The organism is Mycoplasma sp. 5370 (assembly GCF_054343435.1).
The window spans coordinates 1-57,671 of record NZ_JBTGVF010000004.1 but is presented as its reverse complement, the minus strand read 5'-3'; the positions used below and the strand labels follow the sequence as shown (position 1 = coordinate 57,671).

Genomic DNA, 57,671 nt, shown 5'->3' with positions numbered 1-57,671 from the left:
TTGTTTTTTATGTTTGTTAAAACAGCAAGAAATTCTAAAATTCTTTCTTTAACATCTTTTAAACCAAAGTGTTTTTTTGCTAATTCCTTGGATGCTTGTTCTATGTCTAAATGATCAATTTTTACTTTTCTTCAAGGTAAATTATAAATTAAATCTAAATAATTTTTAGTTACATTGGCTTCAGGAGAGCTAGACAACATTCCTTTTAATTTTCTTGTTTCATTTTTAATTATTTCTCTTACTTCTAAAGGAAATTTATTTTCATCATCTTTTTTAAACAATTCTTTTTCATTTTTTTCTTCTTGAGAATCTTCATCACCTAATGTTTGACGAATTGCTCTCATTTTTTCTCTTAAAATAAATTCTTTTTGTTGTTTATCAAGAGTTTTTTTCATTTTATTTTCTATTTCATTAACAATCGCTCTTTCTTGAATCAAACTATTAATAAAATCTGCCATTGCTGCTAATCTTTGTAAATTATCTGTTGCAAAAATTAAACGTTTTTTATATTCTTTTGGTAAATCTACTTCTTCAGCAATTGCTAAAAGTGGAAAAATGATTTCATTTTCATCCATTAAATTTTTTAATGAAAAAAGTGGTTCAAAAAATTCTTTAATTGGTTTTAAAAAGGAATGATTTGAAAATTCTTCTTCCATTTTTCTAATACCAGCTTTTACAGCGCCAAGACTAGAAGAATTAAATTTTATAAATTCTGCATCAACATCTTGACCGATGATTCTACTAAAACTTTTATCTACTGGAGAAAAAGAATTAATTTTAACCTTTTGAGCTGTTGGCAACATATTTAATTCAACAAAAGTTTTCATCTCTCTTTTTATATCAATTATTCTTCAAACTATACCAACTTTTTCTTCATCAGGAATTACTTCCATATTCATTGTAGAGTCGATTCATAAATCAAAATGAGAAATAACTACAGGAAAACCTTCACTTAAATCGTTATTTTCCCCGTATTTTTCCCTTTCTTTTCATAAAAATTTAAATTCTTGTTCATCTAGTCTAATTACTTTTTTAGTAAAAAGAAAGACTTCATCGAAATTTAATAATAACATTTTGTTTTTTGTTTTATTTTGCATATCTCCCCTTTGCTTAATTTAATTATTTAATTATACAATAAATAAAATTATATAATAAAAATTAGCACTCTCCAATAAAAAGTGCTAATTTTTTTAAAATCTATTTTAATCTTTTCATTTTAATGAATTAAGTGCTGCTTTTAGTGCTGCAACTTTTTTATCATCAGAAAGTCCATAATATCCTTCTGCAAGTCCTTCTTCAAATCCACCATATGAAGCATTACCACCAATTAGAACATATCCTTCTGCTCAAGTTTCATTTTCGTGAGTTACTTGACCATCTGTGCCTTTTGTATATTTGATTCCTTTTGTATTAACATCAAAGTTACCAAATAATTTTTTTGTTGTTTCTAATACTGTTTTTCTATCTGTATTAGATTTTTTAGCTGATGCTATGTCGTTGAAATCATCAAAGTTATCTCCAACTCTCATAACAACTTTAAAGGAAACAGCAGTTGCTCCTGATTGTTCAGCACTTAAGTCAAATTTTTTATCAGAACTTACTAAATTCATTCTTGCTTCTTTAGCAGATTTTACCCTTTTTCCATTAGCATCTTTTTGAATGTGATCTCATGGTTTGTCTTTGGTTAAATCAACTCCTTGCATTCATCAAATTCATTTTGGCATGTATTTTGCTTCTAATCCTTCAGCTACTAAATTTGCTTTTGTAGGTTCTAGTTGATTTTCTTGTTCTCTATTTGAGTTGAACATAACAACTCCACCTTTTGATCATACGTGTTTAATAAATTCAATAGCTCCTGCTATTTTTTTAGCTTTTTTATCTTGAACAAATTGATTTCATGAATCTGCATTAAATGTTTGTTTATGTAACACTAAGTAATTTTGGTAAGCATAGTTATTTAAAACTGTTTCATCTAAATCCATAAATACAACTGGAATAGATTTTCCTTCTGTTGTATTTGTAACAGTTACATGTTCTCCATTTGTTTTTACTTTATCAAGTTCAAAAACACTTGTTTGTCCTTCTACTAAAGTATCAAATTGTTTCATTGCTGATTGGTATAAAGTGTATGCCATAGCATCTTTTTCTGCTGAAACTGAATTTCAAACATTAGCTAATCATCTTTGATTATCTAAAATGTTTTTATCTTCTGAATTTTGGTTAGTTGAAGTTTGATTTGTTGTTTTTTCACCACAAGAAACAACAGTTGCAAAAGCGATTGCTGGTGTTAACACTAGACTTGATTTAATTAAAATATTCTTTAATTTCATTTTTCTCCTTAAAAATATTAATTTTTGATTACATATAAAATTATAGAAAAATATGAATAATTTTTATAAAATAAAATCAAAAAGTTGCATTTTTTATGAATTTTTATGGAAAAATTCATTTTATGCCCTTTTAGTTAATTAAATTTTGAGTCCGTTTCAATAAAAAAACATCATATTTTGTTTTTTAAATATGATGTTTTTGTTTTCTGTGATTTTTATAATAAGTTTCTAAAAATACAATAATTCCAAAGGTTAATATTGAAGAAAGAAGGTAATTAGCTAAATTAAATGGAATAAAAGTAATTAAAGAAACTGTAAAATATTTAGTTAAATATTCTTTATAACTCATTTTTATACCATATAAATAAAAATATGGTCAATTAAAAACAAAAATATTTAGTGTGGTAATTACAATAGTTGTAACTATAATAGATAAAACTAAAGATAAAATAATAAACCAGTTTTTATTTTTAATTATTTTTTCAAAAAGTTTTTTAAACAAGAAAAAACTAAATATAAAGATCAAGTTTGCTACTAATAAAATAAAATGTCCCAAATAACCCGTTGCATCTATATTTAATTGAATTACTGGTCCTAAAAGAAATCTTATTAATAAAGCAATTAAAGTATATCTATAACGCAAAAAGAACGCGATTGGAAATATAAAGATAATTGATAGGTCAATTTTTAAACCAAAATCCCCAAGTGGTCACGCTATATATTTACTTAGAAAAAGAGCTATTAAAGATAAACAAAGAAAAATAGCTGTAAATACAATTGAAAACACAACTCTTTCTTTGGAGTAAGAAAAGTTTTTATGCATTTAATAAATAACTTAATCCAATAAGTGCTGAATTGTCCTTTAATTTATCAAATTTAAACTTAACTTGTTTAAATTGTTGTTTATCACAAAGTGTTTTTGCCATTTTAATAGCTTCTTTTACAAAGAAACTGTTTTTGTGAGTTACTGAACCTCCAAAAACAATTAAATTCGGAGCTAAAATCCCTATAAATGTAGCAATAGTTTTAGCTAAAGTTATAACAGATTCATTATAAACTCTTTCAAAAGTTTCATCTTTGTTGTAATTTTCTAAAACTTCTTTTGCATCTACTTTTTTATCTTTTAATTGACTAGCTCTTAGTGCAAAACCTGTTCCAGAAACAAATAGTTCTGCAGCATATTTAGATAAATGAAATGTGCTAAAAAGTGGTTCTCCAAGAGGAATTCTAGCAATTTCTTGTCCTAAATGATTTACTCCAGTGTAAATTTGGTTGTTAATAACTAATCCTGCACCAAATCCTGTAGAAATGGTAAAAAATTGAGTTATATCTTCTTTATTTTGATTATAAAAATGATGGTTAGCTAAAGCCATAGCATTAGCGTCATTTTCAAAAACAATTTTTTCTAATTTAGTGTTATTTAAAAGATATTCTTTAACATTTAAATTTTTTCAACCTTTTAAATTAGGGGTGTTAAAGATGATACCATCTTTGTAGTTAGCAGGCCCTGGAATGCAAACTGCTAATTTATTAATTTCATATCTATTGATGAGTTTAACTATTTTATCAAGTGTTTCTTGTCAGTTAGTTGTGTTGGTTTGAAATTTAATTTTTTTTGTAATTTTGTGTTCTTTTATTAAAGCAAAACGAACATTAGTTCCGCCAATATCAACTGTTGCAAATTTATTCATTATTTTGTACCGAAAATCCTATCTCCTGCATCTCCAAGACCGGGTAATATATATTTTTTATCATTTAATTTTTCGTCTTTTGCTGCTAAAAAGATTTTAACATCTGGATGTTTAGAAGAAACATGATTAATTCCTTCTTGCACACCAACAAGACAAACTAAATTTATATTTTTAAATCCATCAGCTTTTAATCTACTAATAGAATCTACTGCTGATGTTCCAGTGGCAAGCATTGGATCTACCACTAAAATTAAAGAATCTTTAGAAACATTAGGTATTTTATAAAAGTATTCATGAACTTCAAAAGTTTTTTCATCTCTATAAACTCCAATATGTCCAACTCTTGATGTTGGAACAAGTGATAAAATTCCTTCTACCATCCCAAGACCAGCTCTTAAAATTGGTACTATGACAATTTCTTGTTCCATTTTTTGTCCAATAGTTTCCACTCCCACTGCTGTTTTAACTTTACAATCGACAGTTTTATAATCTCTTAAAATTTCATACACCATTAATGTTGAAATTTCTTTTAGTAATTCCCTAAATAAATGGTGTGTTGTGTTTTCGTCTCTCATTATTGTTAATTTTGTAGTAATTAGGGGGTGATTTAAAACTTTTACCATTTATATTTCTCCTTTATTTTTCTGTATATTTGGTTTTTTAATAGTTATTATTTTTATCTAAAGCTATTCCTTGCATAATTTGAACACCTGATGATGTTCCAAATCTTGTAGCACCAAGATCATACATTTTTTTCAAGTCTTCTAGACTTTTTACTCCACCGGCTGCTTTGATTTCAATTTTGTCTCCTACAACTTCTTTCATAATTTTAATATCTTCTTCTGAAGCACCTCTATATGAAAAACCTGTTGAAGTTTTAACAAATTCTGCTCCGGAAGCTAAAACTATTTCTGTTGCTTTTTTGATTTCGTCCTTAGTTAATAAAGCTGTTTCTACAATAACTTTTAAAATTTTAGAACCGATTTCTTTTTTAACTGCTTTAATATCGTTTAAAACAAATTCATATTGTTCGTCTTTTAATTTCCCGATATTAATAACCATATCAATTTCATCAGCTCCGTGGTTAACAGCGAGTTTTGCTTCTTGTGCTTTTGCTTGTGTAATCATTGCACCTAAAGGGAAACCAACCACTGCTGTGATTCCTACTTCAGAATTTTCTAATTTTTCTTTTACATATTTTACTCATGATGAGTTTACACAAACTGTTTTAAAACCGTATTCTTTTGCTTCAGCAACAAGTTTATTAATTTCTTTTGTTGTTCCTTCTGGTTTTAAATAAGTGTGATCAATTAATTTTGCTCAATTCATTTTTACTCCATTTTTTCTAAAATTATTTTATTTTCTACTGTTTGAGAATTTATTTTATATGAATCTTTTAATTCTTGAACTAATTCTTCATTTATTGGATTTGAAGAATATAGTGTGAATAAAAGATCGTTTTTATTAACTTTGTCATTTGTTTTTTTGTTAATTTGTATTCCTGCTTCAAAATCGATTGAATCTTCTTTTGTTTCCCTTCCTGCACCAAGTTTTGAAGCAACGATACCAAAATCTAATGCGGAAGTGATTTCCATATATCCATCTTTTTGGGCAAATACTTCTAATTTGTATTTTGGATTTCAAAAATCAGCAGCTTTCAATTTATCAACATCTCCGCCTTGGAATTTTACAAATTCATAAAATTTATCAAGTGCTTTACCGTTGTGAACTACTTCTTCAATCATTTTTAAAGCTTCTTGTTCATCGTTTGTAACTTTTGCTTGTTTTAGAATTGTAGAACAAGCAGAATAACATAGCTCAACAAAATCTTTTGGTCCATTACCTTTTAAAGTTTCAATAGCTTCTAAAACTTCATTTTTATTTCCAATAGCTTTTCCCATTGGTCTAGACATATTGGTTATTTCTACTCTAACATCTCTATTAAGTTGTTTTCCTATAGTAATCATTTGTTCGGATAATTTTTTTGCTTCTTCTAAATTACTCATAAAAGCACCATTTCCACATTTTACATCTAAAAGAATTGCATCTGAACCAGTTGCTAGTTTTTTAGACATAATTGAAGATGCAATAAGTGGAATTGATGATACATTTCCCGTAACATCTCTTAAAGCATAAAGTTTTTTATCAGCAGGAACTAAGTCATTGCTCTGTCCTATAACTGCAATTTTGATTTTATTTACTTGATTGATAAATTGTTCTTCAGTTAACTCAACTCCAAAACCTGGAATTGATTCTAACTTATCAATAGTTCCACCTGTATGTCCAAGTCCACGACCTGACATTTTAGCAACCGGAACACCTAAAGCTGCTATAATTGGACCTACTACTAAAGTTGTTTTATCACCAACACCACCAGTTGAATGCTTATCAACTTTTATTCCGTGAATTGAAGATAAATCAATTATTTTTCCTGATTTCATCATTTCTAAAGTAAATTTACCAATTTCTTTAGGTGTCATTCCTTTAAATAAAATTGTTGTTAGAAAGGAAGACATTTGATAATCTTTAATTTCTCCACTTACATAATTATGAATAATAAATTCAATTTCTTTATCTGTAAGTTCAAAACCTTCTCTTTTTTTTATTATTAAATCAACTATTCTCATTTTTTTCTCACTTTTCTTTTTTTAAAATAGACCAACCTAAAAGTTAGTCTATTTTTGTTTTATGCAAGTTCTAAAGCAATTTCCATCATTTGTAAAAATTTAGTTTCACGTTCTTCTGATGAAGTTTCTTCTTTTGTAATTAAATTATCTGAAATGGTTAATAAACAAGCAGCTTCTTTATTTAATTTTTTAGCATTTGCAAATAAAGCAAATGATTCCATTTCAACAGCAACTGCTTTTGTTAATTCAATTGTCTTATTTAATGGTCTAGAAGAGTAGAAAACATCAGATGAGTGAACTCTTCCTACATGTAAATTAATTCCTAATTTTAAAGCATTTTCTAATAATTGTGCATTTAATTTTTTAGATGGTTCTAATAAATGTGTATTTTCTCCAAGCACAAGTTGTGAAAATGCGTGTGAATCTGAATAAGCACTATCAGCTAATAAAACATCGTATAATTTTAAATCTGCTGTATAAGCTCCTGCAGAACCTATTCTTACAATTCTATCTACATCATAAAATTTAAATAATTCATATGAGTAAATTCCAATTGATGGGACTCCCATTCCTGATGCAGCGATTGTAATTGGTTTTCCTTTGTATAATCCAGTGTACATAAACATATTTCTAACTGTATTTACAAGTTCAACATTTGTTAAAAATTTTTCAGCAATAAATTTTGCTCTTAATGGATCTCCAGGCATTAAAACTGTTTTAGCAATTTTCCCTGGTTTTGCATTGATATGTGGGGTCATTTTTTCTCCTTAATTTAACTAATTTATTATTACTATTATACAATAAAGTTATCTAAAAGTTTTTAAATTTATCTAAAAAGAAATATAAAATAAATAAAAAACTTCTTGGGAAAAAGAAGTTTAATTTATATTATTTTTTTAGAATTTTTGTCATTTCTTTCACATATAAAAATCCAGAAAATAAAGAGAAAATAAGTGCTATAAAAAGCGGGATATTTACAACTCAGTAGATTCAAACTCAGTTTGTATTATTAATAAAAAATGGTGTTATTCAGAAAAGGAAAGGAATAGCAAAGCTTTGAATAAAGGTTTTTCATTTTCCTCAAATAGAAGCACTAATATTTAAATTATTTTTTGCTGCTAAATTTCTACATCCATCCACAACAATATCTCTAACAATGAAAACAATTACTACTCAAATTTCTGTAAAATTAAATAGTCCTAAAAATATTAATGCAGTTGTTGTGATAACTTTATCTGCAATTGGATCAAATAGTTTTCCAAAATTGCTAACTACATTTCATTTTCTTGCTAAATATCCGTCTAAAAAGTCTGTAAACATTGCAAGCAAGAAGATGATAACAGAAACTGCTAAAAGATGAAAATTAATAAAACTATCTTTAAAGGCATATTTATAATGTGCATTATTGTAATAAATGACTAAAAGAATAACAAAAGGAATTCATAAAATCATTCTAAAAATAGTTAAATAATTGGGAATATTTTTCTTTTTAGACATTTGATAAAACCTCTTGCTTAAATTGTTCTTTTTTAGATAAATATTCTTCTGAATTTTTTTCTAAAAAGATTTTTTCCATATCTTTAAAATATTTTATTTCTTCTTGATTTTTTTTAGATCATAAATTTGATTTATTTTCAATTAAATTTAAAATATTTTGATGAATTGTAGTACCTCTTTCCAATTTATTATGAATAAAAATTTTTTTATATTTTTTTTCATGAGTGATTTCTTTTAATTGTTTTTCTGCAAAACTACGAATGTCCTTCATTTTTTTATCACCAACAGAAACTACAAATTTTTTTAAAAAGTCATCGTTAATTTCCATTATTGCATTCACTTTATATACAGATGCTTCAATTACTTCTTGCTCTATTTTATTTAATTCTGCTTTTTCTTTTTTGATTTTTTTTCTTTTGATTCTTTCTGAAATTATTTGAAATAAAAGAACTCCGATAATTAAAGCTAGTAAAACCCCAGCAATAACTCATATTGTTACTTGATCCATATTATTTTCTCCTTATATAAATTATATTAAATTAAGACTAAATTAATAAGAATATTAAAATAGTTATACCAAAAAAGATAAAAGTTGAAGTTGCATCTGTTAAAGTTGCTAAAATAGGTGCAGACATAACAGCTGGATCTTTACCCATTCTTGCTGCTAATAAAGGTATTACAGAACCTAAAATTTTTGAAAAGATAATTACCAAAAACATTGATACAGAAGCTGCTGCTGAAATTATTAAAATATAGGCATATTTAGGTAATTTAGTAACAATTCCTTCACTGGATGTAATAAATTCTGTATTAAAAATATCTTTTGTTATCATAAAATAAATTACTAATCTTGAAAAATTGACTAGCATTAATATTAATCCAATAATTGCTCCAACATTAACTTCTTTGAAAAATACCTTTTTTAAATATCCTCTTTTTTCTATTTCCCCTAAAGAAAGGGCTCTTGTTATGGTAGTTGCTGATTGCGAACCAGCATTTCCAGCTGAACCCGAAATTACAGGAATTATCGAAACAATTGTTGAAATAAATATCCCTAGTCCTAAAGCTTTTAAACTTGAACTATTTTCAAGTGAATCGGTAAAAAGTTGAATAACAACTTGTGATAAAGTAGAACCTAACATCAAAATTATTAATCAAAATATTCTTGATTTTACAATGGTTAATACTTTAGTTTTTAAGTATTCTTCTTCAACTACCTTCGAACTAATTCCTGCCATTTTATAAATATCTTCTGTAGCTTCTTCTTGAAAAATATCAATAATATCATCTGAAGTCACCATTCCAACAAGCTTATTAGATGAATTCATTACCGGAATTACTGACATATCGTGTTCAGCAAAGATATTAGCAACTTCTTCTTTTGAGTCTGTTGTATAAACATTAGGAACTGCAAACATAATATCTTTAAGTTGGTAAGATACTTTTGAAAAAACGATATCTTCTAAAGTTAAAGCACCAACTAATTTTTTATTTTTATTAACAATGTAGTAATAATGAGTTAACTCTACTTCATCTTTTTTATTTCTAATATATTCTAAAGCTTGTCCTGCGGTTCAATTTTCTTTTAAAGTTATAATGTCTACAGACATCACCGAACCAATTTGATCTTCATTATATCTTAAGATTCTGTTTAATGCTTTTCTTGTTTCCGGATCGATGTTTTTTAATATTTTTTGTGCTAAATTTTGTGGAATTTCTTCAATTAAATCTGCAATTTCATCTGTATAAAGTTCATCAACAATTTGATTAAGCATATCTTGAGAAAAATTATGAATCAAATTTTCTTGTATTTCAATTGGCAAATAAGAAAAAACATCTCCTGCTACTTCTGTATTTAACATTCTAAAGAAAATTATTCTATGAATATCATTTAATTTTTCTACCTCATCGGCGATTGTTACAATAGGAGTATTTTTCGAATATTCCCTAATCCAAGAAATATCTTTTTTTTCAATAGCATTTTCAATAGGTGTCATATTCTGCCCTCCTTTGTTTCTTAATTTTTAAGTTTTGTTTCTAAAATTTTTCTAAAATCATCTATTAAAACGTATTCAAATTTACCATTTTTTGCAATGGTAATTCCTCCTGTTTCTTCTGAAACAACAATAGTTGTTGAATCTGATTGTTCACTAATTCCCATTGCCGCTCTATGTCTAGAACCAAATTTATTATTAATTGATTTAGATGTTATTTTGTAATAGGTGGAAGCATAAATCATTTTATTTCCACGAATTATCACTGCTCCATCATGAAGTGGAGAGTTTTTATTAAATATAGAAAGTAAAAGTGAAGAAGAAATATTGGAATCAATTTTTATTCCATCTGTTCTTAAATTTTCAATATTATCGTGATTTTCTATAGTTATTATTGCTCCTGTTTTAGTTCTTGAAAGTTCATCAACTGCGTTTTTTAATTCTATTATTACTCTATTTTTATTAGAATCAGCTAATTCTCTGAATTTTGATTTTTTACTTTTTATATCTTTAATTAAAATTAATATTTCTTTTATTCCTATTGATAGAAATATTATAAAGACAAGTATAAAAGTAAGTATAACTAATGCTAACATTATTATTCTTTTTAAAAAAACGTATCTTAATAAATTTGATACGTTTTAATTTTTATTATTAAACTGCCAAGAAGAAAATTAATAATGATACTAATAAAAGTAATAGTAATATTCAGAAAATAAATCATAGAACATAGTTTGTTCTAGTTCAGATACTTTCTTTAGTTTGTTGTACGTTTTGAGTACCTGTATTAATATCTAAACTAGAAATTTCAACAACTTCAACATCAATTGCTTCTTTTGTAGATTTTTTAACTAAAACATATTCTTCATCTACATTTATTTTTTCATTAGTGTGGTAAACTAAAACCTTACCTGAAACAACTAAAGATTCAGAATTTTCATTTATTATTAGTTGTGGATTTTCTTTATTAGATACAACAGATGAAGTTTTTGGAGAAGAAATAATTGTTTGTTCTTCTTTTTCAATAGTTGAATATTTATTTAATTCAGCATTTCATTTAGCGATTTCTTGTTCTATATTATAACATTCTTGACATCCTTCTTTTGATTCCAAGTTTGTTACATGGTGAATATCTGATTTTTTGAATAAGATTTCGCATCCTGAACATTTTTCTTCTAATTCTACTTGATTTGCTTTTGCACAAGCTTCACAATCTGAAGAAATTTCTACTTTATTTTTTTCTTCTAAAGTTACAAAATCTTTTGATTTTTCTTCATTTTCAGCTAAAACTTGAGTTGAAGGTGATACGTTTGATTTAACAAATGAATCACAAATATTACATCCATTTATTAAATTTTGATTTTCAATTTCAAGTAATCTTAAACATTCATCACAATCTATATGTGACAATTCAACTTCTTTGTTTGTAGATGAAATAATTTCTTTATTATCATTTGCACTATAGTCACATTCTGAACAAGTTTGTTCATTTTCTTGTAGTTGACAACCTTTGCATTCTTCTTTTTCAATTTCTACATTATTTTCACATACTTCACATGAATTAGAGTTTGGTAAATCAGATGATATTTCTACAGCAGAAACAACTTTAGATGTATTTTCCTCTAAATCACATTCTTTACATTCATAACAGTCAGAACCAACTTCTGCTTCTAATTTGCATTCTAAACATTCTTCTTCAACAACAATATTTTCTTTTGTTTCTAAAATTGGAGTTTTTTCTTCTTCCAATTCGCAATTACATTTATTGTCATCTTCTTCTTCAAATTCAGAGCATTCTTTACATTCTGAACAATCTAAAGTTTCATCTTTTAATTCAACCACTTTGTTTGAATCTTCGATAGAAGAGGCAATTGCACACATTTCGCAATTACAATTTCCTTCTGCAACATTTGAAGAAGAATGAGAAACAACTTTCACTTCTTCTTTTTTAACTTCTTCAACTTTATTTCAAGTCTCTACACTTGCATCTAGTTTTTTGCACTCTTCACAATCATCAGAAACGTTTCATTCAACTTCTACTTCTTTTTTCTTAGGTTCAAAATGAACAATTTCAACTTCAACTTCTGAATCTTCTTCTTCACCAATTCTTGTTTTTATTGAACTAACAAAAATTCCGTTTTCTCTTAGTCACATTGTTGCATTTAATTTTAATGATTTGAAATAATTAATAGTTTCTTCTAAACTGTTAAAAACTAAATGATCTGGTTGTTTAGCTGCTTTAAATTGAAATTCAACTGTTTTTGTATTATGGTTTTCTACTTTAGAACAATAAAATTTTCTAATCATATTTCCTCTTTTTTAAAATTTTGTTTTCTATATTACTTTTAAAATTTTTATTTTGAATAAAAACTTTTAAATTTATTTTTATTTTTTAATATATAAAAATTTTACATTATTTTTTGAAAAAAGAAAGAAAATAAACACATTTTATAAAGAAAAAAACACAAAAAATGGTCTTTCTTAGTAATTGAGAACAAATTTACTGTTCTCTTTTATTTTTTCTTTTGGTTTTTTAACTCTTATTCTATATTTTCCAGAATAAGGAATTTTCAGTGAAATTTTCTCAACATTAGCTTTTTTGCTTGTTGAACTACCTATTTCTATTCAACCACCATCGTAAAAATCTAAAAATAAATCTAAGTCATTTTTAGAATAAAAAGTTTTTTTGTACTCTTTTCTTAAATATTCACTAGTTATATCACCAAATACAGGATTAGGTTGTCAGCTTGCTGCCACTTGACTCATTTTAAGTTCTAAATATTTTTGATATTTTTCTTTATCTCGCACTCCTTCTTGATCATATCAAAAAATAGTTAAATTTAAGTCTTGTTCCTTTAAAAAAGAGAATTCCTGTAAATATGCTATTTCATTTTCTTTTGATGTGTTCTCAATTTTAATAAGTTTAGACCTTTGATAGTTTTTAATGGACTTTTCAAAATCAAAAACTCCACTACCTATTTTAAGTCAAAAATTATTAAAATATTTTTCATTAAAATTTAAATTATTTTTAGCAGAAGAAAGCAAAGAATTAATTGCTAAAAGAGTTTTTTCTTTTAAATTTTTTCTTGTATCTTCAATAATCATTCTTGAAAATGTAGCTATTATTATTGCTGTTGCTAAATAAGCATCTTCCATACTACCTTCTTCAGTATTTGAAATTCAAGCAGTTGTTGCTACAATGCTTGCAGAAATTTTGCCATTTTTTGTTTTTTTATTTTCATACTGATTTTCTTTTTTTAAAGAATTAAAATCAACAATATTTCCTTTTAAACGAGTTCCTATATTTCCTACCAAAATAGAATTAAAACTATCTAAAAAAATATTATTTTCTTTATAAATTGCAGGAAAAAAATTACCTATATAATTAATATCTGAAAATTTTTCAAGAAATTTTAAAGCTTCTTCATTTTTTTCATCATTTTTATCAACCTGATCATAAAAATGAAAAATTCCTTTATTTTTTTCTGTATTAATCTTATTAAGAATGGTTTTATAATCATCTTCATTATTAAAATAATAAATATTGACTTTTGTTTTAGGGCTAATTTCACTTATAACTTGAATTAAAAATTTGTTTTTTTGACTAAATTTTTCTTTTTCTTGATTCTTTATTAAAAATGCTATATTTTGTGAATCTAAGTCAAAATCTTTTTTAAAAGTTTCAATATAATTAATGTTACTGAATAACTTTTCTTTGTTTAATATAGAAATTTTATCTTTATTTTCATATTTTTGCACACCTGCTGAAAAACTGAAAAAAGGTAATAAAAAACAAATAAGTAAAAACATAATAATTCTAACAATTCTTTTTTTCATTCTATTTAATATTTCTTTTTTTGTGAAAAAATTTTAAAAAAATAAAAAAATAGGAAATTTTCTTTATTTTTCCTATTAATTTAAATTATTTTTTTATAATCAGTGATTCTTCAGTCATATATTTGGATTTTTGTATACCCATATAATCTAAAACTGTTGGTGCGATATTTGCTAATTTTCCATCTTTTAATTTTAAAGTTTTATCTGTTGTAATTAACATTACAGGTTGAGAAGTATGTTTTGTTGCTGGTTTACCATTTTCATCTTCTGTAATTTCGGCATTTCCATGATCTGCTGTTATAAATTGAATTGCATTGTTTTCCTCAACTCATTTTTTAATTCTTCCAAGTTGCTCATCTAAAATTTCGACTGCTTTTATTGCTGATTTTAAATTCCCTGTATGTCCAACCATATCTGGGTTAGCAAAATTCATAATCACAAGGTCAAATTCTTTTGCTCTTTCTAATAATTTATCAGTAATTTCTTTTGCAGACATTTGTGGAGCATCAGCATAAGATTCAACTTTTAAAGAAGGAACCATTATTCTTTCACTGTTTTTGTATTCTACATCATTACCACCATCCATAAAGAATGTTACATGAGCATATTTTTGAGTTTCTGCAAGTCTTAATTGTTTTAAACCTGCTTGTTCTATAACTTTTCCAATTGGTTCTTTTACTTCAGTTTCTTCAAATGCAATATTTGTTTCAATTCCTTCGTATTTCATCATTGAAACAAAATTATGTACATGAACTTGTTTTTCTGGCATAAAATCATAAAGATTAGTTCTTAAAATCAAATGACTTAATTGTCTTGCTCTATCTGGTCTAAAGTTAAAGAATATTACAGAGTTTTTATTTCTTAAAAAGTCATTTTTTTCAACTTCATAATTTACTGCTGGAACTAAAAATTCATCATAAATTCCTTTTTCATATTGTTGTTTTACATAATCAGTTACATCAGTAAATTTTTCATTAGAAAACCCTAAAATTGCATCATAAGCTTTCTCAACTCTTTCAAAAACTTTATCTCTATCCATTGCATAAAATCTTCCGGAAATAGAAGCTATTTTATAATCTGGATATTTAGAAAGTATTGCATTTAATTTTTCAAGTGATGTTAATATGGATTGTGGAGCAACGTCTCTTCCATCTCCAAATAAGTGAATAGAAACTTTTTTAACTCCATTTTCGTGAGCTGCTTCCACTAATTCAAATAAATGATTTTCTAATGAATGCACTCCCCCTGGAGATAAAAGACCCATAATTTGTAAGGCTGTATTTGTTTTTTTTGAATTTTCAAAAGCACTTAAAAATTTTGGATTTTTCTTAAATTCTCCATCTTCCAAAGCTTTATTTATAAGGGATAATCCTGTATAAACAACAAAACCAGCCCCTATATTTAAATGTCCTACTTCACTGTTACCCATTTGACCTTTTGGCAATCCTACAAAATCTTCAGATGCTTGAATTATAGAATGAGGATAATTTTTAAAATATTCATCAAATGTAGGTGTTTTTGCTAATGCAAACGCATTTCCTTGTTTTTCTTTTCTTAAACCTAAACCATCAATAACTGTTAAAATAACTGGTTTTTTCATTTTTTCTCCTTATTTTTTAATTAAATTTTACCATTTTTATATTTTTTTAAATTCTTTTAAGTTTTATTTTATTTTACCACTTTTTGCAAGAGTAATTTGAGTTTAAAATTTAATACATTTTTTCGTTTCACTCATTATTAAACTTTTTAACCAAATATATTCATTTGTCTAAATTATTTTTTTTTATTTTAAAATATTTAATAATTAATTTTTTACTTATATTAACGTATAAATATAAAGAAGCTAAATCAAACATTAAATAATTTAGTCTAGTTCATTCAAAATCAATAAAATAAATATTGTTTTTTTTGTTTATTATAATATTTTTCTTCCTTAAATCTCCGTGAGAAAGTGTCATTTTTTCATTTTTGTATCCATTTAATAATTTAGTAATTTTCTTATCATTATGATTTCAAGTTTCCCAATTAAAAACTTCTATATCTTTTACTTTTAAAGACGAAAAATAATACAAATGTTCTAGAATTTTTCTTTGTTTTTTCTTTGTTAAAAAAATTTTTTCTAAATTTTCTCCTGAAATTCAAAATTTTATATAGTTACCTTCTTTGTAATAAACAAAATTATTTTTTTGTGTTTGTAAAAAGAAATTTTCTTCATTTTTTGAATTAACAATATTGTTTTTTTTAACTCTTATTTGTACTTTTTTATTTTCAAAATATCCAATATAAGTTTTATTATGATTTCCTTCATAAAAAAAAGAAATTTTTTTTAATTTTTTATTAATTTCTAATGGAAACTCTTTTAATTTCATATAAAAATTATATAATTAAAAAATGAAAATAAAGATAAATAATGGGTATACAAATATTTCATATAAAGAAAATGACACTTTTCTTCAAGAAAAAAAATATAACGAATTTAATCACAAAATAAATTATGAAAACTTAAGTGTTTTTGATTTTGTTCCTAAACTTTTAGAAAATTCAGATTCTTTATTAAAATATGAGTGAATTGATGGAAAAAATATAGAAATTACAAATGAAAATTTAATAAACATTGCTAATTTAATGAAAAAAATACATACTTCCAAAGTAGAAATGCCTAATTCAAATCATGCAGCAAGAATTAAAAAATATAGAGAAATATTGAAAAATAAAAACATTAATATTCCAATAATTAATGAATATTATAAAAAAATCAATTTAATTTTGAGAAATATGAAAAAAGATACACCTCTTCATAATGATTTGTGAGCAAATAATATTATTATTGATCCAAATAATAAAATTTGAATCATAGATTGAGAATATGCTTCAAAAGGTGATAAACATTTTGATTTAGCTTATTTCATTGAATCATCAAGATTAAGTGATGAACAGGAAACTATTTTTTTAAACACTTATGATTCTTATGACTACGAATTTGTTTTACAACACAGAATTTTGGTTCTTTATTTAATCATTTTATGAGTAAATGCTCAAGAAACAAAACCTTTTGATGACAAAGAATTTATAGACAAAATTAAAGTTGTATCAAAAACTTTAGAAGAAAGACAAAGAGAATGAAAAAGAACAGAATAACAACTTGTTATTTTTATTTTTCTTTTAAAATTTTATCTCACTTTCTTGGAAAACCAATTGGAGTAGAGTGTAATTTGTGAAAATTAATAGTAAAATTTTGTTTATCTTCAAAAATTTTTAATTCATTTACATTAATTTCTTCATTGAATTTTTGAGTTAAATTCACAGAACTTTGAACTTCTTCTTGTGCTTTAGGACCTTTTAAAAAACTAAAAAATGCACCTTTTTTACCTAAATGATGAGTTATTTCAAATAATCTTTTAAAGTCCATAACTGCTCTTGCACAAACAAAATCAAAAACTTCTTTTTCTTTAGATTCTTCTGCTCTTAATGGAAAAATTTCCATATTTAAATCTAATTCTTCTTTTACTATATTTAAAAAATTTACTCTCTTTTTTAAAGGTTCATAAATAGTTAATTTAATATTAGGTTTAGTTATTAAAAAGGGAACTGAAGGAAATCCTGCACCTGCACCAACATCCAGAAAATGATTTTTTTCTGTAGTTATTTTATTAGCAAAACTTTCTTCCATGAAAAGGAGCGATTCATAAATCCCTTCTTTTCAAAGAACGTCTCCGCTAAATCCTGTTAAATTCATAACCTTATTTTTTTCTTCTATTAAATTTACATATTTTTCTAGTGTTTTAAAATTGTCTTCATTATTTACAAAAATACGGGTTTTTTCTTTATAGAAGTTCATTTTTGAAACCTTTATAAATATCTGAAACAGATGATTTATTAATTGTTGCTATAATAACTTCTGATATAAAATCACAAAGTGAAACTATTTCTATTTTTGAAAATTTACTTAATTCTGGTTTTTCAATAGAATCAGTTATTATAACTTTATCTACAAACGGACTTTCTTCAAACATTTCAAATCCACGGGAAAAAATTCCATGAGTAGCTACTATTGTAACACTTTTTGCTCCGTGTTCTTTTACTGTTTGAGCTGCTTTTAAAATGGTTCCACCTGTATCAATAATATCATCAACTATAATTGCATGCTCTTCATCGACAGTTCCAATTATACCAAGAACTTCTGTTTGATTTGTTCCTACTCTTCTTTTATCGATAATAGCGATTTTAACTGAATTTGATAGCAATTCAGATAAAATTCTTGCTCTAACAGCTCCACCATGATCTGGTGAAACAACTGTAAAAGAGTGTTTTTTCTGTTTAATTCTTTTTGCAAGAACATATTGCCCTCTTAAATCATCTAAAGGTATATTGAAAAAACCTTGAATTGATGGATTATGTAAGTCGACAGTGATTATTTTTGTAGCACCAGCAGTTTCTAATAAATTTGCAACTAATTTTGCAGCAATTGGTTGTCTTCCTTTTGCTTTTCTATCTTGTCTTGCATAACCATAATATGATAAAATTACAGTTATTTCTTTTGCACTTGCTCTTTTTAATGAATCAATAAAAATTAAAAGTTCCATAATATTGTCATTTACTGGTGTATGGGTACTTGCAACTATGAAAACATTTGAATTTCTTACAGTTTCAGCTGAATTAAGCATAACTTCTCCATCAGCAAAAACCTCTTTTTTAATTGGTGTTAATGGTAAATTTACCTTTTGTGAAATTTTTTTAGCTAGATTTAAGGAATTTTCCATTCCAAATAGAACATTTCGTTCGTTTATTAGCATTTTTTCTCCTTTGTTGTAAAATTGAATTATTATTTAAATTATAAACTTAAAAGAAAGAAAAAAAAGAATTAAGGAATAAAAATGGCTAATTTTAGATTTAGTGAATTAAAAACCAAGCATAAAGACGTTTTTTTAAATACAAATTTTGAAAATAATCCAATAAGTTTTTCAAAAATTGAAATTTCTGAAGAAAATTTTCCTAAAATTGTAAACTTCTTGAAAGAACTAACTAAAAAAGAAGCAGATGATGAGTTTTTAAAAGGTAAAATTTTATTTTTAATAGATGAAGATGGTGAATTTGATGAAATAGCAGCTTGATTTAATATAAGAAAAAGTAACGATTCAAATAATGAAATTATTAATAATTTTGGTAACATTGGTTATTGAGTTAATCCAAAATTAAGACAAAGAGGAATTGGAACCTTATGTTTAGAAAAAGCACTTGAATTGATAAAAAATGAATATAATCTAGATACTTGTTTTATAACAGCAGATAAAACTAACTTATTTTCACAAAAAATAATTGAAAAATTTAATCCTTTTTTTAAAAAAGAAATTAAAAGAGAAAAAGAATCTGCTTTCTTTTATAAATTAAGTACCAATATTATGGAAAATAATCTAATTGACTTACATGCTCATCCATTTAAAGAATATTATCAAAATCCTTCACAAGAAATTCAAGAAAATTTTAAAAATGGCATTTATAAAATGTTTTTCGTTTCAACTAATTGAAACGAAAATACAGAAATTATGCAGGAATTTGGAAAACATAAAAATGTTTTTCCAGTCCTTGGAATACATCCTAATACTGTTTCTATTAATGATGACTATAAAAATTTAGATAAATTAATAACAAAAGAAATTGTAGCAATAGGTGAAGTTGGTTTGGATTTTTATTATGAAGATAATCCACCTAAAGATATTCAAATTAATTCTTTAATTAAACAAATTGATATTGCAGAAAAACATAATTTACCTGTAATTTTACATATTAGGGATGCTTTTGAAGATATATATGAAATTATTAAAAAATATAAAAATGTTCCCTTCGTTTTTCACACTTATTCAGGTAACAGATTATGAACTGAAAAATTTCTTGAATTTAAAAATGTTTACTTTTCTTTTTCAGGTGTTATAACTTTTAAAAAAAATGTTGAGTCAAGAAAAGTGATAGAAATGATTCCTTTAGAAAGAATTTTTACAGAAACAGATGCTCCTTATTTAACTCCAGAACCTTTTCGTTCTGAAACTAATCATTCTCACTATGTAAAATATACACTCGAAACAATAAGTTTAATAAAAGGAATTTCAAAAGAAAAAATGAAACAAATTATTTTAAATAATGTTAAAAGAGTCTTTGGGGTATAAAATAATGAATAAAGAAATTAGAGCTAAAAAACAATTGGGACAAAATTTTTTAATTGACAAAAATATTATCAATAAAATTATAGAAATAGCAAATGTAGAAAATAAAGAAATCATAGAAATAGGACCAGGACAAGGTGCTTTAACTGAAATCCTTGTTTCAAAAGCAAAACATTTAACTGCTTTTGAAATTGATAATGATATGATAGAAATTTTAAAAAACAAGATAACAAGCAAAAATTTTAATTTAATTCATAATGATTTTTTAAAAGAAGAAATTTCTTTTGATTCAAAAAAAGAAGTTGTTGCAAATTTACCTTACTATATTACAAGTAAAATTTTGTTTAAAATATTTGAAAATATAAATAGTTTTTCAAAATTAACAATAATGGTTCAAGATGAAGTTGCACAAAGAATTGTTTCAAAAAATAATAAAAGTGAATATGGAAAATTGTCAGTTAGTTGTCAATTTCTAGCAGATGTTACAAAAGAATTTATTGTTCCTCCTACTTGTTTTTTTCCAAAACCAAAAGTAAATTCTGCTATTATAACATTAAAAATTAAAGAAAATTTAGATCAAAATTATGTTAATGAATTTTTAGAATTTGTAAAACTTTGTTTTTCTATGAAAAGAAAAACTCTTTACAATAATTTAAAAAATAAATTTCCAAGTCAAGACATTTTAAATGTTTTTAAAGAAAATAATATTCTTGAAAACACAAGACCACAAGAATTAAATTGACAAACTTTTGAAAAGATTTTCAAAAGTTTTTACAGAAAGGGATAAATGCTATATTTAGATTTAGGAAATTCGCTTTTAAAAATTGGATTTTTAAACACAAACAAAGAATTAGAAATAGAAAAGATTCCAGTTGATAAAATGGATGAAAATACTTTAAATTCAAAACTAAAAGAAATCAAAAATAAAGGTTTTTCCTTTATAAATGCTTATTTTTCTTCAGTAAAGCCTGAAAAAAATATAATAATAGAAAATGTTTTAAAAGAAAATAATATTAAAATTCACCAAATAAAAAACCACGTATTTAAGTTAACAGATTTAATTATTAGTAATCAAATTAATCTTTCTGAGATTGGAACAGATATTTTACTAAATGCTTTTTATACAGCAAAACAATTTAAATCAGCAATAATTGTGTCTCTTGGAACAGCAACTGTTATTTCAAAAATATATAAAAAAGAAATTAAAGGAGTTGTGATTTTGCCAGGAATAGAAAAAGGACTAAATTCTCTTTTTAATTCAACTTCACAAATAAATAAAATCAACTTAAATGATAAAATTGATAAATCAATTGGAACAAACACAGTTGATGCTTTATCAATAGGTATAATAAACGGAAATTATTTTGCAATAAAAGGATTAATTGAGCAAATGAATAAAGAAAATCTTCCAGTATTTTTTACGGGTGGAAATATAAAATATCTAAAAAATAAAATCAAAGAAAAACAAAATATAATTGAAGAAATGGTTATTAAATCACTAAAACTACTTGCAGAAAGTTGTATAATTGAATAATGTTTAAATATTTGAATAAAGAAAAAATGCTTACTTTTTTTATTGCGATTATTGAAATGCTAATATCTACAAAAATAACTTTTTCTTTATACATTCCTGGATTAATTAATCAATACATCCAAGAAAATAATAGTAAAGAATTTTATTTTTGAATTACAATAGAAGGGTGTTTGTTGTTTTTTGCAACAATTCTAGCATTTGTACGATTATTTTTAAAAAATAAAATTTTTAATAAAATTCAGTTTCATCTTAGAGAAGATATTTTAAGATCAACTGTTAATGAAAATCCAATGAATTTTGAAATAAAAACAAAAGGTAAATTTATTTCACAAATTCAGGATCAAATTCCAATAATTATTGAAAGGTTGTATTCTGCTTTTTTTAACTTATTTTTCAATATCGGAAGTATTATTTGTGCCATTATTTTAGCAGTAATTTCAAGTTGAAAACTAAGTATATTTATCCTTCTTTTTTCTTTTATTACAACAGTTATTCCTTTAATTATTTCTTCATTTAATTCAAAAAAATGAAAATTATTAATGAAAACTTTTGAAGAAGGAAATGTAAAACTATCTGCTTTTTTATCCACTTATAAAATGTTTTATTTTCTAGATGTTAGACACATTTTTCAAGAACAATTAAATAATTTAAACACAAAATTTAGAATGAAATTATTGAAAATATTTTCTATATTATTTTTGGTTGATGTTGTAACTTGATATGTAATAACAATAACTGATATTGCTCTATTAATAGTAACAGCTTATTTTATTCTTTTTGAAAATGAAATGGTTGCAAACATTATAATAATTCCTGCACTTAGCTTTAAAATTAGTTTATCCTTCAGAATCTCTTCATGATTCTTTGTGCATTATAAAAGTTTAAAAGAAAAATTAGAAGAATTCAAAAGTACACCAAAAAATGAAAAATTATTTTTCAAAGGAGATAATCCTAAATTTGAAGAATTAATAATAGAAAATTTAAGCTATTCTTATAATGAAAAAAATGTAATTTTTAAAGATTTTAACTTAAAAATAGAAAAAGGAAAAAAGTATTTAATCAAAGGACCATCTGGTTCAGGGAAGTCTACTTTTTTAAATATAATTACTAAACAAATTAACGAATATAAAGGAAAAATCCTTTTAAATGGTTATGATTTAAAAGAAATTTCTCAACCTGAAGTTAATAACTTCTTTACTTATTTAGACTCAAAAGAATTTGTTTTCTTTGATACTGTTTATAATAATTTAACTCTTTGAGAACAAGGTATGAATAACGAAGCAAAAGAGGCATTGGAAAAAGTTAACTTAACAGAAATTTCTTTAGATTATGACATCAATTTAAACAATAGTTTATCAACAGGACAAAAGCAAAGAATTAATTTTGCAAGAACTTTTTTAAGAAACAAAAATCTTTTAATTTTAGATGAAGCACTTGCTAATATAGATAAAGAAAATATTGAATTAATTGAAAATTTCTTATTTCAAAATAAAGAATTAACAATTTTAAATATCAGTCACCATGCTGAAAATTATGAAATGTATGATTATATTATAGATATGGAGAAAATTAAAGATGAAATGATCGCTAAGAGCATCTAAAAAATATACAATTTTGTATATTATTGCTGAAATTATTAATGTTATTTCAACACTTCTTTTTGGAATTTTAATGTCTTATGCTTCTTCTTTAATTTATGATGCAATTGTTCCTACAAATGATAAATATGCTTTTTTTAAAAGTTTTTTAATTGTCATTATATTTATTTTAGCAACTGATTTTTTTACTAAATTTTCCATTTGATGAAGAGTGCGACTTGAAGTTTATTTTAGAATGAAATTAATTAATAAATTAATAGAAAACGTGTTTAATAAATTTATAAATTCAACTGCTAAAAACAACTATGAATTTGATAGTGCTAAAATTTTTAGTATTATTTTCAATGATAGCAATCTTGTTTTTGATCAAGTTATTTTAACAATGGTTAGAACAATCGGTTCCACAATTGGACTAATAGCTAGTTTAATTTCAGCAGGATTGATTAGTTTTTATTTAATTCCCATTATTTTAATTATTGTGTTTTTTTCAGTTCTGCTTTCTTTATTTTTCAATAAAAAACAAACAAAAAAACAAAAAGATTATTCCAATGCAAGAACTGAATTTTTACAAGTTATTGATAATTATTTAAATGGATTTAAAATTCTATTTTATAACAACAAAACTCATTTAATTTATCAAAACTCAAGAGAAAAAAATTGACAACTTTATAAAGCATCTTTAAAAGTTAACAACGCTCAAGCTTTAAATGAAATGATTCCTGAAAGAATTTTAAGAATACTACAATTTGTTTCAATAATCACTATGGCTATTTTATTATTTTTAAAAGTTCCACATATTACTATTTTTACTCTTACTTTTATTAATTTTCTATTTCCTAAACTAATTACCACTGTTCCTTCATATATTTCAGGAATCAAAAAAATAAAAACATCTAAAAAAATAATAGAAAAAATTGAATTTAATATTGAAAAAGATTTAGGAAATACTTTAGAAAAAGAAATAGAGAAAATTGAACTAAAAAATATTAATTTTAGTTACAAAAATGGAAAAAATTTAATTTTCAATAACTTTAATTTTAGTTTTGAACAAGGAAAAAAATACTTCATCAAAGGCGCTTCAGGAACAGGAAAATCTACATTATTAAAACTAATTCTTGGTATTGAGCAAGATTATGAAGGGCAAATCTTAGTTAACAAAGCAGATTTAAAAACTATTTCAGATAGTTCCTATAAAAATAAAATAACTTATTTAAATAGTGAAAATATCATTTTTGATGAAGAGATTTACAAAAATGTTTCTTTATGAGAACAAAACAATGATGAAAAAGTAATAGAAGCACTTAAAAAAGCTAATTTATGAAATGAAGTTCAGCAAAAAATTGAACACAAAGAGTCTGCCATTGCTTTATCTGAAGGACAAAAACAAAGATTATCACTTGCTAGAGTATTTTATTTAAATAGAAAATTCCTAGTTTTTGATGAAGTTTTTTCAAATTTAGATAAAAAAAATATTGAAATAATTTTAGATAGATTAATTGAAGATAAAGAAATAACCCTTATTTTAGTTAATCACAATTTAGATCTTAAGCATTATGATAAATTTGAAAAAATAATAGATTTAAACAATTTATAAGGTTACAATGAAAAGAATAGAAAAAATAATTTCGGATAATTGCAATCTCTCTAGAACAGAAATTAAAAAGTTAATTTTAAAAGGTCAAATTCTTGTAAATAATTCTAAAATTAAAGTAGGTCAATTATTTCAAGAAAGCGATTTACAAATCACAATTAATGGGAATTATCTTTATTTAAGAGAAAAATTTATTTATATTTTATTAAATAAACCTGCCGGATATGTTTGTGCAAATAAAGATAATTTACATAAAACAGTTTTCAATTTACTTCCTGAATCTATTACTAATATAAAAAATCTACATACAATCGGAAGATTAGATTTAGATACAGAAGGACTACTGATAATTACAAATGACGGCGAAAGCACTCATAATCTTTTAGCACCTAAAAAACACATAATTAAAAAATATTATGTAGAGTTAGATAAAGAAATCAATTTTGATTTTTTAAAAGAAAAATTTGCACAAGGTTTTTACATTTCCCAAACCGAAAAAGTTAAACCTTCCTTTTTAGAATTAATAGAAAAAAATAAATGTTTTTTAAGCATTAGTGAGGGGAAATTTCATCAAGTAAAAAGAATGTTTCTTTCTTTTGATTATAAAGTTGCATATTTAAAAAGAGTTAAATTTAACAATTTAAATCTTCCTGATGATTTGGAGTTAGGTCAATATAAAATTATTAAAAAAGAAGATTTATTTTAATTATGATATATATATATATATATATACTCTTTGTTATTCTAAAACAATAACAAATTTTAAATATTATTATTTCTTTTATAAAAAATTCTATATTTTAAAAAATATTAAAAAAAGATATTTTAATCAAAATTTACGCATAATTTCTTTTGAAATCCCTATTTGTAAGACAATTTATAAGTATTTTTATATAATTAAAATATAAGGATTAATTATGCAAAAAAAGAAATTTAAAAAATATATAATTCCTACTTTTTTAGGTATCTCTCCTATTTTAGCAGTTGCTTGTAATGAAAAAGTAGAAGTAGAAAAATTTGATAATAATGATAAAGAAATAGAAATTAAAAAAATAGATAATAAAACTACAGAAAATTCAGCTAATATTAAAGTTTTTTTAGAAAAACCCGTTTTTCAAAATGGTAATTTTTCTTTAACTTATGATAATCAAAATGTTAATGGAAACTTATCAAGCGATAAAAAATCTATAACATTTTTCATAAATAATTTATCATCAAATAAAATATATACTTTTGACATTAAATATAATGGAAAATCACTAAAAACTAAACAACAAGAAAGTCAATTCTTGTTTAAAACTAAAAAACAAGAAAAGCAAGAAAATCCTAACCCCGGTATAACTAAACCACCTACAAAACCTAATCCGGATAAAAATCCAAAACTTCCAGAAAATCCAACTTCCCCTACAAAACCAAAAGATAAAGATAATGAACCTGTTCAAGAGAAAAAAGATAATTTTACAATATCAAGTATTTCTTGAAAAGATGTCAATACAAATAATGTTACTTTAACTTTAAACTTTTCTAACTACTCACTTTCTGATTCAAACAAAAATAATCTTTTAGTTACTATTTCAGATGGACAAAATCATACTCAAAATCTTTTAATAACTGAATCACCTACAATTTTTACAACTTTTAATTCTCTTCTAGCAAATACAACTTATACTTTAACTTCTGTGTTGTTAAATGGAAAGACTTTATCTTTACCAAGTGATAACTTAAGCATTACAACAGCAATGGAACAAAAAGAAATAGAACCTGAAACACCACCAAAAAAAGAGAAAAAAACCTATCATTTACAAAATACCACAATTTCTAATATTCAAACTAATAAAGCACAAATTACCATTTCTTTAGATACTTCATTAGATTCATCAGATACTGCAACTTTATCCATTCAAGACACAAGTGGGCAACGTTTAGATTTTAGTAGTCCAAAATCAAATAATACAAATTTAACTTTTGATTTATATAATCTTAAAGCAAATACAACATATTATCTTACTAATCTACAAATAGGAACTCAAAATATTTCTTTAAATAATAAGTCTTTTATAACAAATAATAACGATGTAGAATTTAATAAAATAGACTACTCTCTTTTAGATCCATTTACAAAATACGATGAGCAAGTAAGCAAATTTAATGCAAAAGATAATTTACATATTAAAGACATTTCTTTAATTGATAATAAAACTTTATGATTTTCTTTTGATCATTTACCTACTTTAAAAAATAACGATTTTACCTTTACATTTAACGGACATACTTATACAACCAAATATAATGGAACTTCCCAAAATATTTTAGTTAATGTAAATAATGCTAATTCAAATAATAGCATTTCTAATATAACTTATGGCATAAATTCCGTAGAATTTAGTAAAAATATTGTAAATATGAGCAAAACCGGAACAAGTGCTACATACTCCATTAATTCTTTTAACCTTAGTGACAACAAAGTTAATGTCAATGTAAATTATTTACCTAATTCAGCAAATAATAAATACCTCATTACAATAAAACCTGATGTAAATGCCTATGATGGTGACATAACAGTTGTAGGAACTTATAAAAATGGACATATCGAATCTGAAAATATTATTAAATTTAATCAAGGATATAGTAAATATATTCTTAGTGATGTGGTGGCTCTAAATAATAATTATTCATTTAATGTTCCTGAAGAACTTTCATGACAATCTAATCAAACATTTAATCCTACCATTTCCAAAATACAGTTTGCTGTTGCAGATGCTACAAATAATGCATTTGTAGGGGCAATTAACATCAATGCAACTGATTCAGAAATGGAACAATTTAGAACTAAATATTTAAAACTCACTTTTGTAGATTCAGTACAAAAAAATATTCCAACCGATAGTGAAAGTGACAAAAGAAGTTATGGATATACAGGTGATGGTGGAGATTGATTTGAAAGACAATTTCGTCAAGAAAATACCAAATCAATATTTTTAAATTTTGATGAACTTAAAAAATTCTATTTTACTGGTTTAACTGAAGGAATTACTTGAAAGCTAAATCAAGTACAAATTGTTAATAAATATGATTTATCTTCAGTTATAGACTATGATGACAAAGGACAAGAAGCAAAACTAAAACATCGCAAATTAAGTCTAATTCAACAAAGTGGAATAACTGAATTAAAACCAACTTTAGATGTTTCACAAAATACATACAATGATGCACTTGGAGTTAATTTTATAGCAAATAATTTAAATACAATCAATAGTTATCAATACCAAGAATCACAGTTAACTAACAACATTAATGGAGATGTTCCAGAATCAATACCATTTAATTGACATAACTATACAACTTTAAACAATGCTTATTTAAAAAATACCTTATTTTTAACACATTATAGTGGAGATGTTAATTCATATCTAGCTGGTTCATATTCACAATATAACAATCCTTTACCTGTTGTACTATTTGATAATAATCAAGAATATAACTATGGAGCAATCAAAGAACATGCTCTTGATAAAGAAATGCACGAAAACTCCGATAGAACCGAATTTTATGTAGAAAAAGATCTTAGAAACTTTAAAAATTTAGACACTAGTAAAGAAGCAATTCTTAACTTTAGTTTTGTAGCAAGTCCAAAACAAGTTAACTTTAGACAATTTTCTTTTGGTAGTTTTGATTGAGCTGTTTCTTTTAGTTGAAATAAACTTAATGCAAGTAATAACAAAACTCTTTCAAACATAAAGATTAAACTTTTAGGAAAAACTGAAGATTTATTAAAAAAAATTGGAAGAAAAATCGATTCAAATAGTAACTATCATTTAACATTAAATGACCAACAACTTGAAGACTTAATGAATAAACATCTTAAAGCACAAGTTTCAATAAATGGAGATAAATTAAAAATCTCATTAATTGCTCGGGAAGGGCACATTAATAAAGATATGTACATTCACAATCTTTCTTCAAGTTATTCAACTTTTGTTGATAAAACTTGAAATTATCTATCTATTATGTATTTAAAAAATGGAGAACCTTTTTCATATAAAAATGAGCACACTAAAGCAAAAAATCAATTAAAAATAGATGGATTTGAGTTTGATAAAGATACTAAGTTTAAAAGTGTTGGGTATAATGATGCTGATAATCCTATAAATATTGAAGTTACAACCTGATATACAGATTCTTCGTCAAGAAACGAAATTCAAGATGATATTATTTCTAGATCATTTGGAACTTTTTTTGGAACTGCTTGAATAATAGCTAAAGTTGATCCTGATAATGAAAATGATAATAGATACTATTTTGGAACTAATATTCACGTGCCTGTAAAATCGACTGGATTTATCTCAGCACCAAAACCTCACACTTCTAAAGAAGATGTAAGTTTATTTTTAGGAGATTACTGAAATACAAATAATTCTGTTTTTTGAACATCAGAAAACAATGACAATAAAAGTGTAGATGGAAGTTTATCAAATATTAATGCAAAAAACAGAACAGACTTTAAAATTCATATAATTGATATAAGTGAACTTCTTATATATTACAATGCTCATAAAAATGATCTAAATAAAGAAACTAATCCAAGATTTAAAGTTGCTGAACACGCTGCAAAATGAAAAAATCTAAGACATAATAAAGTATCCAAAATGGGCCGTTATTTGCATCCAAATATGTATTACACAATGTATATGTCTTCTTTCCCTGGTTCTACTAGAAAACATACTAAAAAGAATATTCAGGTTCGCCAAAACTTTATTAGTGACATATTATTTTATCCAGGAGACTTAGTTCCTGAAGCAAAAACAGAAAAACTCGGTTTTATGAAAAAATTTATCTATTCAAATGGTGAAACTATTCTAGGCAATGCAAATTATCAATTAGCAGGTGGTTCTTCTGGAACAGGTTTATATGATCACGAAGGAAATTTCTTGGGAATACATGCTAATGAAGAAAACGGAGAGGCATCTTCATATTTACTATCTTCACAAAGAATTAATTTCTTCGGTGAATTAAATGATTATAACAATAGTTCTTTTGCTTACAAAATACAACGACTAAATCGTTTGTATCCTAAAAAATATAAAATGATTGATATTTTCAATCAATTTGAAAATCCAATTAAAAAATAAGGGGTAATGATGAAAAAAATGAAAAAAATACTTATTTCCAGTGCTCTTGTTACTACAACTTTGTCTGCAATAACAATTTCCTGTGGAAATACAGAAGTAAAAAAGGAAGAAAACTTTGATGCTAAAGTAAAATCAGTTAATGTGCACAATAACTCTGCATTTGTTAAAATACAACTACTTAAAACTTACAAAAATACAGATATTTCCGTATATTTAAGCAAACCATCACAATATGATATACCTAAAATTAGTATTTTATCTGATACATTAACAATTAGTTTTCATAATCTAAAAGCTAATACTGAATATCAAATTGACAAAATTTTTGCTAGAGGCAGTGGTGAATTAAGATTATCACAATCTGATAAGTTAAAATTAAAATTTAAAACACCAAAAAACGAACAAAATGATAAAACGGATGCAAGCATTTTGTCTGTTTATTCAGATTCTACTACTGCTAAAATTAGTTTAAAATTAACTAATAAAAATTTAGATATAACTAAATTATTTGCAACTCTAAATCCTGCTGCAAATGCTGTGATTACAACAAAAAATGATATAATTACTATTAGTTATAACAATCTTACCCCAAATACTGATTATAATTTATCACAACTAAAAATAGGTAATACTATTTTAAAATTGTCTATCAGTGATCAAAATAAATTATTTTTTCATACAGAATCCATTAAGCAAGAACTACAAATTACTCAACTGTCACTTTCAGAAGATAATAGCAAATTATATGTAAAACTAGCAAATGCAAATTCTTCAATGTTTGAAAACAAAGCAAAAATAAAATTAAAAAATATTGCTAATCCTATTACATCAAAATCATATGATGAAAGCACAAATCTATTGACTTTCAATATTTCAAACATCACAAAACCAGAAGATAATAAATTGATAATTTCATATTTAGAAATTGCTGGAAATCCATATCATAGTAATTTATCAATTACTTTTAATACCCCTACTAATCAACCTCAACCTGAACCAGGACTAGAAACACCACCAGAAGATAATAAACCTATTGATCAAAATCCACCAACAGATAATAATCCTGAACCAAGCAAACCAAATACAGAAGAACCAAGACCAGAAACAGATCAATTTACCATAAATTCTATCGATGTAACAAATGTTTCAACTACATCAGCATCACTAAGAATTTCATTTACTTCTGACAGTAAATTACATGATCAAAATATACACACTTTTGATTCAATGTTATCTGATTCTGCTAGTTTACAAGTTACAAACTATAGCGAAGGAAATAATTTATATTTAAATTTTAGTAACTTAACTTCTAATACTACTTATAAACTTTCATCATTAAAATTAAATAATGTTGCTTTGAACTTACCAGACACTAATCCAAATTTTACAACAACAAATGTTAGTGATGAAACATTTGTTAGTGAAAACTTTAAAAGAGTTTTTAATGAATCACATGTTTTTGGTTCATATAGCAAAGAATTATTAAATGCAAATACATATACAGATACAACTGATGCTACAATTAAAGCAGATAGTTCACTAAGTGACTATTTTTCCTTTATTGATAGCAGCGACTATAATCAAGTTTCAAATGATGTTTTAATTCCACAAAAAACAACTGATATTGTTAAATCTACAATCGCTAATAACGGCATTAAGTTAGAAATTAAAACTGTTAATTTAGTTAACAATACACAACTTACTTTAAAATATAAAAAAGCATCTAAAGAACAACTTGATACAGCAACTGAATCAAGTATAAGTGGCGCTGTAAATAATAATTTAGTAACTTTTTCAATTAGTGGTTTATCTACAAATGATTTTGTAAAAATAACAGGATTAAGCAACGACTCTAATCCAATAGAACATTTTAGTGGATTAAATATTGTTTATGAAAATAAAAACTATACAACCGAATCAAGTGCTTTTGAGTTTAGCAGTGAAACTAATTTTGAGGCTAAAAGATGATCAAATAATGGTGTTTCTCTTGAATTTTTTGCTACTAAAAAATCAGATGCAGATTCCAGTGTAGACTTTCCAAAGTACTTTATTAAATATAAACAAAATAATACATTTGGTTATAAAGAATTAAATCGTTCAGCAATAGATGGTTCAAGCAATGTTCGTAAATACAACACATATTTAGCACCAAATGAAGCATTCATTTTTGATAATTATGTAGGATTATCCTTACAAAAAAACTCTGGAAGTGATTCTAAATATTATGATGTAAAATACTTTCCTGGATTTAACAGTTCTTCTGGTCAACTTACTAATAATTACCAAAACCCTATTTTAAATGTTTTATCATCAAAGGTAGAAAACAACAAAGTTGTTGTTAGATATTCTGAGTCTATCCAAGATAGCATAAGTTCAATTAAGTTTTTAGTTAAAAATTTAAATCCATTTGATCCTTATTCTAAGCTTATTAATGCAACAGTTGATAAAACCAATAACAGTGCTTCGTTTGATGTATCAGTTCTACCTAAAAATATCTCTAATTACATTATTACAGCAGCACAATTAGGTGAACAACAAACAGGATTTTCATTTTTAGATAAATATAAATTTAGTACACCGATATCAACTAAAACCTTTAATTTATCTAGTTTTACAACTTATATTGATCAAAATAATAAGAAATTATATGGATCAGTGAAATTTAATTTTGATGCACAAGACTTAAAACTGTTCAAAAATAAATGAATAGTTTTTGAACTAAAACCTGAAATAAAAGAAGGCAATGCCGATGCATATCAATTTGTTTTACCTACAACTTTAAAATTAATTGTTCCTTTTGAAAAACTATGAAAATTCCAAATTTCTGGATATTTTGAAAATACAAAATACACCATTTCTAAAATCTATGCAACCGAAAAACAAAGAATGGATATGTATTATGATAAATTTGAAATTTCCAATAATACGGAAAAATCCTTTAGATATCATTTTAATTATTCATCAAAAGGAAGCAGTCCATATTTATTAACTAATAATTTCGAAGTTAACACCACTACTTCTTATAATGACAATGATTTAATAACTCAAAATAAAAACTTAACTGTTGATGATTTAATTGGATATTGATTAAATAAAGAAACAAAAAGCAAAATTCCTTATTCATTACAAAACCATTTTGCTTTAGTTGAATACGAAAGAATGTGAAAATATCGTACACTTGAAGATGATAGTACTTTAGCTAAAAAGAACTTTATTTTAGTTGATGACTCAGGTAATCAACTTGATTATTACTTTTTTACACCACGTGAAATTCTTGCTAATACTATTTTCAAATTTGGTGAAAAACACCATTCAATTTGAATTGAAAAAGATTTAGATGAATATAAAAACTGAGAAGATTTTAAAAATGAAACATATTTTACTTTTAGATTTGAATTAGAAAATACTAAAATTATTACAACTAAAACTAATCGAAATTCTTCAGTTCCAGTTCCCCGTGGATTGTTATCATTTGTAAATGTTTCAGTTTCTTTTAAAGAACTTTTAGAAAGACACACAATTGAAGATGCAAGTTTTACAATTACCGCAAGAAATGAAGATGCTTTATTTAATCAAACTTTAGTTGCAATAATGAAAGATAGATATTCCTTTAAAATTACTTATGATCAAAATAATAAAAAGTTAAAATTAGAAGTAATTCCAAAAAATTCTGATATTTATTTCACAGATATTTTATCTGAGCATATTTTAGCAAATAAATCAACAGCTTTTGTTGGAAATGTCTTTCTAACTATGAACTATGTTGATAATAAAGTTAATCCAACTAAAAATCCTTCATATCTAGCAAAAGCACTAAAAGATTCGATGTCAATTTCACTCACTGAAACTATCCAATCACGTCAGCAAGCTGAAGAAGGAAAAAGAAACAATTCTTCCTATGATAAATTTCAACAAACATCAAAATTAAAAACTGAAGAAGGAATTGTTAAACGCCTTTATTTAGAAGATAAATTTGATGTATTAAACGATGTAAGAAAAAGAACTTTCGCTTTTGATTACCATGGAAGAGGAACATGAGGTTTATTCAACAAAGTAAAACCAGATGATCCAAACGATCATCGTTACTACATTGTCTCTAACTCCCATAATATCGATTTGCTAGATGATGGTTCTAGTCCTTCATGAGTAAGAGCAGGTCAATCACTAGATGGATTAAACATTGAAAAAAGAACAAGAAGTAATATCCTATCTCCTATTTTCTTAAATAGACCTACTGCTAATACACCTAATAAAGAACCCATTTTAGAAAATCATGGTTTAGGGCACAATATGATTAATAATTTAAGTATTGAAATGGTTTCACACTTTTTTGCAAATGGTAAATCTGATGAAGATTCCTATAAAGATCCTTACTTTCAAGATTTTCGCGATAACTATGGAAATCCACTTAGCAGAGGTGAAAAATATTCAGATATCACTGTTGCAATTATAGACATCTCTTGATTTGAAAATAATTTTGCAAACAAAAATATAGATAGCACTGATTTTACCTTTGAAGGTAAAAAACTCAGTGATGATCAAAAACGAATTATTAAATTCTTTTTAAACTGAAAAACTGCTAAAGAAATTAAAATTTCTAATGAATTATTACATCAAAATGCTTACAACAATTTAAATTGACTTGTTGGTTCTATGCCAGGACAAAATTCTAAAAACCCTGATTCTCCAGTAGGCAAAAACGGACAAACTCGTTTCCGTGAATATTTATTAGGAAACTTCAGATTCCAAGGAAATATTAATAGTCTTGGTTCTTTAAATCATAAAAATGAAACCATTGTATATGGTTGAAATAGTGTTGATTTTGCAGCTGGTTCATCAGGTTCTAATGTTTTTGATAGTCAAGGTAATTTAGCTGGACTTGTAACACAAGATCAAGATGGACAAACTGCAGAACAAGGAACTGCTTCAATTATGTTACTGGATGGACAAAGAATTGGTTACATTGGTAACGGACACAATCCTCAAAATCCTTATTCATTTTATGAAAAAATTCGTTTACTTTCATACTTATTCCCAGAACGATATGGAGCAAAACATTTTTCTGAAAAACCTGCAGATTTATTATAATTTCAAAAACACCACAAAAGTATGTGGTGTTTTTAAATTCAAGGTTTGCAAAGTTGTTTAATATCATCTTTATTAATAGGTTAAATTTTACAAATTTATATCTTTTTTATTATTTTAATATTTACTAATTTAACAAGTAAAGTATAAAGAGAAAAAGACTAAAATGCCTTAAAATAAAGTAAAATCGGTAATATAAACTTTCAACTGGGAAAGAAAATAGTATAATTTAAAATTTTTATTTTTCTTTATTTTGAAAGTCCAATAATTTAGCTGCTTGTTCATCTAAAATAATAGTTACATCTTTATGTAATCTTAAAAAACTTGCAGGTAAATTACCAGAAATTTCTTCTGTTATCATTCTTTTAATTGCTTCTGCTTTGGAATTTCCAGTCGCAATTAAAAGAATTTTTTTTGCTTCTAATATAGTTCCAATCCCCATGGAAATAGCTGTTTTAGGAACTTCATTTTCATTATTGAAATATATTTTATTAGATTGAATTGTGCTTTCTGTTAATGTTACTTCTCTTGTCCTATCATAAATTTGAGAACCCGGTTCATTGAATGCAATATGTCCATTTGTTCCTATTCCTAAAATCATTAAATCAATTCCACCACTATTTTTTATTTTTTCTTCATAGATAAGTGAATTTTTTTTAATATCACCAATTCCATTAGGTAAATTAATATTTTTTTTAACAATATCAATATGATTAAATAAATTTTGATACATAAAATAATGATAAGAACAAGGATTTTCATTAGAAACTCCAACATATTCATCTAAATTAAAAGATGTGACTTTTGCAAAGGAAATTTCTTTATTTTTATACATTTTAATAAGATTTTTGTATGTTAAAATAGGTGAATTTCCTGTAGCAAAACAAATTTTTAAATCCTCTTTTTTAAAAATTTGTTCTTTTATTAAATTAGCAGTAAATTCTGCTACTTTTTCTTCATTATTTTTAATAAATATTTTCATTATTTCACCACTTCTCCATTTATATAAACTTTTTTTATTGAATAATTTTTTGAATCTAAAATTAAAAAATCTGCTAAATAATTTTCTTCAATTTTACCTAAATTTTGAATTCCAAGATATTTAAAAGCATTATATGAAGTCATTTTTACAGCTTCATTTAAAGAATAACCTAATTTTAAAATATTTTTAAATGCATCATGTATTACTATTCCTGAACCTGCTATTGTATTTGTTGCAAGTAATTTGATAACTTTTGCCTTTTTATAAACAACAAGATCACCAGAAACACTCTCTCCATCTTTATAATAAGCAGGTTTAATAGCATCAGAAATTGCAATAATTTTATCCACTCCTTTTATATCAATTGTGAATTTTACAGTTTCTTTTTTAATATGAATAAAATCAATAATCATTTCACTATAAACATTTTTATTTGATAAGGTTGCTTGTGCTATTCCGGGATTTCTTGAATCCACTCCAGACATTGCATTTCACAAATGACAAACTGAATCACACCCATTTTCAAAATATTTAGAAGCTAAAGTAAATGATGCAGATGAATGACCTATAGAAGGAAAAATTTCTTTCTTTTTCATAAATTTTAAAATATCTAAATTTGCCATTGTAGGATCAAAGGAAATTCTTTTCAATTTATTATTGGAAGCAAATAATAGTTTTTGAATTTTAAATTTAGTTGCTTTTTTTAAAAATTCAGCACTATGAGCTCCTTTTTTATCAAAATTAATAAAAGGACCTTCTAAATGAATTCCTAAATTTCTAGAAACTGTTTTTTCTACAAGAGACATTAAATTTAAAGAGTCCAAAATTTTAGTTCATTGTTTAGACATTGCAGTAGGCATAAATGAAGTTGTTCCTAGTTTAGCTAATTTTTTAGAAACTTTATATAAAGATTCTTTATTATCCATAACATCATAATTTGCAATTCCATGAATATGTAAATCAACAAAACCTGGAACTATTAAATTACTTCCTTGTCCTTCTATTAGTTCTATTTTTAATATTTTATTTTTTTCTAAATAAATATTTGCATTGTCAATAGTATATTCTGGATTAATTATTTTGCAGTTTTTTATTATTGTCATATTTCACCTTATTTTATTTTACAATTTATCAACAAAATAAAAAAAAGTTGCATAAATTATGCATAAGAATTTATAAATATTCATTAAATTTCAAAAAAAATGCATAAAATATTTATTTTATTTCATTAAAGTTCAAAATGTATAATAATTTAATTGTTAAAGACTTATTTAACACTAAGGAGGAAAAGTAAATGTCTCTTTTCAAAAAAATTGACTTTAAAAAGATTGAAAAAATTCAATGAATATACATTTCACTATGAATTTTGTTTTCAATTTTACTAATAACTGTTGTTTTATTGCTAACTCTTTACACAAAACCAAATTTAAACAATGCTGAACTTCAAGCAGCAGCATTAAAAGTTAGAGCAGATGTAATTGCTTCTTTTGTTTTGGTTTTTGTAATTGTTTTCTTTGGATCAATTCTTTCAACTGTTATTATACATGGATTCTTTATTAAAAAAGTGAAAGGAGTAAAACAAAAAAATGAGTAGTTTAAAAACAATGAATGCTGGAAAAGCAAGTTCAGGTTTTTTCAAAAAAATGTTAGAAAGACTTGGAAAAATTGGTACTGCTTTATTATTCCCTATAGCTATTTTACCAATAGCTGCTATTTTATTAAGAATCGGAGCTGATGTTCCGCAAGATACTACATTTTCTAAACTTATTCAAAATATTGTAACTCAGTCTGGAGATCTTGTTTTTTCAAATCTTTACTTGCTATTTGCTATTGGTTTAGCATTTGGATTTACTAAATCAAGAAGGGGAGAAGCTGCTTTTTCAGGAGCTGTTGCAATGTTTATAGTTGCAAAACTCGTTCCTATTTTAACTACAGCTTTATATTCTCAAATTAATTTAGGAGAATCTTGAGCAAAAGATTCAAAAACTATAGTGCTTGGATTTGAAGCGTTATTTAGAGGTAAATACGAAGCAATTCTTGGAAACAATGTTTTAAGCGGAATTATAGTTGGTTCTTTTGTTGCTTGAATTTATAATAAAACTAATATGGTTGAATTACCAAAAGTGCTTGGATTTTTCTCAGGAAAAAGACTAATACCTTCATTAGCTGTTGTTTTTGCAGTAATTTTCTCAGTTGTTTATTCACTAATTTTCCCTTGAGTAGCATTTGTAATATTCAAACTATCAAAATTACTTTCTGATGCAACAAGTCCAGGAGAAGCAAACACACTTTCTGTAAGATTCACAAGAGCTTCCATTGAAGGGGTTTATGGTTTCTTAAATAGACTATTAATCCCTTTTGGATTACATCATATCCCAAATAATTTATTCTGATTCCAATTAGGAAGTTTTGCTAAAGAAGGTGGAAAAGCAGAAGAAGTTGTAAATGGAGATATCTTTATTTTCTTACAAGGAGTTGCTAAAAACAACCCAGGTGGATTATTCCAATCAGGATTCTTCCCAATGATGATGTTTGGATTACCTGCATTAGTTGGAGCTTTTGTATATACAGCAGAAAATAAAGAACAAAAAATCAGAGTTATAGCACTTCTTGGTTCTGCTGCACTTGTAAGTTTCCTTTCAGGAATAACAGAACCACTGGAATTTGCATTCCTTTATGCATCACCACTATTATTTGTTGTACATGCTGTTTTAACTGGTATTTTTGCCTTTATAACAGGTGCATTTGGAATTCAATTAGGATTTGGTTTTTCAGCTGGATTGATGGATTATATTTTAAGTATTCCCAAATCACTTGCTATAATTAAAGAATCAGGATTTACTGGTGCAAATAAAGTATTTGCAAACCCAGGTTGAATAATTCCTATCGGTGCTTTAACAGCAACTACATATTTCTTTGTTGGAACACTATTAATTAAAAAATTAAATCTAAATACCCCAGGTAGAGGTACAGGAAAAATTGCTGATGAAGAAATAGAAAACAAAAAATCAAGCAAAATAGAACAAACAGATTCTAAATCTAAAAGTACTTTATCTAAAAAAGCAGTAACCATCATAAAAGCATTTGGTGGTTGAGAAAATATTGTAGAATACAATAACTGTTCAACAAGATTAAGATATATTGTTAAAGATGGTTCTAAAATCGATGAAAAACTGATGAAAAGTGCTGGAACTTTTGGATTAATTAAAATTTCTGAAAATTCATTCCAAGTAATTATTGGTGTTGAAGCAGAACTTTTAAATAACCAAATAACCGCAAACATCGGTGCTCCTTTAGAATAATTAAAAAGTTCAAGTTATAAAAAGACTTGAATTTTTTAATCAAATTCTTAAGTTATGAATATAATTAAAGCAATATGAATAAAAACATTTTAATTTTTGACAAGGATTTAATTGAAGAAATTGATAAAAAGAACTTTTCTATTTCTTCTTTTAAAAAAATTTGAAATTTTATCGAGAAAGAACCTTTTAACTTTATTAAAACAAATTCAACGGATTTATCTAAAAAATTAGATATTTCTCAATCTACTGTTTCGCGTTTTGCAACAAAAATAGGGTTTGCTAGTTTTAAAGATTTACAAATTTATGTATCTCAAAGAATTCAATATAAAAAAGATTTAGAAATAGATATTAAAGATGAAAATAATTTAACTTTAACTCAAGTAATGAATAATATAAAATCACATTATCTTTTTTCTTTAGAAAGCACTTTAACTAATTTAAATCTAGAAAAAAACATTACAGATTATATTAATACCCTTTTAAAATACAGGAAAATGACAATTTTCTTTGGTGTTGGAGAATCTGCTCTTGTAGCAAAATACCTTGCAACCAATTTAAGAAAAATAGGTTTTAACACTATTTTTATCAATGATATCCACGAATTTTTTTCTTTTAGTAACTTATTAAAAGACCATATGCATATTACTTTAATTTCTAAAAGTTGCAAAACATTAGAAATTAAACAAATAAAGGAGTATTTAGACAAATTTTCCATTGCTACAAGCATATGGACTAAAAATAGCAAAATAACTGTTACTAAAAATGTGCAAAACGTAATATTTTTAGATAGTATTGAACAAAATTACAGAATTGGTTCAATTGGTTCAAAAATTTCTGCCTTTATCATTGCAGACATAATTTTTACTTATTTAAGTTCCAAAATAGATCATAAACAAACTATTTTTGCCAAAATTGAAAACAACATTGACCAGTGAAATAATTTAAATATTAAAGATAAAAAATAACTATAATAATAAAAAAGTTTTATAATATTATTAATAAAAATAAAAAATAGGAGAATAAATGAAATCAACAGTTAAAAAAACAATTGATGATCTACAATTAAAAGGTAAAAAAGTTTTAATAAGAGTAGATTTTAACGTTCCAATTAAAGATGGTAAAATTACTTCTACAAAAAGAATTGTAGCTTCTCTTCCAACAATTAAAAAAGTTATTAGTGAAGGGGGAAAAGCAATTGTCTTTTCTCATCTTGGAAGAATTAAAGAAGAAGCAGATAAAGCAAAAAAATCTCTTCAACCAGTTGCTATTGAACTTTCTAAACAATTAAATCAAGAAGTTCTTTTTATTAGCGAAACTAAAGGAAAAAAACTTGAAGATGCAATTAAAAAATTAAAAGATGGGCAAATTTTATTATTTGAAAATACAAGATTTGAAGATTTAAATGATAAAGCTGAATCAAAAAATAATCCAGAATTAGGAAAATACTGAGCTTCTTTAGGTGATGTATTTATTAATGATGCTTTTGGAACCGCTCATAGAGCACACGCTTCAAATGTGGGTATTGCTTCTAACATCAAAGAATCTGCAATGGGTTACTTATTAGAAAAAGAAGTGAAAGCACTTTCCAAAATTGTTACAAATCCAGAAAAACCTTTTGTTGCAATTATAGGTGGGGCTAAAATTTCAGACAAAATCGGTGTTGTATCATCACTTTTAGAAAAAGCGGATAAAGTTATTATTGGTGGTGGTATGGCTTATACATTCAATAAAGCTTTAGGTTTTAATATTGGAACTTCTCTTGTTGAAGAAGATAAGATTGAGTTAGCAAAAGAATATTTAAATAAATACAAAAACAAAATTATTTTACCAGTTGATCACGCTATGGGTAAATCTTTTGAAGATCAACCAAGAATTTTAAATGACTCAAATCCTTTACAAATTCTTGATAACACAATGGGACTAGATATTGACAAATATTCAATAGAATTATTTAAAAAAGAACTTGAAGGTGCTAAAACAGTTCTTTGAAATGGACCAATGGGAGTAACAGAATTTTCTAACTTTAAATATGGAACAGAAGAAGTTGCAAAAGCAATTTCTAAACTAAATGGCACTTACTCTGTAATTGGTGGGGGAGACTCTGTAGCGGCAGTTGAAAAACTTGGTTTTGAACAAGCATTTAGTCATATTTCAACAGGTGGTGGAGCTTCTATTGAGTTCTTAGAAGGGAAAGAATTGCCTGGAATTAAAGCAATTCAAAATAAATAATTAACTAAATAAAATCTATTTTTTTAGATTTTATTTTTATATTTTACAAAAATGAAAAAACAAAAATTTATTAAAAAGTTATTTATTCCACTTGCTTCTTTTACTCCATTAATGCTTTTTTCTTGCTCAAACACTAAAAATGAAATTTCTGTGAAACCAACCAATGAACATCAATATGAAAAATCCAATGACTATAAAACTCTAAAGAATGCTAAGAAAACATTCTCTGATGAAGAAAAAAATATTTCTAAATTTTTTGAAAAAAAGATTGATAAAATCTCTCATGCAAAACAATTAGAAATATTAAAAGGATTTTTACAAGAACAAAATTTAACACTTTCTAGTGATATTTCTGTTAGTTCTGTAACTCTCCAACCAACAAGAATGTATTGAGCTTTTAAAATCAAAAATATAGAAGAATCCTTTGGTTTTGGTTTCTTTTACAAACAAAAAAGTAAAGAAAACACACCAGAAAACCCTCAAAATCCTCCTTCAAAAGAACCCAAACCAACACAGCCAGTTACAAATCCTAAAGATAATCTCCCAGAAACCGAAACACCAAAAGAAAACCCAAACAACGGAATGCCACCTTATTTTGATCCTTCCAATGTTGAAAAACAATTAAGAGAAGCTAGAGAAAAACGAGAAAGAGAAGATCAAATAAAAAGGGATGATTTAGGTCCACAAGATTCTGATTTAATTATTTCTGAAAGTGAAGCTTATAATGAAATTTTAGATAGAAGTTTTGCAATTTCCTTTAATTCTAACGGAGTTGATCCTGAAGATAATCAATCTGGTGTAATAGCAAATAATCCAAATGGTACTGCTTGATTATTGGATTATGCTTGAAAAAATAATCAAGAAAATTCTGATGAATTAGTTCTTTTCCTTGCTACTAATGCTCACGTGTATCAACGTGCATATAATGCTTTAGATCAAAAATGAAAAACTGATTTTCCTGATTATTTCTCTAAAAATTCTACAGATTCAATTGAAAGTTTTAACATCGGTTTTGCTCCTAAAAACATAGCAAATAATGCTTCAATAAATAATTTGGAACACCCTGGACAAGGTAATAAAGCAATCTATTATACTAATGCAACATCAGCACAAACTACAAAGTATGATGACACAACATTAAATAGTTTTATTAAAACTACAAATGTTTTTGATAATCCAAAAACAGTCTTTGTTGCTACAAATTTCTTTGATGATCAAACAAATAAAAAATTAGTAGAAAGTGCTCAAAAACAAGAAGAAGACAAAAATAAAGATTTAGTTGTAGGAAAAGATTTTGCAGTCTTTTCATTAAAAATTCACTATAATAATTTGAAAAATGCAACAGATGCTAATTTAACTCAATTTAAAACTAAAATAGATAATGCAATTGCTGCATTAAAAAATAGTATCACAAGATCAAAAGGTAAAAATAATATACCTAATGTTGAAAATAATTCTATTCCTTATCTTGATATTGATTATGCAAGTCAATGATTAAATAAAGAAGATGCTAAAATTAATCAATATAATTCTAAAAATCGTTCTCACGCAAATCTTAAATCAATATACATTGCTGGTTATCCATCAACAGACAATCAACAATTTTGAATGCGTAATTACTCCAAAAATATAGAAAGAGACAGTGCAGCATTTGCACAAAGAGCAAACTTTACTAATGGCCAAGATGTTAAATCTGAACTTGATAATAATAGAACAATGAAAGGGATTGGTTATCAAGGTCTTATAAGTAATTCCGGTCTCTTTTGAGGTTCTTCTGGCTCATTAGCTCTTAATGAATATGGTATTGCAGTAGGAATTTTTGCAACAACAGCCAATAAAGGAGATTGAAAAGATATTTCTGGTAAAGGTGGCGTTGTCTTTCTAACGCAATATGCAGACGATGCTTTCTACGGACCAGCTCATAATTTAATCGATGGATCAAATAAACAAAAATATCCAAAACAAACAAAATCTTATAAAGAAAATCTTACCAAAATGAAAGCAGATTATGAAGGATTTACTCATACTGCTTTATTCCCTGAAGGAGTTTAAAAAATAAAATCACAGATGAATTTTTGTGATTTTTCTTTATTTTCGTTATTTTTGCTTTGGTTCTAAAAAGTATTCATCTAGTTGTTCTTGTGTAACTTCTGAAGGTGAATCAATCATTAAGTTTATACCTTTTGAATTTACAGGGAAAGGAATAACGTCTCTAATGGATTCTGATTTTGTTAAAATCATAATTAGTCTGTCTAAACCAAAAGCAATTCCTCCATGAGGTGGAACACCGTATTCTAAAGCATTTAAAAAGAATCCAAATTGACTTTCTGCTTGTTCCTTAGACATTGAAATGGTTTCAAACATTTTTCTTTGAATTTCACTATCGTGAATTCTAATAGAACCTCCTGCAACTTCAAAACCATTTAAGACTAAATCATATGCTTTAGCTTTTGCTGATTTTAGATCACTTTGGAAAGTGTCAATTGATTGTTCTTGAAACATTGTAAAAGGATGGTGAGCAGCTGCATATCTTTTGTTTTCTTCATCGTATTCAAACATTGGTCAATTTACTATTCAAGCAAATTTATAAAGACTTTCATCAGCAAGTTTAAATAAATTATTTAATTCTACTCTTAAAGCTCCAAGTGATTGACAAACTTTTTCATATTCATCATTAACTATAAATAATGTTCCATCACTAAATTTTTGCTCTTGTATAAAATTGTTTATTTTTGAAAAATCAGCAATTTTAAAAGAAGTAGATGTTATTTGACCTTTTTCTAAAATTAAATAAAGTAATCTATTTCCTTTATTTTTACGAACTATTTCATCTAAATGTTTGAAATCTTTTTTTGAAATTGTTTCTTTTTCTAAAAAAAGAGTTTTTGTTGTAGAGTTACTAAATAAAAATTCATTTTCGTTATTTAAAATGTTTGCATTAATTAATTTATTTTGGTATCTTAAATCAGGTTTATCGCTACCATAATTATCGATTGCATAATCATAATCAATTCTTTGGAAAGGAATTTCTAAAGGAATATTTAATTTTGAAAACAGGTATTTCATCATTTTTTCTACAAGATTTTGAATATCTTTTTCATCTATAAAAGACATTTCAAGATCAAGTTGAAAGAATTCAAATTGTCTATCTTTTCTTAAATCTTCATCTCTAAAAACTTTTGCAAATTGGAAGTATCTTTCAAATCCAGAAACCATTAAAATTTGTTTAAATAATTGTGGTGATTGTGGTAAAGCAAAGAATTTTCCTTTAGTTCTTGTTGGTACTAAAAAATCTCTTGCTCCTTCTGGTGTTGATTTAGATAAAATTGGGGTTTCGATATCGATAAAATCATTTTCATCTAAGAAATCTCTTAAATATTTAAAAACTTTATTTTTAAAAATAATGGTGTCTTTTAAAATATTTCTTCTTAAGTCTAAAAATCTATATTTTAATCTTAGTTCTTCAGATACATTAATTTTATCATTAATTTCAAAAGGCAATTCTTTTGATTTAGAAAGAATAATTAATTCATCAGCAATAACTTCAATTTGTCCGGTAGCTAAATTATCATTATATTCTTTTCTTTCAAAAACTTTTCCTGTAACTTGGATTACATACTCTTTAGCAATAAACAAGTTTTTTTCTTCATTATTAAAGATAATTTGTGTAATTCCTCAACGATCTCTTAAATCAATAAAAGTGAAATTTTTAAATTTTCTTATGTTATGAACTCAACCATATAAAGTAACTGTTTGTCCTACATTTTTTATATTTAATTCGTTATTATTAATTAATTTCATTGTGTATTTCCTTTATAAAAGCTTTTATATCAACTATTTGCAAAATCTTTTTTTCATTTGTACTAAGGTTTTTTAATGTTAGTTCTGTATTTTTTTGATTCTTTTCTTTAAATAAAATATATTTTGCTTTAATGTTTTCTGCTTTTGCAAAAATTTTAGCTATTTTTTGAATTTCTTTATTGGATTCTACCTTAAAGTTGTGTTTTCTTAATTCTAGAATTAGTTTATTATTTATATTAAATTCATCTTCATTAAAACTTGCTACATAAATATCAATTCCAGAATTATAATTAAAATCATTATTAAAGTCTAAAATTTCAATAATTCTTTCAACTCCAATTCCAAGTCCAATTGCAGACATTTGTGGACCATTTAGTTCTCAAAAAAGATTATTATATCTTCCACCACCAATTAATGTACTTTTAGAACCAAGAGCTTTTGAACTTGACTCAAACTCAAAAACAAAATCATCATAATAATCAAGTCCACGAACTAAAAATTCATCTACTTCAAAATCAATATTTTGTTTTTGCATCAACTCCTGCAATTTATTAAATTCATTTTTTGATTTTTCATTAATAAAGTCTAAAATTTTTGGTGCTTGTTTGATAAATGTTTTAGTCTGTTCTATTTTATCATCTAAAATTCTTAAAGGATTTTTTTCTAATCTAATAATTGATTCTTTTTCTAATTCATCTTGATGAGTAATCAAATATTTTTTTAATTCAACTAAATATTTTTCCCTGTCTTCTCTTGAACCTAAACAGTTAATTTTTAACTTTACTTCTTTAATTTTTAAAAGTTCTAAAAATCTTGTAGCAAAACTTATAATTTCAAAATCATATAGATAATTGCTTTGGCTAATATATTCAATTCCAGCTTGATAAAATTGTCTAAAACGTCCTTTTTGTGGGCGTTCATAACGAAACATAGGTCCAAAATAAGCAAACTTATTATTATTTATATATAACTTATTTTCCAAAATAGCCCTTACTGTTGAAGCGGTTCCTTCCGGTCTAAGAGCTAACTCTCTATCGGATTTATCTTTAAATAAATACATTTCTTTATTTACTATATCCGATGTTTCTCCAGATGTTCTAATAAATAAATTTGAATATTCAAAAATTGGAGTTTCTATATATTTAAAATTTCAATTTTTTATAATATTAAAAAAAGTTTCTTGTATTTTTTGTAACAAGAACACTTCTTTATCGTATATATCTTTTGTGCCTTTTGGTTTTATATACATTTTTTTCCTTTTTTATGCTTCAAAATCATTAATACCAACAAAAGTTTGTTCTTTTATTTTTTGAGTATTTCAGTATTTATTTGCAATTCTTTTTGCTTTTCTTTTGTTTCTTCAAGTCTCAACTAATAATCAAATATGACTTGCGATAAATAATGATGAATATGTTCCAAACACAACACCAGTTACCAATGCAATGTTAAAGTATAAATCAGTTGAATCTTTAAAAATAATTAAAATTAATACAGTTAAAATTGTTGTTAAAGAAGTAAAGATTGAACGTTTTATAGTTTCTTTAATAGTTTTATTAACTATAAATCTTAATCTATTATAGTCGTTAACTTCTTTATATGGTAATTCTTTAAAGATTTCTTTAATTCTATCAAAAACAACTATAGTATCGTTAATAGAGTAACCAATTATTGAAAGTATAGCGGCTATAAAAATTGGTGAGATTTGTAATCTGAAAATGATAAAGATTAAGAAAACTATTATAACATTATGAATTAGCGAAATAATTGCAGCTATTGCAAATGTTCATCTTAATCTTAAAATTATATAGAAGATAACAGCAAATAGTGCAACTAATACAGAAATAATAGCATTATTTACTAAACTTCTTGCTTCTTCTGAAGAAATACTATATGTAATAATATTTATATTTTGAAACTTAGTATTTAATTCTGGACTAATTTCATTAAGAATATTAGTTATATTTTGATTAGTTCTAACTATAACATTATAAATATCTGCTTGTTGATCTACTTTTTGAATAATAATTTGATGATTATCGTTTATTATTCCTTTATTTTCAAGAAAGTCTTTGATTTCATTTGCTTTATTTAAAGTTAGAAAATCAAAATCTTTATCTTTAGTTTCAACTAAAATATTTGTTCCACCACTAAACTCTAAAGAAAGGTTAAATCCTTTTATAAAATCCTTATTTATTACTGCAAATGTGGTAAATACAATAAAAGCAGCTATAAAAATAATAACTGGAATGTAGTGAGTAAATTTAACATAATTTAGGTATTCTGGTCTTTCTATTTTTGCAACATAACCTCTTGCATATAAAGGAATGTATTTTTTTCTAACCCCTAATAAAAATTTATTTTTATCAAATACACCCGTTTTTACAAGCATTGTTGTAATTCATTTTGTAAAGAACAGCATAATTAACAATGTAAATAACACAGAAAATAGTAAAGTTACTGCAAAACCTTTAATATCTTTGGTCCCAAAAAAGAAGAGAATTACAGCAACAATTAATGTCGTTATATTCGAATCCAGAATTGTAGAAAAAGAAAATTTATTTGCTTTACTATTTGCTTTAATGCTGCTAGAACCCATATAAATTTCTTTTTTAATCGATTCAAACGATATTATATTCGCATCGACAGACATACCAATTCCTATTATTAAAGCAGCAATAGTAGAAGGTGAATATTCCCCTCTTACTGTTGTGAATAATAATGAAGTTAGAAATATATATAAACTTAAAGAAATTGTAGATAAGAAACCAAGAAGTCCATAATTAACTATCATAAATAAAGCAATTATAGAAATTGAAATTATTCCTGCAATTAAAGCTCCATTAAATGCATTCTCTCCTAAATCTCTAGGCACAAATGAGGAAGATAAAAGTTTTAATGAATAATTATCGGTTCCATAATTTATATTTAAAGCTAACTGTTTTGCTTCACTTGATGTGAAATTCCCTTGAATAACAAAAGATTCACCAGATAAAGCACTATTAACTTGAGCGGATGAAATTAAATATTTTTTAGCATCAAATTGTGCTTCTTTTAAAATTGGTTGAAATACTGTTGGTTGATGTGTTTGAGGATTTGTTACAGTTTTTGGTTGTGTTTCTTCATTAACATGAACAAATTTATATGGATTAAATCCAGAATTAACTCATTCATCTCTAAAGTTAGTATTAGCAAGATGAATTAAATCTTTTAAGTTTAATCAAACTAAAATTAAATTTTGACCAGACGGTCTTTTGGAAATATAGTCAGTAGCTTTTGTTCATTCTAACTCACCAGATTTATCGGCTAAATTAATTAATACTTGATTTCTATTATTGCTGTCAATTTGCTCTTTTGCTCCACCTGATTTAAATGGTGCAACATAATCTCTTTCATTTCATTTATCTACATTTTCAAAATCTAAAGTTTGTCCTGTAGTAAATTTTCCATTATAAAATAAAGGTTTATTATTTATGTCTGTGATTATAATTTGTTGTTTTGCAATAACTTCATTTGTAAAATCAACAATTTCTTCATTAGTGGTTATTCCACTTCGAGAAATTCTTATTCTACCTTCGCCCTCAATTGCAACTTGTGTACCATTTAAACCGACTCCACCGGTTAAACGATTAAATATTGCTTGGTCTGCCCTTTTTATTGTTTCATTATCGATTGGTTTATTTTTATCTTCTGAAGTAACTTGAACAAGAACTTCAGCACCACCACCGTATTCAATAGATTTATTAATATTTTTTGAAATATAATATTTGCTTCCTAATGTAATTGAAACTATGACTGTTGAAAAAGTGAAAAAAGCAATAAATCACCTTTTTCAATTTTTAGCACTAAATATATTTCTAAAAAACTTTTTCATAATAATATTTTATATTATAAGGTATTTTTAGTTATTTTTAACTAATATAGTTATATTTTTTTAAATATTCTTCTCCTTCAATCGTAATTCTTCTCCCTCTACTAGTTTTTTCAATTAAATTTAATTCTAATAAATTGGGTTCTATATTTAACAATATGTTATCTTTATTATCTTTTAAAATTCCTGAAATTACATCCAAAGATACACTTTTTCTTTTGAAAATATTACCTAAAAGTTTTAAATAATCAACATGTAAATGAGTTAAACCATTATGATGAATTCCAATATTTTTAAGAGTTTCATCAATTAAATTTTTATCAATTTTAGATTTTTGAGAAAAAATATAAAAATCTCTGATTCTTTTTAAAATATTGTTTAAAATTCTTGGTGTACTATTAGCAAATTTAGTGATATATCTTATATCATTATCTGAAATTTCTATATTTAATTTTGATGAAGAATTTTTTGCAATGATTTTCATTTCTTCTGGAGAATATTTTTGTAATTTTGCAATGAAACCAAAACGATCTTTTAATGGTTGACTTAATCTTTCAAATTTAGTTGTAGCACCTATTAAAGTAAACTCAGGTAATTTCATTCTCATTATTTTATTTTCTCCATCTACTCCAATTTGAATATCAATTACATATTCTTCCATTGCTGTATAAAGTAATTCTTCCATATTTTTATTCATAGAATGAATTTCATCAATAAAAATTAAATCCCCTTTTTTAACAGAACCAAAAATTGAAAGAATATCTGATTTTTTCTCTATTAAAGAACCTTGTATAAACTTAATTTGACCATCTAATTCCGTTGAAATAATTTTTGCTAAAGTTGTTTTTCCAAGACCTGGTGGTCCAAAAAACAATAAATGATCAAGAGTTTTTTTACGCTTTTTTGATGAACCTATTAAAACTTTAATTGTATTAACTAGCTCTGTTTGACCAATAAATTCATCGAAATTTTTTGGTCTAATTTCTAAATTCTCTTGCATTAGAAATTAATTTAATAGCTTCTTCAACTAAGAATTCAAAATTTTCACTTGGTTCTAAAGATGAAATCGCATAATCAATTTGTCTTTTTTGGAAACCAAGGACTTTAAGTGTATCTTCTAATTCACTCATTACCTTAAAATCAAGTTTTGAATTAGACTCATTTTCAAATTCATGAGATTCATTTTCTGTGCTGTTTTCATCTACTTTTTCTTCTTTGGATTTTAAATTACTTAATATTTTTCTATATTTATTTTGAAAATCAAAAACAATTTGTCTTGCTATTTTTTGTGATATATAAGTATATTTTGAAAGTCTTTCTCAATCACCTTCTGCAATTAAATTAATTCCTTTTTCTCATCCTTCAGAAATAAAGGATAATGCTGTTTTAGGACCAACACCTGATATTGTTAATAAATCTTCAAATAAAATTCTTTCTCTAAAATTTTCAAATCCATATGTTGTTTTTTGATAATCATTTTCTCAATTGTAAATATAAACTTTTCTATTTTCTCCTTTTTCAAATTTATCGCTATTGACAACATATATAAGATGTCCTGTTGATGAACTTTCTAATATAATGTAATTTTTGTTTTTTGAAACTATTTTTCCTATTTTATAAATTTCCATTTTTTTCCTCCATCTAAAAGTTTCTTTTTTTTATAAAAAACAAATAAAAAAGAAAAAAATTAGGAAAATAAGCTCGTTTTTCCTAAAATTTTAAATATTGAAGTATTATTAAAGTCCCTATTTATAAATTAATATAAAAAAATAAATAAAAATTAATTTAAAAACATAGATTTAGAAAATTAATTAAATTTTCAATTGATTTAAACTAAAATAAGTTATGTTATGTATAATTTAATTAAAAGAAAAAGTATAATAAATCAACTATTTCTGAATTTTAAAACAATATTAAAATTTAAATATAATAAATAAAGTGTTGGATATAATAAATTCATTGAATGATATTTGAAAACAACAAACGCATAAATAGGGAGATATATGGAAAATAGTAAAATTGAATATAAAATTGATATTCCAGATAAAGCAAATAAACTAAAAGCAGAAATAGTTTCTTTTTTAAACAGCAAGGGTGGAGAAATACATCTAGGAGTTAGAGATGATGGTAGTATTGATAAAGAATTGATAGAAAATAAAAAAACAAGAATGAGAACAATTGCTATCTAATTGAGTGTCAAATGCTTTTAGTCCAAATGTTATAAACTTAATTGATATTCTTCCTAATGAAATACCTTTTAAAATTAAAATAACTGAAGGTAAGGAGAAACCTTATTTTTATAAAGAAGGAGAAGGATTTAATTCTAAAGGGATTTTTATTCGAGTTGGTAGTACAAAAAGAGTTGCAAGTTTTAATGAAATTGAAAGAATGATTAGAAATCATCCATCAAATGATTTTGAATCAAATAGTATTGATAGAAATGATTTGACTTTTACATATATTGAAAATAGATTTAAAGAAAAAAATATAAAATTTGATATATATGCTTTATCGTTAAAAGGCAAAAATGATAAATATAATAATGCTGCTTTGTTGTTAAGTGATCAAAATCCAACAATAAGTAAATTCGCAGTGTTTCAAGATAAGGGAGTTATTGAATTTTTAGATAAAAAAGAATTTACTGGGTCAATTTTAAAACAGCTAGATGAGATATTGTATTTTTCTAGTTTATCCAATAGAAAAAGAGTTACCATTTCAGGTAAACCAGATAGAGAAGAGTATTTAGACATTCCTAAGAGAGCATTGAGAGAAGCTATTGTAAATTGTTATTGCCATAGAGACTATACACTAAGCGGTGATGTAAAAATTGAATTTTATATAGATAGAGTTCAAATTTTTTCACCAGGTAGTTTACCTGATGGTTTAACTCTTGAAAATATAAAAATGGGAATGGCTGCAAAAAGAAATAAAATCATTGTAAATGCATTAGATAAAATTGATATGATAGAAAACTATGCAACAGGAGTAAGAAGAATATTTGAAGATTATTCTGATTTTAAAAAACAACCTAAATACTATATTTCTGATAACGGCGTGATTGTTACATTATTCAATAGAAATTATAAAATAGAAGATGAAGCCCAAAATGAAGCCCAAAATGAAGCCCAAAATGAAGCCCAAAATGAAGCCCAAAATTTAAAACAAAATACTAAAAAACGAATAGAGAAAATTTTAGAGTTAATGAAAGTAAATAATAATATAACAAGAAGTAATCTTAAAAATATATTAGGAGTGTCTAAAACAACAATTGAACGTGATATTGCTAAATTAAAAGAAGAAAATAAAATAGAATATATAGGAAGTTCAAAAAAGGGTTATTGAAAAATAAAAAATAATTAAATGAGAATTAATAAAAATCAAAACACAATAAAATGTAATTAAATCAGATAAATAAAAACCGTTTTGCCCCATAAAACAGGCATAAACAGTTTTTTAATACATTAAACTGAGAAAGCTTAACCAAATGTTTTTTCAATTTATGACTTTATATTAATAATCCTAAATAAAAAAAGATAACTTACTTAGAGTTATCTTTTTCTTTGATTTTAGCAAGTATTTCTTCTATTCTTTGTGCATTGTCTAATACTTCATCTAAAAAGAAATGTAATTGTGGCACTGTTCTAGAATTTACTATTTTGGATAATTGAGTTCTAATAAATCCTTTTGCATTATTTATTGCTTCTAAACCTTTTTGAGGTGATTTTATAAAACTTAAATAAATTTTTAAATGTGAACCATCGTTAGAAAGTTTTACATCATTTACAGTTGCTCCAATTATATTAGCATTTGTTATTTCTTCACTTATAATTTTAGAAACTAGTAAAAAATAGTGGGATTCTTTTTTTCTTAATGTAATTGAGTTCATATTATTCTTCAATTAAAACATCTTCAAATGCTTGAATAGTATCATCAACTTGAATTTCGTTATATTTATAAATATGACAACCAAATTCCATACCCATTGCTACTTCTTTAGCATCATTTGGACCTTTTCTTAAAGAGTCCAATTTTCCTGTATAAATAACTTTATTTTTTCTAATAACTTTAACTTTACAGTTATTTTTAAATTTACCACTAATCATAGTACATCCAGCAATAATTCCAACTTTTGAATAACTAAAAAGTTTAAGAACTAACGCTTCACCTATATTAACCTCTTCATATTTTGGTTCCTTATAACCTTTTAATAAAGTTTCTACTTCTTCAGTGATTTTATAAATTACAGAATATTCTTTTATCTCTATTTTTTGCTGAGTTGCAAACTGTTTTATAGAGCTTGGGACATTTGTATTAAATACATAAATAATTGCATTTGATGCTTCTGCAAGTAAAATATCTGCTTTTGTAACATCTCCAACAGAAGCATGTACTACATTAACAAAAGCTTCATCGTTTTTTAATCTCTCTAAAGATGATTTTATAGCTTCTGAAGTTCCGTGCACATCGCTTTTGATAATTAAATTAATAACTTTTTTACCTTCTTCAAAAATTACGGAATTTCTTTCTTTTAGTTGTGTTTGTTTATCTACAAAAGCTTTTTCTTCAGCTAAATTTTTAGCAAATTTTTCTTCTGGAAAACCAAAGAATTTATCTCCTGCTAAAGGCACATAATTTAAACCAGTAACAACTACAGGAGTACCTGGAGTTGCTTTTTCAAGAATTTGTCCATGGGAATCATGCATTGTTCTAATTTTTCCGTATTTAGAACCTGCAACAATAAAATCTCTTGGATAAAGAGTTCCATTTTGAACAATTAATGTTGCAGTAACTCCTTTACCTTTATCTAATTTTGATTCAACTACTGTACCGATAGGATATCTATTTCTATTTGCTTTTAAATTAAGAACTTCCGCTTGTAAATTAATTGCTTCAAATAAGTCGTTTAGTCCTTGACCGGTTTTACCAGAACCATAAACAAACATATTGTCTCCTCCTCATTCTTCAGGAAGAATATTGTGGGTAGAAAGTTCTGATTTTACTCTTTCAATATCAATTGAAGGTTTGTCAATTTTGTTAACAAAAACTATTATAGGAACTTTTGCATTTCTTGCATGATCAATTGCCTCAATGGTTTGAGGCATAACTCCATCATCAGCAGCAACTACTAAAATAACAATATCTGTTATTTTTGCACCTCTTGCACGCATTTCTGTAAATGCTTCGTGACCTGGAGTGTCTAAAAAGGTTATTTTTTTGTTTTGGTATTCAACTTGATAAGCACCAGTGTGTTGAGTAATACCACCAGCTTCACCACTTGCAACATTACTTTTTCTTATAGTATCTAATAATGTTGTTTTACCATGATCAACATGTCCCATTATAGTAATTATTGGTACTCTATTTTCAAGTTCACTTTCATGATCACTTATTTCAACTTCATCCATAAAGTTGGAAGCATTTATTTCTACTTCTTTTTGAAAATCAAAACCATATTCAATACACAATTCAGCTATTTCATCTTCAGAAAGTGTATGATTTAAAGTATACATTTTTCCTTTTTTAAAAAGGTTTGTAATGATTTCATTAGCAGGTTTATTAATTTTTTTTGTAAATTCTGCAATTGTCATTGCTCCTGTAAAAATAAAAATACCATCTTTTAATTCAGTTTTTACACTAACTAACTGGGATTTAATTTCTTCTGTATTAGATTTTCTAATGTGTTTCTTTGCCATAAATTAGTTCTATTTCCTTTCTTAATTGATCGTAATTTTCTTTTGTTATATTCATTTTAAAAGACTTATTAAGAAGTTTTTTCTCAAAAGCTTTTAAAATGCTCTCTTTGACATTTTCTATATAAGCTCCACGCCCTTGTAGATTTTTATTTTTGTCTATAATTACTGTATTTTCCTTTGTTTTAGTAAAACGCATTAATTTTGTTATAAGGATGATATTGTTTGAAAAAATGCATTTTCTTGAATAGTCATTATTCATTTTCTTCATCATCTCAATCAGCATCATTTATATCAAAATCAAAATCATTTAAACCAGCAAATTCAGCTAAATCATTATCCATTTTGTAATTCTTAATTTCTTCACTAATTTGTTTTAAATCTTCTTTTGTATAAAGTTCTTCTGTTTTTGGTTTGTTGTTATCAATATTATCTTGAAAATCAGAAAATGCATTGTCAAAAATGCTATCACCATCAAATTTATTTACATTTGCTTTTCTATTATTTTTAACTACAGAATCTTTTTCAACTTTAGTTGATGATTTTGAAGTTGAATCATTTTTTTCTACTTTTTGTTCGCTATTTGCTGTTTCTTCAGAAATATTTAAACCAAAATCTTCGTTATATTTTTGAATATCTTTATCAAATTCATCAAGTAAATAATTAGGATTAATTTTAGATTTACTATTTCTTGTTTTATTAGTAGTATAAGGTGCTTTTTTGATTTTAGCATTTGTTGAAGTTCTGCTTTTAAATTCATTTTCAATTGTTTCTAATTCGCTTTTAGAACTAATATTTCCATTTCAGTTTAATTTAAAACCATCATTTAAGGCTTTTGTATAAGAATAAATGTCAATTCTTGATCTTGTTAGTTCAGAAGCTAAAGTAACATTGATTCCTTTTTTACCAATAGCAAGCGAATGTTGTGAATCAGGAACAACAACAACAATTTTATTCATTTTTTTAGATTTAAATGGTAAAACAGAAACTATTCTTGTTGGTGCTAAAGCATTTACTATAAATTGGTTTAAATCTTCTGAATATTCAATAATATCTACTTTTTCTTCTCCTAGTTCATTTACTATTAATTCAATTCGACTTCCAGATTTTCCAACTAATGCTCCTACATTATTAATCACTGTTCCAGATGTAGATTTAATAGCAACTTTGGATCTTTCTCCTGCATGTCTTGCTATTCTAAAGATTTCTATTTCTCCTGCTGCAATCTCAGGAATTTCTTTTTCAATTAAGTCTTTTAAGATGTTATTTGATGAATTAGAAATAATTATTTGTGTATCTTTTACTTCTTCAAGCACATCTTCAATATAAACATCTTCGCTTAAACCAAGCTCATTCTTCTTTTTAGAATTTGTAGCTAAGTGTTTAGGCATAAATGCATGAACTTGATCGTCTTCAATTTCATATAAGTATCCTGCTCTTAATTTAGAAATTAATTTTGCTTTTACTACTTTTCCTTTTAAAGTTGAATATTTTTGATAAACAGCTTCTCTTACAAGTTCGGCAATTTTTTGTTTAAATTGTTGCTGAACTGGTGAAAATATATTTTTTGGCAAAGTTTCAAAATCAATATCAATAGAAACTTTTTCATCTTCTTGAACTTTGTGTGCAAATAATTGTTTTGCTTGTGAAATGGAAATTTCACAAGTTTTTAAACCTTCATCTGCTGCAATATCTTCATTATAAGTTTCGTCAGAAACTACTAAAGCTGTTTTGTTTACTAATCTAATATTTTCATTTTCATAATCAACAATTAGTTCTATTTCAGCGTCAGGATCTAAGTTTTTAGTAATTGTTTTTATAAAAGAATCTTCAAGAATTTTCATAATTGTTTGTATATCTATTTTTCTAAATTCTGAAATTTCTTTTAATTGATTAAAAAATATTTTGTTCTTTGAAATATTTTTAGAATTTACAGATTTTCTTGCCATTTTTCTCCTAAATATTTATATATAAATTAATTTTTTCTATTTTTTCTTTATTTATTTCTTCTTTTTTCATTCTGCCTTTTAAATTAATTTCTAGTAATAAAGTATTTTCATTGTTTTGGATTAATTTTCCTATAATAAAATCTTTTTTATTAAATCAAATTTGAATTTTTTTATTGGTAAATTCTTCTATATTTTCTATATTTATATCAATGTCAGTACCTTTGGAAAATACATCTAAATAATATTCTTCTTTTATAAAATCTTCTTTATCTAAAAAGTCAGATATTTTTCTTGAAATTTTTTCAACATCATTCAAATCAGTAAAATTTGTTTTTATTCTTAAAAAATTAAGACTTCCTTCTTTTTCAAAATAAGCTTCTAAAATTGAACTAAAATTCTCTTTTAATTTTTCTAAAATATCCATTTTTCTCCTTAAAAATATATGAAAAGGTTGCTAACAGCAACCATTTTTTATTACTATTAATATAATTATAAACCAATAATATTTTTTTTATAAATAAATTATGAAAATTATTAATGTCTTCTTTTTTCATTTTCACCTTCAGTAGATATGATTTTTAAAGGTCTTGACAATATAAAATGAATAGAATCTTTTTCTATATGTTCTTTATAATCTTTTATTTCACTATCATATTCTCTTTCTAATCTTTCTCTAGAAAAAGTTAAATCATAATCGTAAAAATTATTTGATTCTTTATTTGCAATTATTTGAGCATTTTCCCTTGAGTTTAAATCATTTTCAATATTATATCAATCAT

At 25.1% G+C, this 57,671-nt stretch carries 47 protein-coding genes (1 of these 47 running past the window's edge); 16 read left to right on the top strand and 31 right to left on the bottom strand.

The features are described from left to right. The 16 genes from lon to ACXX88_RS01035 form a co-directional block, all read right to left on the bottom strand. Nucleotides 1-1,097, bottom strand: partial view of an endopeptidase La gene (gene lon, locus ACXX88_RS01110; protein ID WP_436358495.1) — the 5' end (the start) only. Its footprint begins 1,405 nt before the window's first position; the window shows 1,097 of its 2,502 coding nt (coding positions 1-1,097); the start codon lies at nucleotides 1,095-1,097; its stop codon lies off the left edge, out of view. Nucleotides 1,098-1,202: 105 nt separating this feature from the next. Beyond that, nucleotides 1,203-2,330, bottom strand: a complete 1,128-nt coding sequence (locus ACXX88_RS01105; RefSeq protein WP_436358496.1) for an HAD family acid phosphatase — start codon at nucleotides 2,328-2,330, stop codon at nucleotides 1,203-1,205. A gap of 184 nt (nucleotides 2,331-2,514) precedes the next feature. Next, nucleotides 2,515-3,153 carry an MPN527 family putative ECF transporter permease subunit gene (locus ACXX88_RS01100; RefSeq protein WP_458559335.1) on the bottom strand — a complete coding sequence of 213 codons (639 nt, stop codon included), beginning with the start codon at nucleotides 3,151-3,153 and terminating at the stop codon, nucleotides 2,515-2,517. Next, a complete protein-coding gene (locus ACXX88_RS01095) occupies nucleotides 3,146-4,021 on the bottom strand; it encodes an ROK family protein (RefSeq protein ID WP_458559334.1) in 876 nt (291 codons plus the stop codon). Before ACXX88_RS01095 ends, ACXX88_RS01100 begins: the two co-directional genes overlap by 8 nt. Then, the gene (gene upp / locus ACXX88_RS01090; RefSeq protein WP_436358499.1) at nucleotides 4,021-4,644 is read right to left on the bottom strand and encodes a uracil phosphoribosyltransferase; all 624 of its coding nucleotides are present in this window, start codon (nucleotides 4,642-4,644) and stop codon (nucleotides 4,021-4,023) included. Before upp ends, ACXX88_RS01095 begins: the two co-directional genes overlap by 1 nt. 37 nt (nucleotides 4,645-4,681) lie before the next feature. After that, a complete protein-coding gene (gene deoC / locus ACXX88_RS01085) occupies nucleotides 4,682-5,350 on the bottom strand; it encodes a deoxyribose-phosphate aldolase (protein ID WP_458559333.1) in 669 nt (222 codons plus the stop codon). 2 nt (nucleotides 5,351-5,352) lie between these two features. Further along, the gene (locus tag ACXX88_RS01080; protein ID WP_436358502.1) at nucleotides 5,353-6,648 is read right to left on the bottom strand and encodes a pyrimidine-nucleoside phosphorylase; all 1,296 of its coding nucleotides are present in this window, start codon (nucleotides 6,646-6,648) and stop codon (nucleotides 5,353-5,355) included. 59 nt (nucleotides 6,649-6,707) lie between these two features. Continuing rightward, complete coding sequence (gene deoD / locus ACXX88_RS01075; RefSeq protein ID WP_436358503.1) at nucleotides 6,708-7,406, bottom strand: purine-nucleoside phosphorylase; 699 nt, start codon at nucleotides 7,404-7,406, stop codon at nucleotides 6,708-6,710. A gap of 130 nt (nucleotides 7,407-7,536) precedes the next feature. Further along, nucleotides 7,537-8,145, bottom strand: a complete 609-nt coding sequence (gene pgsA, locus ACXX88_RS01070) for a CDP-diacylglycerol--glycerol-3-phosphate 3-phosphatidyltransferase (protein WP_436358504.1) — start codon at nucleotides 8,143-8,145, stop codon at nucleotides 7,537-7,539. Continuing rightward, complete coding sequence (locus tag ACXX88_RS01065; protein ID WP_458559332.1) at nucleotides 8,138-8,653, bottom strand: MHJ_0274 family protein; 516 nt, start codon at nucleotides 8,651-8,653, stop codon at nucleotides 8,138-8,140. Before ACXX88_RS01065 ends, pgsA begins: the two co-directional genes overlap by 8 nt. Nucleotides 8,654-8,690: 37 nt before the next feature. Further along, nucleotides 8,691-10,142 (bottom strand): magnesium transporter, encoded by a 1,452-nt coding sequence (mgtE, locus tag ACXX88_RS01060; RefSeq protein WP_436358506.1) that lies wholly within the window; start codon nucleotides 10,140-10,142, stop codon nucleotides 8,691-8,693. 20 nt (nucleotides 10,143-10,162) lie between these two features. Further along, nucleotides 10,163-10,735: a diadenylate cyclase gene (locus ACXX88_RS01055; protein ID WP_436358508.1), complete on the bottom strand. Its 573-nt coding sequence runs from the start codon at nucleotides 10,733-10,735 to the stop codon at nucleotides 10,163-10,165. A 58-nt stretch (nucleotides 10,736-10,793) separates the two neighbouring features. Continuing rightward, a complete protein-coding gene (locus ACXX88_RS01050; protein WP_458557227.1) occupies nucleotides 10,794-12,446 on the bottom strand; it encodes a hypothetical protein in 1,653 nt (550 codons plus the stop codon). 174 nt (nucleotides 12,447-12,620) lie between these two features. After that, entirely contained in the window at nucleotides 12,621-13,976 is a 1,356-nt protein-coding gene (locus ACXX88_RS01045) for a hypothetical protein (RefSeq protein ID WP_436358510.1), read from the bottom strand. Between the two features lie 85 nt (nucleotides 13,977-14,061). Further along, nucleotides 14,062-15,576, bottom strand: coding sequence for a 2,3-bisphosphoglycerate-independent phosphoglycerate mutase (gpmI, locus tag ACXX88_RS01040; protein WP_458559331.1), 1,515 nt, complete (start codon nucleotides 15,574-15,576; stop codon nucleotides 14,062-14,064). 109 nt (nucleotides 15,577-15,685) lie between these two features. After that, nucleotides 15,686-16,345 (bottom strand): phosphotransferase, encoded by a 660-nt coding sequence (locus ACXX88_RS01035; protein ID WP_458559330.1) that lies wholly within the window; start codon nucleotides 16,343-16,345, stop codon nucleotides 15,686-15,688. A gap of 22 nt (nucleotides 16,346-16,367) precedes the next feature. Between ACXX88_RS01035 and ACXX88_RS01030 the strand changes: the two genes are divergently transcribed. After that, nucleotides 16,368-17,114 (top strand): phosphotransferase, encoded by a 747-nt coding sequence (locus tag ACXX88_RS01030; protein ID WP_458559329.1) that lies wholly within the window; start codon nucleotides 16,368-16,370, stop codon nucleotides 17,112-17,114. Between the two features lie 13 nt (nucleotides 17,115-17,127). Here the strand turns inward: ACXX88_RS01030 and rsmG are convergent, their stop codons facing one another. Both rsmG and ACXX88_RS01020 read right to left on the bottom strand, forming a co-directional pair. Next, nucleotides 17,128-17,814, bottom strand: a complete 687-nt coding sequence (gene rsmG / locus ACXX88_RS01025; protein WP_458559328.1) for a 16S rRNA (guanine(527)-N(7))-methyltransferase RsmG — start codon at nucleotides 17,812-17,814, stop codon at nucleotides 17,128-17,130. Continuing rightward, nucleotides 17,801-18,769, bottom strand: coding sequence for a ribose-phosphate pyrophosphokinase (locus ACXX88_RS01020; protein WP_458557229.1), 969 nt, complete (start codon nucleotides 18,767-18,769; stop codon nucleotides 17,801-17,803). Before ACXX88_RS01020 ends, rsmG begins: the two co-directional genes overlap by 14 nt. 81 nt (nucleotides 18,770-18,850) lie before the next feature. Between ACXX88_RS01020 and ACXX88_RS01015 the strand changes: the two genes are divergently transcribed. The 8 genes from ACXX88_RS01015 to ACXX88_RS00980 all read left to right on the top strand — a co-directional run bounded on the left by ACXX88_RS01015 (nucleotide 18,851) and on the right by ACXX88_RS00980 (nucleotide 35,074). Further along, on the top strand, nucleotides 18,851-20,137 hold the full coding sequence (locus ACXX88_RS01015) for a TatD family hydrolase (RefSeq protein ID WP_458559327.1): 1,287 nt from the start codon (nucleotides 18,851-18,853) through the stop codon (nucleotides 20,135-20,137). A gap of 4 nt (nucleotides 20,138-20,141) precedes the next feature. Continuing rightward, nucleotides 20,142-20,921, top strand: coding sequence for a 16S rRNA (adenine(1518)-N(6)/adenine(1519)-N(6))-dimethyltransferase RsmA (rsmA, locus tag ACXX88_RS01010; protein WP_458559326.1), 780 nt, complete (start codon nucleotides 20,142-20,144; stop codon nucleotides 20,919-20,921). Beyond that, complete coding sequence (locus ACXX88_RS01005; RefSeq protein WP_458559325.1) at nucleotides 20,922-21,668, top strand: type III pantothenate kinase; 747 nt, start codon at nucleotides 20,922-20,924, stop codon at nucleotides 21,666-21,668. Then, nucleotides 21,668-23,269, top strand: a complete 1,602-nt coding sequence (locus ACXX88_RS01000; RefSeq protein ID WP_458559324.1) for an ATP-binding cassette domain-containing protein — start codon at nucleotides 21,668-21,670, stop codon at nucleotides 23,267-23,269. The genes ACXX88_RS01005 and ACXX88_RS01000 overlap by 1 nt, the downstream gene beginning before the upstream one ends. Next, nucleotides 23,244-24,860, top strand: coding sequence for an ATP-binding cassette domain-containing protein (locus tag ACXX88_RS00995; protein ID WP_458559323.1), 1,617 nt, complete (start codon nucleotides 23,244-23,246; stop codon nucleotides 24,858-24,860). The genes ACXX88_RS01000 and ACXX88_RS00995 overlap by 26 nt, the downstream gene beginning before the upstream one ends. 7 nt (nucleotides 24,861-24,867) lie before the next feature. Further along, entirely contained in the window at nucleotides 24,868-25,563 is a 696-nt protein-coding gene (locus ACXX88_RS00990) for a pseudouridine synthase (RefSeq protein ID WP_458559322.1), read from the top strand. 211 nt (nucleotides 25,564-25,774) lie between these two features. Next, nucleotides 25,775-29,986, top strand: a complete 4,212-nt coding sequence (locus ACXX88_RS00985) for a hypothetical protein (RefSeq protein WP_458559321.1) — start codon at nucleotides 25,775-25,777, stop codon at nucleotides 29,984-29,986. 18 nt (nucleotides 29,987-30,004) lie between these two features. Then, nucleotides 30,005-35,074 (top strand): hypothetical protein, encoded by a 5,070-nt coding sequence (locus tag ACXX88_RS00980; RefSeq protein ID WP_458559320.1) that lies wholly within the window; start codon nucleotides 30,005-30,007, stop codon nucleotides 35,072-35,074. A 235-nt stretch (nucleotides 35,075-35,309) separates the two neighbouring features. On the opposite strand, the gene nagB is transcribed toward ACXX88_RS00980, so the two are convergent. Further along, complete coding sequence (nagB, locus tag ACXX88_RS00975; RefSeq protein ID WP_436358530.1) at nucleotides 35,310-36,053, bottom strand: glucosamine-6-phosphate deaminase; 744 nt, start codon at nucleotides 36,051-36,053, stop codon at nucleotides 35,310-35,312. Then, nucleotides 36,053-37,156, bottom strand: a complete 1,104-nt coding sequence (gene nagA / locus ACXX88_RS00970; RefSeq protein ID WP_458559319.1) for an N-acetylglucosamine-6-phosphate deacetylase — start codon at nucleotides 37,154-37,156, stop codon at nucleotides 36,053-36,055. The genes nagB and nagA overlap by 1 nt, the downstream gene beginning before the upstream one ends. Nucleotides 37,157-37,347: 191 nt before the next feature. Here nagA and ACXX88_RS00965 point away from each other — a divergent pair, with 191 nt between their 5' ends. The 5 genes from ACXX88_RS00965 to ACXX88_RS00945 all read left to right on the top strand — a co-directional run bounded on the left by ACXX88_RS00965 (nucleotide 37,348) and on the right by ACXX88_RS00945 (nucleotide 43,636). Next, on the top strand, nucleotides 37,348-37,647 hold the full coding sequence (locus tag ACXX88_RS00965; RefSeq protein ID WP_458557239.1) for a hypothetical protein: 300 nt from the start codon (nucleotides 37,348-37,350) through the stop codon (nucleotides 37,645-37,647). Next, on the top strand, nucleotides 37,640-39,355 hold the full coding sequence (locus ACXX88_RS00960) for a PTS transporter subunit EIIC (RefSeq protein WP_458559318.1): 1,716 nt from the start codon (nucleotides 37,640-37,642) through the stop codon (nucleotides 39,353-39,355). Before ACXX88_RS00965 ends, ACXX88_RS00960 begins: the two co-directional genes overlap by 8 nt. Nucleotides 39,356-39,429: 74 nt before the next feature. Beyond that, entirely contained in the window at nucleotides 39,430-40,320 is an 891-nt protein-coding gene (locus tag ACXX88_RS00955) for a MurR/RpiR family transcriptional regulator (protein WP_436358534.1), read from the top strand. 58 nt (nucleotides 40,321-40,378) lie between these two features. Beyond that, a complete protein-coding gene (locus ACXX88_RS00950; RefSeq protein ID WP_458559317.1) occupies nucleotides 40,379-41,584 on the top strand; it encodes a phosphoglycerate kinase in 1,206 nt (401 codons plus the stop codon). Between the two features lie 51 nt (nucleotides 41,585-41,635). Continuing rightward, complete coding sequence (locus ACXX88_RS00945; protein WP_458559316.1) at nucleotides 41,636-43,636, top strand: MIP family Ig-specific serine endopeptidase; 2,001 nt, start codon at nucleotides 41,636-41,638, stop codon at nucleotides 43,634-43,636. A gap of 45 nt (nucleotides 43,637-43,681) precedes the next feature. On the opposite strand, the gene aspS is transcribed toward ACXX88_RS00945, so the two are convergent. The 5 genes from aspS to ruvA are packed head-to-tail and all read right to left on the bottom strand — an operon-like array spanning nucleotide 43,682 to nucleotide 50,881. Continuing rightward, complete coding sequence (gene aspS / locus ACXX88_RS00940; protein ID WP_458559315.1) at nucleotides 43,682-45,385, bottom strand: aspartate--tRNA ligase; 1,704 nt, start codon at nucleotides 45,383-45,385, stop codon at nucleotides 43,682-43,684. Next, complete coding sequence (gene hisS, locus ACXX88_RS00935; protein ID WP_458559314.1) at nucleotides 45,372-46,634, bottom strand: histidine--tRNA ligase; 1,263 nt, start codon at nucleotides 46,632-46,634, stop codon at nucleotides 45,372-45,374. The genes aspS and hisS overlap by 14 nt, the downstream gene beginning before the upstream one ends. Before the next feature lie 12 nt (nucleotides 46,635-46,646). Then, on the bottom strand, nucleotides 46,647-49,256 hold the full coding sequence (gene secDF / locus ACXX88_RS00930) for a protein translocase subunit SecDF (RefSeq protein ID WP_458559313.1): 2,610 nt from the start codon (nucleotides 49,254-49,256) through the stop codon (nucleotides 46,647-46,649). 37 nt (nucleotides 49,257-49,293) lie between these two features. Beyond that, a complete protein-coding gene (gene ruvB, locus ACXX88_RS00925) occupies nucleotides 49,294-50,253 on the bottom strand; it encodes a Holliday junction branch migration DNA helicase RuvB (RefSeq protein ID WP_458557246.1) in 960 nt (319 codons plus the stop codon). Continuing rightward, a complete protein-coding gene (ruvA, locus tag ACXX88_RS00920) occupies nucleotides 50,231-50,881 on the bottom strand; it encodes a Holliday junction branch migration protein RuvA (RefSeq protein ID WP_436358541.1) in 651 nt (216 codons plus the stop codon). The genes ruvB and ruvA overlap by 23 nt, the downstream gene beginning before the upstream one ends. Before the next feature lie 375 nt (nucleotides 50,882-51,256). Here ruvA and ACXX88_RS00915 point away from each other — a divergent pair, with 375 nt between their 5' ends. Together ACXX88_RS00915 and ACXX88_RS00910 are read left to right on the top strand one after the other, a co-directional pair. Next, nucleotides 51,257-51,442: an AlbA family DNA-binding domain-containing protein gene (locus tag ACXX88_RS00915; protein WP_458559312.1), complete on the top strand. Its 186-nt coding sequence runs from the start codon at nucleotides 51,257-51,259 to the stop codon at nucleotides 51,440-51,442. Beyond that, a complete protein-coding gene (locus ACXX88_RS00910; protein ID WP_458559311.1) occupies nucleotides 51,432-52,613 on the top strand; it encodes an ATP-binding protein in 1,182 nt (393 codons plus the stop codon). The genes ACXX88_RS00915 and ACXX88_RS00910 overlap by 11 nt, the downstream gene beginning before the upstream one ends. A gap of 178 nt (nucleotides 52,614-52,791) precedes the next feature. On the opposite strand, the gene rbfA is transcribed toward ACXX88_RS00910, so the two are convergent. The 6 genes from rbfA to ACXX88_RS00880 all read right to left on the bottom strand — a co-directional run. Beyond that, entirely contained in the window at nucleotides 52,792-53,139 is a 348-nt protein-coding gene (gene rbfA / locus ACXX88_RS00905; protein ID WP_436358544.1) for a 30S ribosome-binding factor RbfA, read from the bottom strand. A gap of 1 nt (nucleotide 53,140) precedes the next feature. Beyond that, nucleotides 53,141-54,946 carry a translation initiation factor IF-2 gene (gene infB / locus ACXX88_RS00900; protein WP_436358546.1) on the bottom strand — a complete coding sequence of 602 codons (1,806 nt, stop codon included), beginning with the start codon at nucleotides 54,944-54,946 and terminating at the stop codon, nucleotides 53,141-53,143. Beyond that, nucleotides 54,927-55,205 carry a YlxR family protein gene (locus ACXX88_RS00895; RefSeq protein ID WP_458559310.1) on the bottom strand — a complete coding sequence of 93 codons (279 nt, stop codon included), beginning with the start codon at nucleotides 55,203-55,205 and terminating at the stop codon, nucleotides 54,927-54,929. Before ACXX88_RS00895 ends, infB begins: the two co-directional genes overlap by 20 nt. Further along, entirely contained in the window at nucleotides 55,198-56,892 is a 1,695-nt protein-coding gene (gene nusA / locus ACXX88_RS00890) for a transcription termination factor NusA (protein ID WP_458559309.1), read from the bottom strand. Before nusA ends, ACXX88_RS00895 begins: the two co-directional genes overlap by 8 nt. A gap of 7 nt (nucleotides 56,893-56,899) precedes the next feature. Then, complete coding sequence (locus ACXX88_RS00885) at nucleotides 56,900-57,316, bottom strand: hypothetical protein (protein ID WP_458559308.1); 417 nt, start codon at nucleotides 57,314-57,316, stop codon at nucleotides 56,900-56,902. Between the two features lie 110 nt (nucleotides 57,317-57,426). Further along, a partial coding sequence (locus tag ACXX88_RS00880; protein WP_458559307.1) for a hypothetical protein occupies nucleotides 57,427-57,671 on the bottom strand: 245 nt, incomplete at its 5' end.